The organism is Priestia endophytica (assembly GCF_026790145.1).
Lineage (GTDB): Bacteria > Bacillota > Bacilli > Bacillales > Bacillaceae_H > Bacillus_I > Bacillus_I endophytica_A.
Genome location: NZ_JALAMS010000003.1, coordinates 1 through 57,671, shown reverse-complemented (window position 1 = coordinate 57,671; position 57,671 = coordinate 1). Strand labels below are relative to the sequence as shown.

Here is a 57,671-nt window from a genome sequence, read left to right as displayed (position 1 = left end):
TTTATATCGCTCTAAAACAGCTTTTATTTTGTCCGAAGCTTCAATGTTTTGAACTGTTTTATCTTTCCATTGATTGATTTCAGCCATAAGCTCTTCACGATCTGAAACACCGTTAATTTCCTGGCGAATACGATTTAAAATAAGTCCCCGATAAGGATTATCCTTATCTTGGAGGAGAACGATCTTTTCAAGAAGAAAAGGCTGAAGGATTTTTCCGAGCTTATCCTCATTGATAAAACTACTAAAAGAGCTCATTGCCATTTTTAAAAATCCATCTGACTCTGTGTTATCAAGAAATTGTTTGGCCATTACGCCAATTTTATGTCTTGTATCTTCTTTAGAAATCCATTTTTCTACTTCAGCTAAAATATAGTCTATTGCTTTTTCATCTAGATTTCTTTTTACAACTTGATCTGTTAGAGATTTTACAAAAATAGTAACATCTACAGATGAGATGTATTTTTTTAACTCTTTTTCAATGAAAATAGAAATTTGGTCTAAATCCACTTTATCAACAGCATGTTTAAGTCCCGATTGAGTTGCTTTATAAACACCTTCTGATGCCAGTTCTCGCTCTAGGAGTGGAAAAAGCTTGTCTGTAAATGTGATCTGTCCAATTTTCCCTTTAATACTCTCTTTTGTCAGCCAATTATTCTCAACCATTGCAATGGCTCCACGCACCATCTTATCACGGTTTTTAGGAAGAAGTGCCGTATGTGGGATAGGAATACCAAGTGGATGGCGGAAAAGAGCTGTGACAGCAAACCAATCCGCAAGTCCCCCAACAAGACCCGCTTCAAATCCTCCTTGTAGAAGTTTGCCAATAATAGAATCTTGAAAAGGAAGGGTTGCCAGAAACCCTATACCCATAATTCCTAGTGAAATACCTGCAAAGTATCTGGATTTTTGTTGTTTTTTTGCCATTATAACTTCCCTCAAATATAGTTTTTTATCGCTTTCTTTCATGATTATTCTCAATATAAGAGTCAATATACTATGAAAAAGCCACACTTTAAAATGTAGAAAAGTGACAGCTTGCTCGTTTATTTTATCAAAGAACGTTATCATTAGCCACTTCTTACCATAATTAAGAATAAAAAAAGAGGACCTTTAAACTCACAAGGTCCTCTACTAATAGCTATTGTATCTAGCTTCTAAATATGTTTCAATAGACTTTATTTTTAATTTTGTATAGATAGATTTTCGGAAACTCAGCACGTCTAGTACTTTATAAAAGTATAGATCTGCTTTCGAGTAACGTCCAAGTGGATCTTTAGTTGCTAAAAAGTTCACCCGTCTCACATCCTTTAAAAGAAGTGATATTGTATATACCAAATTATAACATATCACAATTAAAAGAAGCCAAACAAATTCATTGTTTGGCTTTAATCAACGGTTTTTATTGATAAAGAGTTCATAATATTGATTGAAGCGGCAACATTTCTCGCTGCTCTCTTCATGTATCCTTCCGCATTTTCAATAGCATCAGAAAGGGAAGTTACACATGGAACAATTGTAAATAATGCATCGATTCCATGTTCATGTACAACTTCACTATCTTCAGAGAGTGAACCCGCAAATCCAATGACAGGAACTCCATATTTTTTGGCAGATTTTGCTATCCCAATCGGTGTTTTGCCGTATATCGTTTGACTATCAATTCTTCCTTCTCCTGTAATAATAAGGTCTGCCTTCTTTGCATGCTCTTCAAAATCTACGGCATCTAAAACAATATCAATCCCTCTTTTTAATTGTGCGTTCAGGAAAGCAAACAAACTTCCTCCAATTCCTCCAGCTGCCCCACTTCCCTTAATTTCTCGAAATGATATTCCTAACATTTCTTCGGCAATATCGGCAAAATGTGCAAGGTTATTATCAAGAATATCAATCGTTTCAGGAGTAGCACCTTTTTGAGGACCAAAAACAGCCGACGCTCCTCTCTTTCCTGTTAAAGGATTATCTACATCACACGCTACTTCAATTTGAACATCTTTAATTCGCGCATCAAAGTGTTGTAAATCTATTGTTGAAAGCTTTGCAATTTCCCCACCGCCAGGACCAATTTCTTTTCCTTCTTGATCTAATAGCTTAGCACCTAAAGCTTGCAGCATACCTGCTCCACCGTCATTTGTTGCACTTCCGCCAATGCCAATAATAATGTGGTTGACACCCAAATCAAGGGCAGCTTCTATTAATTCTCCTGTTCCTCTTGTTGAAGTAATAAGTGGATTTCTTCTTTCATGTGGAACAAGATGTAGACCAGATGCAGCCGCCATTTCAATGATGGCTGTTTCTCGATCTCCTGTTAAACCAAAGAAAGCCTCGACTTCCTCTCCTAAAGGACCTGTCACTGTTCTTTTCTCAATTATTCCCCCTGTTGCATCAACTAACGATCTCACCGTTCCTTCCCCACCGTCGGCCATTGGAAGCTTTACATAAGAAGCTTCTGGAAAGATTTCCTTAAACCCTTTTTCGATTGCATCAGCAGCCTCTAATGCAGATAAGCTTTCTTTAAAAGAGTCAGGAGCAATGATAATTTTCATTTTATTCATCTCCCTTTTCACATCTATTTTTTTATAGTCCATAACTATCCAAATAACTTAAATACACCAAAGATAAGGGTAGAAACAATGGCAAGCGTGAGACCAATTAGAGATTCATAAGGCATTAGCTTTAGCCTTTCTTTCATATTCATATTGACACTTCCCGCTGTAGAGTGAAAGAAACTCCCATGTGGCAAGTGGTCAAGAACAGTCGCTCCTGCGTGTACCATAGCTGCTCCTGCTAGTGCCGATACACCTAATCCAACAATTGTGCTACTAAACACAGTACTTGCTACAGCTGTTCCTGCTGTTGTAGAAGCAGTTGCTGCCGACATGAAAATCCCAGAGGCTGGTGCTAGTAGATAAGGAGGCAGTCCTGAAGCACTTAAAGCTTGTGTTACAACATCTTTCAACTCTGAATTTGCAATAATTCCTGCTAATGTTCCTGTTCCTAATAGCATGATAGCCACGCCTGACATTTTATTTAAGCCAGAGATAGCATATGTATTAATATGTTTAGATTTTCTCATCGCAATTGCGCCCACAATCCCCCCAATTGGTAAAGCGACCATTGGATCAATATTAATCCCGAAAAGCGGGCGAAGTGCTAACAAAATAATCGTAACAATTGGAGCAACTAAAGCTGTGATAAATACCGGAGCTTTTGCATTGTCCTTCATTTCAATTTCTTTACTTTCAACAAATGAACCTTTATTTGCCAACTTTTCAGCTAAAATATAAGTTATAAATAGGCCGAAAACAGCTGGAATAACGCCTGCTACCATAACAGATGTAAGAGGCACCTTGAAGGCATCTGCAGCTGCAATCGCATTTGGGTTTGGTGACATAATGTTCCCCGCCTTCCCCCCTCCAATCATTGCGAGCAAGATTGCTGTTTTCGATAAATTCGCTCTTTTTGCAATGGCTAGAGCAATCGGAGAAACAGTAATAACTGCTACATCAACAAAAACCCCAACAGCTGTCAAAATGGTTGTTGCTAATGCTAAAGCAAGCAGTGCCCGTTTCTCACCTAGCTTTTTAACAATGGTTTCAGCAATCGAAGATGCAGCACCTGATTCAATTAACACTCCTGCTAAAACCCCTGCTGCCATAATCCTCAGCACTGCTGAGATAATATCTTGTGCGCCTTCCATCATCAATGTAACTGTATCTGTAATATTTACTCCACCAATTAGTCCACCGATTAATGCACCAGCGACCATCCCATATGCTGGAGGTACTTTCCTTAAGATTAAAACAATCGCAATAATTAAGGCACTAATCGCTCCCCATACGCTTACTGTCATATCCATTAAAGCTCCCTTCCCCTTCTTTCTCACGGATGTCACTTAAATTGTAAGCGTTTACTTGTTGAGTATCATTGTGAAGAGTGATGAAATATGAACAAAATCTCGTCTTCATAATTGTGCATTTGCACAATTATGTAAGATCATTTAAAAGTTTTGCTATATACAGTTCCATAACATCTTTCATGTTTTTTGGATCTTTTCCTGTTATGGTTAAAATCCGTTCAAGTCGGTATCTTAATGTATTGCGGTGAATAAATAGGCGCTCAGCCACCTTGTTTAATTCCCCACTCTCTTCTAGGTATATCTCTAGTGTTTTAATCAGCTCTCCATTTTTATCATTTTCAATCAGTCTATGATAAAAATGGAACATCTCCTTACTACTTGTAAGCTGTGACAATGAAATTTCAAGCTGGTACTCTTCATAGTGATAAAAGCACTTTTCCGGCTGAAGCTTCTGACCAATTTCAATTGCCTTTTTTGCATACTGAAAAGAAGATTTCACATCCAACAAATCATCCACAACAAATCCTGTCCCTATTACAAGTGTGTTGTCATATTTATTGATCCACTTTTTAAATAGAGAGAGCCAGCTTCTAAAATCTGTCTCGTTGATGACATTCTTCAGTATAATAATGTCATCATTAATCGTAACTCCAATTAGGTCTTCTTGGGATAATTCATAGCGAAGTGCACGAATGATTTTATGATTAGAAATGTCTATTCTAGTTGATTGTTTAAGCACCACTGCTACTCTTGATTTACTAAGGTTTACGCCAAGAAATTCTAATCGCTCTCTTATCCCGTTTTCGTTCATTTGTATTCCTGAAATAAGTTGGTTCACAATTTCACTTTGCAGCCTTTCCTTCCACTGCACTCGGTCTAATAAAACAGACTGCTCCAATACAAGTTCAGCTGCCATTTTAACAAGCTGAGCATAGTTTTGAATTTCATGGGGTTCACCTGTAATTCCAATCACTCCAACAGGCTGATTATTAAAATAGATTGGGAGGTTAATGCCTGGTTTTGATCCTTTCATTTCTGATGCTTTCACTTGATCTAACTCAATGCTTTCTTCATTCTTTAGAACAAGTAAAGCTCCAACATGAAGCTGATTAATTCGGGTTTGATCACCAGAACCAATAATAATTCCCTTACTGTTCATCACATTAATATTTCGATTTAAAATTTTCATTGTTCTCTCTACAATCTCTTGTGCTAATTCATGGGTTAGAAACAGCATCGATTTCCCTCCCTTTATTTTTTTCTTCAATCTACCATATAGAGGAGAAACAATAAATAAAAAGAATATAGAAGTTTAGAGAGATGTTTAATCCCTGTTTCTTTAGCACATCCTATAAAACGGCACAGGGGCAAGGCACAAAAGTTGTAAAAAGCACAACAGTCTTTTATAATCGATGTCTCAAATGAATAAGAAGGAATGATACCATGATTTCATTAAAAGGAAAAACAGCCATTATCACAGGCGGAGGTAGAGGCATTGGACGCTCTACTGCTATTGCTTTAGCTAAAGAAGGCGTAAACATAGGTTTAATCGGACGCTCAATTGAAAACCTTGAAAAAGTGAGTGCTGAACTTGCAGAGTATGATATTAAAGTTTCAGCAGCAACAGCAGACGTTGTTGAGCTTGAAGCTGTAGAACATGCTGTTGAGCACATTAAATCAGACCTAGGCGCAATTGATATCCTTGTAAACAACGCAGGAATCTCAAAATTCGGTGGATTTCTTGATCTTGATCCACAAGAATGGGAAAACATTATCCGCGTCAACTTAATGGGTGTTTACAATGTAACGCGCGCAGTGCTCCCTGAAATGATCGAACGAAAATCAGGAGACATTGTAAATATTGCTTCAACAGCTGGTCAAAAAGGTGCACCTGCTACAAGTGCTTATAGTGCTTCTAAATTTGGTGTTCTAGGTTTAACAGAATCTCTTATGCTTGAAGTAAGAAAGCATAATATCCGTGTTACAGCTCTTACACCAAGTACTGTTGCAACAGATATGGCGAAGGAGATTGGTCTTATTAATAATGATCCTGAGACAATGATCAAACCAGAAGATTTAGCTGATATTCTAGTTGCAGGATTGAAACTTCATCCAAGAGTTGTTATGAAAACAGCTGGTTTATGGTCGACAAATCCATCTTAATATGTAAAACAAAAAGGCAGCAGGAACATGATGTTCCTGCTGCCTTTTTTATTATAGAATAGATTTTTCCGGAATCTAACAACGTTTAAAATTTTCCGTGAGCGAGAAGTATATAAAGAAGAAAGCTCATTTTATAAACTATAATTCATGTACAAAACCATAAATCTCATATATTTACAAGGAGGAATTGAAAATGGCAAAAGTTACAGTAGGAGAAGAGAATGGAAGTCCAATTGAACTGTATTATGAAGATTATGGGAGTGGAAAACCTGTAGTTCTTATTCACGGTTGGCCTTTAAGTGGACGTTCGTGGGAATTTCAAGTCCCTGCTTTAACTGAAGCCGGTTATCGTGTTATTACATATGACCGTAGAGGTTTCGGAAAGTCCTCTCAACCATATAAAGGATATGAATATGATACGCTAGCCTCTGATCTTAACAAACTTCTTGAGCACCTTGACCTTCATGATGTTACGCTTGTTGGATTCTCAATGGGTGGTGGTGAAGTAGCTCGCTATATTGGAATATACGGAACAGAGAGAATTGAAAAGGCTGTTTTAGCAGGAGCTGTTCCTCCTTACCTTTATAAAACTGATGATCATTCTGAAGGTGGGCTTGATGATGCAACGATTAAGGAATTTGAAAATGGAGTGAAACAAGATCGCCTTGCATTCCTTGAAGAATTTACAAAGAATTTCTTCTCTACAGAAGATCAAAAAGACCTTGTAAGTGAATCATTCCGTCTATACAACAAAGATATCGCTGCTTTTGCTTCACCAAAAGGCACATTAGATTGCATCTCCGCTTTTGGAAAAACAGACTTCCGAAATGATTTAAAGAAAATGAACATTCCCACGTTGATTATTCACGGTGATGCAGATTCCATCGTTCCATTTGAAGTAAGCGGAAAACTTTCTCATGAATTAATTGAAAACAGTGAACTAGCTCTTATTAAAGGTGGACCACATGGGTTGAATGCAACACATGCCGAGGAGTTTAATAAGGCCCTTGTAAACTTTCTAAATAAAGAAAACTAAGGTATATGAAAAACAGAAGCGAGAAGGCCATAATTTATGGTCTTCTCACTTTTGTTTCAATTTCTATACTCAAATGTTTTAATCTTCTTTTTCGTTTAAAGGTGTAAAAGATTTAGATATTAAACTAAAACAACCTAAATTCTCATCTAAAAAAATCGTTTCATCTACGTTTTATGTTACTGTCCATTTGTTTTCTTTTTCCCTCTAGTCCCACATAAAATAAATAATAGAATAAACCATACCGGCGTCAATAATAAGGCTGGACGTGTTTCCTCAGAGAACAGCATAATAATAAGAATCATAGCAAACAACGTTAGGACAACATAATTTATAAATGGGGTTAATGGCGCTTTGAATTTTGACTTTGAATGTAGGTGTGGACGTGTTTTCTTATATCTTAAATGACAAATAAGAATAATACTCCAAACCCAAATAAAACAAATGGCACTAATGGTTGTCACGATTCCAAAAGCTTGTTCCGGTATAAGTTTGCTTAAAAGAGCTCCCACTGAGATGACAAGTGTAGATATTAACAACGCGTTACCTGGTACATGGTTTTTATTCAATTTTTTAAGATTTGATGGACCCTGGCCATTAGTGCTTAAACTATATAGCGTCCGGCTCGTTGAAAACATTCCACTATTACAAGCAGAAGCGGCTGAAGTTAATACAACAAAATTAATGATTCCTGCGGCAACCGGAATACCAATCAAACTAAACGTCTTAACAAAAGGACTTTCTGTTGCATTTAGTTCCATCCATGGATTAATACATAATAGAACAATAAGTGCACCAACATAGAAGAATAAAATTCTTAGAGGAATTTTATTAATAGCTGATGGAATATTTTTTTGTGGATTAGATGTTTCTGCTGCCGATACACCTACTAATTCCACACCAACATATGCGAATATAACCATTTGAAATGAAAGTAGGAAACCTGAAATTCCATTTGGAAAAATCCCTCCATGCTCCCAAAGGTTTTTAATCGTAACTGGTCCTGTATCTGTCTTGAATCCCATCACGAGCAAAATAATCCCAACGCTAATTAATACAAGAATAGTAATTACTTTGATTAAAGCAAACCAAAACTCCAATTCTCCAAAAAGCTTCACAGTTAATAGATTGAGTCCTAACAAAATGATTACACAGATGAGTGCAGGTATCCATTGCGGGATATTAAACCAATATTGCACGTATACACCAACAGCAATCACATCAGCCATTGCTGTCATAATCCAACAAAACCAATATGTCCATCCAGTCACAAACGATGCCGCAGGTCCAAGATATTCTTCTGCAATATCTGTTAAAGATTGATAACCTGCTTTAGATAATAACAGTTCCCCTAGCGCCCTCATAACGAAAAAGAGGGCAATACCTATAATTAAATAGGCAAAGATGATAGAGGGTCCTGCCAATTGTATCGCTTTACCAGATCCTAAGAATAGCCCAGTACCAATGGTACCTCCAATTGCGATGAGTTGAACATGACGATTTGATAAATCTCTCTTCAATCCTTGCTGTGCCAAACCTAACTCCTCCTTAAAATGAATGAAATTCCCATGTGAAACTGTGAACAATAAATTAGCCCAATAAAAAAAGAGATTGGATGGCCTCCAATCTCTTGATCATAAGAATAACAAATAATATTCGTTACGCTAATTATTATCAGCATAACAAATAAATATCCGTTACTCTTCTGTCCTTTTGCCTGAGATTGTGAACCCTTCGGCGCCGCAAAATTTCTGCGGTCTCTCCAGAAGCTGCTCCTGCTATAGTGTGACCCATAGCAATCATAGCTTTCTATTTATTAAATTTTTGGATAGGTATAATTACTGTCGAATAGTTTTCTATTCTAATGTTAGTTAAATGTTTTGTCAATAACAAAGATAATTCTCATTTATTGAATCTCCCTGAAATAAGGAGATAGAAATCATTCAATTAAAACCAACATTACTTATGCTATGACTCTCACCATACTTATTTAATCATTGCTTTATAAATTCCTACATTTATAAAGCATATAACTCCCGTTTCTCCCCATATCTTCTCTATTTATTTTACGTTATAAAAAATGACTAGTAAAATAAGAATATATCAATTTCTAAATCCTATAAAATATTTATTTAAAATAATAAACGCATTTTAATTGACAATAGTATTCAATTCTATATAATAATTAGTATAAATTAATAATTATTATATGAGGTTTACAAAGTCACTGAACAAACTCTCTATAATAATTAAATAGTAAAACTAGGAGGAATTTTAATTATGTCTCTAATTGGAAAAGAAGTACAACCATTTACAGCACAAGCTTATAAAAACGGTGAGTTTATCGAAGTTACAGAAGAAAATCTAAAAGGTCAGTGGAGTGTTGTTTGTTTTTACCCAGCAGATTTCACTTTCGTTTGCCCAACTGAACTTGAAGATCTTCAAGAGCAATATCCTGCACTTAAAGAATTAGGAGTTGAAGTATTCTCTGTTTCAAGAGATTCTCATTTTACACATAAAGCATGGCACGATTCATCAGAAGCAATTGGTAAAATTACTTATACTATGATTGGTGATCCTGCACATATCCTTTCTCGCCAATTTGATGTATTTATCGAAGAACTAGGTCAAGCTGACCGTGGTACTTTCATCCTTGATCCTGACGGTGTTATCCAAGCTGTTGAAATCAACGCAGATGGCATTGGTCGTGATGCAAGCACGCTTATCAATAAAATTAAAGCCGCACAATATGTTCGCAACAACCCAGGTGAAGTTTGTCCTGCTAAATGGCAAGAAGGCGGAGAAACACTTAAGCCAAGCCTTGACCTTGTAGGTAAAATTTAAGGAGAGCGATTATAAATGGCACTTGATGCAGAAATTAAATCACAATTAAATCAGTATCTTCAACTATTAGAAGAGAATATTCTGCTTAAGGTCAGTGTAGGTTCAGATGACGTATCAAAGGAAATGCTAGCTCTTGTTGAGGAGCTAGCTTCCATGTCATCTAAAATCACTGTCGAAAAAGTAGAATTAAATAGAACACCAAGCTTTAGTATCAACCGTGTTGGCGAAGAGACTGGCATCACTTTTGCTGGTGTACCTTTAGGACACGAATTCACTTCTTTAGTATTGGCTCTATTACAAGTTAGTGGACGAGCTCCAAAAATTGACCAAAGTGTAATTGATCAAATTAAAAAGATTGATGGTGAATATCACTTTGAGTCTTATGTCAGCCTAACTTGCCACAACTGCCCTGACGTTGTGCAAGCACTAAACATTATGAGTGTGCTTAACCCTAACATTACGCACACAATGATTGATGGAGCTGCATTTAAAGAAGAAGTGGAAAGTAAAAATGTTATGGCCGTACCAGCTGTCTTCCTTAATGGGGAATTCTGGAATGGAGGTCGTATTTCACTTCAAGAAATTATTGCTAAATTAGGTGAAGGCTTAAGTGCAGAGGATTTAGCAGATAAAGATCCATACGATGTCCTCGTTGTTGGTGGCGGACCAGCTGGAGCAAGTGCAGCCATTTATGCAGCACGTAAAGGTATCCGTACAGGAATCGTTGCTGAACGCTTTGGTGGACAGATTCTTGACACACTAAGTATTGAGAACTTTATTAGTGTAAAAGCTACTGAAGGACCTAAACTTGCACAGGCTCTTGAAGAACATGTAAAAGAGTATAATATTGACGTGATAGACCTACAGCGTGCTAAACGTTTAGAAAAGAAAGATCTTTTTGAAATTGAACTTGAAAACGGTGCTGTTCTTAAGAGTAAATCTGTCATTATTTCAACAGGTGCTCGTTGGCGAAATGTTAATGTTCCTGGCGAACAAGAACTTAAAAACAAAGGAGTTGCGTACTGCCCTCATTGTGATGGTCCATTGTTTGCAGGAAAAGACGTAGCGGTTATCGGTGGCGGTAACTCTGGTGTTGAAGCAGCAATTGATCTCGCAGGAATTGTGAAACATGTTACAGTTCTTGAATTTGCATCAGAGTTAAAAGCAGACCAAGTCCTCCAAGAGCGTCTTAACAGCCTGCCAAACGTAACAGTTGTAACGAATGCTGCTACTCAAGAAATTACGGGTACTGACAATGTAACTGGTATTACGTACACTGATCGTGAGACAAATGAAGAACATCATGTTGAATTACAAGGTGTGTTTGTCCAAATCGGACTTGTGCCAAATACTGAATGGTTAGAGGGGACAATTGAGCGTAATCGCATCGGTGAAATCGTTGTTGATAAGCGTGGAGCTACTACAATGCCTGGAGTGTTTGCAGCAGGAGATTGTACAGATAGCGCCTATAACCAAATTATTATTTCCATGGGATCAGGTTCAACGGCAGCCTTAGGTGCATTTGATTATCTCATTCGAAATTAATTTAGAACTTAACTAGTGAAATCCTAGTCTAACGGTTCTTTTGATATTTATAAATTCCTCCAACATTTATAAATGCCGTTAAAAAACCTGTTAGACTGAGATGTATCACCTTACCATAAACAATTTTAACATTTTTTTTAGAAAATCACTATCCTGTCTAGTTAGATAGAATAGTGATTTTCTTTTTTTATTATTCTTTATTTTTAGTTATTTATTGCATTCAAAACAGCTTATGTTAGAAAAATCCAATACAAAAGACATAGGACGTCATCCCCTATCATTTTACAAATCAAAATATTTTTAAAGGAGCCGCAGTAAGGGGAACTTAAAGTATTGAAGCTTAAAAACAGCTGCTTTCTGGATTTGGTTATTTGATGCTCTTATAAATATAGTAAAAGCTGCACCTATTTATGGTACGGTTCACCGTAACATATCTTGAATGAGGTTTCAATTCAATTCCTTATTTGATATAACAATGAATAGGGAATTAATTCTTCCTTCTTCTTTTAGGAAATCAAATTAAAGCATCGACATGCTTGATCCAGTCAGATTTCCTTCCGCTTTATTTTAAACAAAAACGTATGCTTTCTTATTTAGTATAGTACTATACTAAAACTATGCGATATATAATCCTTTGGAAAGGAAATTAAGATGAATTCATCATTAGAAATGCTAATCCAAGTTTTTGAACGGGCAGCACTATTGTTAATTTGCTTATTTTTTTTAACAAGAGTCCCCAGATTTAAAGAATCTCTCCATAAAGAACAGCATTCACTTTCGGAGAAAATTGTCATCACTCTTATCTTTTGTTTATTTGCTATTTTTGGAACCTATTCCGGAATTAAAGTAGAAGGGTCTTTAGTCAATGTAAGAATTATCGCTATCATGTCTGGAGGCATATTATTCGGTCCATGGGTAGGCATCATTACTGGAATTGTTTCAGGTGTGCATCGTTTTTTAATTGATATTGGTGGCGTAACATCTGTTCCATGTTTAATTACAAGCATTATTGCCGGGATAGCATCCGGGTTTATTAACCTTAAAGTTAAAAAACCGCAGCGGTGGATTTATGGGATTGGCGCAGGTATGATCTGCGAAGTCCTTACTATGCTATTGATACTTGCTATGGCAGAACCCTTTAAACTTGGCCTCGATATTGTATCAAAAATTGGCTTTCCTATGATTGCAGGTGAAGTCAGTATCGGCTTGATTGTTTTATTGGTCATGAGTGTGGAAGATGAAAAGGAAATGATTGCTGCTAAACAAGCAAAGTTAGCCTTGGATATTGCCAATAAAACATTACCTTATTTTCGCTCGATCAATACAGAATCTTTGACAAAAATTTGCACAATCATTAAAGATCAAATTCATGCCGATGCAGTGGCTATAACTGATACAGAAACTGTCCTTGCTTATGTTGGCTTTGGTGAAGAACGGTATAAGATTGGACAAGAAATCATCAGTGACCTAACGAAAGCAGCAATCCGTAGCGGTGAAATCACGATTAGAAATCATGTGGCTGATCAACAAACTCCTGAAATTCAGTCTCTGCTCATCATGCCATTTGAAGAACGGGGAGAAGTCACGGGATCTCTCAAAATTTATTCTCGCAAAGCCTCCGAAATGACCTATCCTTTGCAAACGATGGCAATTGGTTTGTCACAAATTATTTCTACCCTTATGGAGATATCTCGCGTCGAGCAGATTAAGGAGGAGGCCAACAAAGCAGAACTAAAGGCACTGCAAACAAAAATTAACCCGCATTTTCTCTTCAATGCACTGAATGCCATTGCGTCGACAACCCGACGCAATCCAGAAAAAGCCCGTGAATTGATTGTTACTTTATCAAGCTATATGCGATACAATCTGGAGTTAAGTGATGAACTTATCAATATTCATGACGCACTAAAACAGGTGCGCGATTATGTTGAAATTGAAAAGGCTCGTTTTGGCTCTAAACTTCAGGTGGAATATGATATTGAAGAAGTAAACATAAAACTTCCAAGTCTGCTTATTCAGCCACTGGTCGAAAATGCAATTATTCATGGCATACTAAAAAATGGTCCTGGTACTGTTACAATTGCTGTGAATGATCTCGGTGATAAGGTCCGGATTAGCGTAAAGGATACGGGAGCTGGGATAGCAGATGAGGTGATAGAGAATTTGTACCGCGATGAGGTTCCTGCAAATAAAATCGGATTATATAATGTACATCAACGAGTCAAATTGATTTATGGCAAAGGACTAATCATCAAAAGATTATCTCCGGGTACTGAAGTTTATTTTGATATTGTAAAGGAGAAAAAATGAAAGCGATCATTGTTGAAGACGAATTTCCTGCAAGAGAAGAATTAAAATATCTTATTGAAACACATAGCAGCATCCAGGTGACTAATTGCTTTGAAGATGGATTAGATGTCCTAAAATTTTTACAAGAAAATGACACAGATGCTATTTTTCTTGATATCAACATTCCATCTCTCGATGGAATGTTGCTGGCAAGCAATATAAGTAAGTTTGCAAAAAAACCCTATATTATTTTTACAACAGCATACAAAGAACATGCGGCTCAGGCATTTGAACTTGAAGCCTTTGATTATATCCTTAAGCCATATGATGAGAAGCGGATTGCTGCTATGTTACATAAGCTCGAATCTGCTTTTTTGCGTGAGCTAAATCAAATAGATAAAGAAGAGGAGTTATCTTTTCAAAAAAATGATTCAGTTAAAGTCTTAGGAACGGATGCTCGAGTAAACTTGCGAAAAAACGATAAAATAATCGTCACAGACGTGAATGATATTTATTACGCACTGGCGAGTGAAAAGGTAACACTGGTCTATACGTTTGATGAAGAATATACGATGCCAATGAGTATAACAGAGTTCCATTCTACTCTTCCCCAGAACCTTTTTTTTCGCTGTCATCGCTCTTATACAGTGAATTTATCCAAAATCCGTGAAATCGTCCCTTGGTTTAACCAAACCTATATGATTCATCTTAAGGACTTTAATGCTGAGATACCTGTAAGCCGGAGCAAAGTAAAAGAGTTTCGACAAATTATGCGATTTTAACTGCAATTCATTCCCTTCTTTAAGCATTTGGTTCTGAATACGGTTTCATGATTTTTTTTAGTGGTATGATCTTCTTGTAAACGCATTCTACTAAGAAACCAGCATTGGTTTCGTAAGTTGAAGGGAAGATCAACATGAATTCACAAACAAGTAATCGCTGGCTGATTGTTCTAGGAACCATTATTGTTCAAATGGGATTGGGAACTATTTATACATGGAGCTTATTTAACCAACCATTGGTTGATCACTTTGGGTGGCAATTGAACTCGGTAGCCATTACTTTTTCAATTACAAGCTTTGCTTTAGCTTTTTCAACACTATTTGCCGGCAAACTTCAGGATCGCTGGGGAATTCGCCGCTTAATCGCAACTGCAGGCATTGTCTTGGGCGCAGGTTTAATCATTAGCTCACAAGTCTCATCATTATGGATGCTTTATATCCTGGCTGGTGTTGTGGTAGGATTTGCCGATGGTACTGCTTATATCACATCATTGTCAAATCTTATTAAGTGGTTTCCGGAGAGAAAAGGGCTTATTTCTGGAATCTCTGTCGGTGCTTATGGTACAGGAAGTTTGCTGTTCAAATATATTAACGGATCACTAATTCAAAACGTTGGCGTATCTTATACATTTTTATACTGGGGCATAATCGTGATGATTATGGTTATAGGCGGCTCATTCTTAGTTCGCGAGGCACAGGTAACAGGCCAGTCCCCGGCTGTTAATGGGGTACAAGCTAAAGACTACACAGTTAAAGAAATGCTTAAAACAAAAGAAGCTTACTTATTGTTTATCATGTTTTTCACTGCGTGTATGAGCGGTTTATATTTAATCGGAGTTGTAAAAGATATCGGTGTAAGTTTAGCTGGTTTGGATGTGGCAACAGCAGCCAATGCTGTAGCGTTGGTAGCAATTTTCAATACAATTGGACGCATTATCCTTGGAGCATTATCAGATAAAGTTGGCCGTTTAAAAGTAGTAGCAGGCGCTTTGTTGGTAACTGCAGTAGCTGTATCTGCTTTAAGTTTTCTAGAACTAAATTATGGATTGTTCTTTGCGTGTGTTGCAGGAATTGCTTTCTGTTTTGGCGGAAATATAACCATTTTCCCTGCAATTGTTGCCGATTTCTTTGGCTTAAAAAACCAAAGTAAAAACTATGGGATCATTTATCAAGGGTTTGGGATCGGTGCATTGTCCGGATCATTTATTGCCGCAGCGCTTGGCAGCTTTGTTTCTACCTTCACGTTTATTGCCGTGTTAAGTATAATCTCAGTAGTCATTGCGCTGTTTATCAAGGCACCTGGTCAAAGAGATGTTTTGAAAAAAGAAAAAACTCACGCCGCATGAAAGGCTACCAAGATTGGTTAATCTCTGCAAAATAGCCTTTATAGGTCACTGTATTAGAATAATAATGTGCTAAAAGGTACCTCTAAAATAGAGGTACCTTTTATTCATAAAATCATCGTTTACTTATGGTACGGTTCTCCTCGATTAATTCGAAATCCGCGATAAATCTGCTCCACTAAAATCAATCTCATCAACTGATGTGGAAAAGTCATTTTTGAAAATGACAATGTATCATTAGCTCTTTTCATTACATCACTGCTTAATCCTAGTGATCCACCAATAACAAAAGCAATTTTACTTTTTCCATATGTAGCAAGCTTGTCTAAATCATCTGCAAGCTGTTCAGATGATTTCATTTTTCCTTCAATGGCAAGAGCAATAACATGTGTATCTTGTGAAATTTTAGCAAGGATGCGCTCTCCCTCTTTTCCTTTCACTTGTTCCATTTCAACCTCACTAAGGTTTTCAGGTGCTTTCTCATCTGGAAGTTCAACTACTTCTACCTTTGCATAAGCTGATAAGCGTTTTAAGTATTCATTAATACCTTGTTTTAAGTATTTTTCTTTTAATTTTCCAACTGTAATAATCGAGATATTCACAGGTTGTCTCCTCTCTGTAAATAGTTTACAAACAAGTTATACACAGAAATTATCCACATATCCACAAAGAGTGGCATATATGGTATAGGATCACTCGTTCCCCACTATATATGTAGCATTATTTTCGCAATATTCACAAGTTATACACAGTTCTTTGTCTAGCTCTTTCATAATTGGTGCTTCTTCTGTTTCATCAACAACAATATCAAGCGCAAGCTCTACGTGCTCAAGGCAGCAATTCACTTTCATATTTTTTTCTCCTTTACGTTTTCTTCTTTCTGTGGACAAAATAATACACAGAAAATTCTGGAGTTATCCACAAGTTATTAACGTAAAAACAGGAGAAAGATTTTCTCCTGTTTTACTTTGGTTCTTCCACAAGTTTTAACGTTTCGTTTTTCTTCTTTCCATTGCGATAAAACGTAATGTCTAATGTATCATTGACTCCTTTTTGATACAAGTATTTGCGTAGATCAATGATGTTTCGCACTCGATGTCCATCGATCTCCACAATGACATCATATTCCTTTATTCCTGCTTTAGCTGCTGGTGAAAGACGAGAAACGCGGAGCACTGCTACTCCCTCTACAATGCTTTTTGGCAACTTTAATGTTTCTTGTAGATGATAACCTGAAATTTGTGATAGTGAAAGAGTACTTACGCCAATATACGGTCTGTGGACTTCTCCATCTTTTTCAAGATCTTCAATAAACGGTCGTGCTGTATTAATCGGGATTGACAATCCAATTCCTTCAACGGCATCTTGAGCAATTTTCATGGAGTTGATACCAATAACTTTGCCTGCCACATTAATAAGAGCTCCACCGCTATTTCCAGGGTTAATTGCTGCATCTGTTTGAATAACCTCTGCTTGCCAGTCTGGGTTTCCGTCATTGTTTAAGTCTTGAGGAATTAATCTGTTTGTGCCTGAGATAATTCCTTGTGTGACAGAACCTGCAAACTGAAGACCGAGAGGATTACCAATTGCAATTGCAGGTTCTCCTGCTTTAATACGGTCTGAGTCTCCAAATTCAGCGAGTGTTTTAATATTCTTACCATCAATCTCAATGACCGCTAAATCTGTTAAATCATCTCCACCACGTACTTTTCCAACAATACGTGATCCATCTTTTAAACTTACTTCAATCTCATTTGCACCTTCAATAACATGATAATTGGTAACAAGATATGCTTTATTTCCACTCTTTTTATAAAGGACTCCTGAACCTGTTCCAGCTTCAGATGATTCACTCTCATCTTCCCAGAAACCACTCTTTTGGATGTTCACAATCCCCACAACAGCATCAGATACTTTATCAACAGCTTCAGTAATGTCTGTTGTCACATCAATCGAAACAGACCGCTCTTCTGAAATGTTGTTTCCCTCTTTATTACTGCTCTCTGTGCGGCTTGATAAAATACCATTTCTCTCTAAGGCAGAAAAAGCAAGCAGGATAAGAATAGCACCGATAATTGCACCCATAAGACCTGTAAAAAATATAGTTCTCTTTCTTCCTTTCCGTTCATCGTAAAGCCCCACTTCAAACATTCATCCTTTCTCACATTAGACATATGCTTTTATAGTATGGATGTTTGAAGTTTTTCTATCCTTCATTTAGAGGGATTTACGTGTGTGAAAGATCAATAAGAGGCGTTGGCTTTTTCGGATCAGTATCATGGATATTGAACTGAATGCCAACTCCATGGTCTTTTTCTTTTAATGTTTGCTCTGCTGTCATTCTAGCAAGTTCTTTCATATTATTATCTTGGCTTAGATGAGCTAAGTAAATATATTTTGTATGGTCTCCAATCACTTCTGACAAAGCGATAGCTGCATCTTCATTTGATACATGACCAAGGTCGCTCAAAATACGTCTCTTAATATTCCACGGATAATGTCCCATGCGAAGCATCTCAACATCATGATTGCTCTCAAAAATGAAGGCATCGCTATTTCTAACAATGCCTTTCATTCTATCGCTAACATATCCGGTATCTGTTAAAAGAGTGAGCTTTTTTCCTTCACTATGAAACGTGTAAAACATTGGCTCTGCGGCATCATGGGAAACCCCAAATGATTCTACTTCAATTCCTCCAAAGCTTTTTACATCTCCAATTTCAAATGAAAACTTTTGCTCTGTTGGAACTGTCCCAATTAAGTGCTCCATTGCCTTCCATGTTTTTTCATTTGCGTAAAGAGGCAGTTTATATTTTCTTGCGAGCACCCCAAGACCTTTAATATGGTCACTATGCTCATGGGTCACTAAAATGCCTGATAAGTTCTCAATTGATTGATCAACCTCTTTAAAAAGCTGTTCCATCCTCTTACCACTAAGTCCTGCGTCAACTAGTAGTGATTCTTTTCCATTGCCAACAAAAAGAGCATTTCCTGTACTCCCACTTGCTAGCACACTAAATTGTAAACTCACCGTTCTCACTCCGTTTTTTTAACCATTACGTCTTTCTCTAATCAAGTGCTGTCACATAGTACACTTCAACCTCACCTTTATCCTTATCCACAGTCACTCGCCATGTTGGGGCTAAGATTTGTGAATCAGTTGCAGGTGGGAAGTACGCATAATAACCTAAATCCATGCTAACTTCACTATTTTGTTTAATCTTATTATTATCATAAAGTTCATTAACAGCATTAATTCTACTTTTCACAGTCTCAGCTTCTGTTCTCTGTTCAAACTGCTCTAACATCCTTTGTTTATAAGATACCATTTCATTCTTTTCATTAAGTTGAACGGTAATAAAGGTTTTAGTATTATCATAAACAGGCTTTTGTTTATACAACTGGGCAAATGTAATTTGTCCACCTTCTTTATCAACCTGTATTAGCTTATACTGATCGCCATTTATCATGTTCTTTTTCACAAAGTCTTCTAATTTGTTCGTTTCATCAGAAGTAGGCAAAGAGGTTGGCTTTGTAAACTCTCCATGAATTTCTTTCCCCTCTTCTTGAACTTCAACCTTTTGGTCTTTTAAACTATTCACTTCTTTTTCTGTAAATGTATGAACATAAGCTTTAATATATCCTGCCTTCTCATTGCTGCTTGGTGACTCTTTAAATGTAATATTAGCATCTTGTAATAACTCTTCAACTGTTCGTTCTGAAATCATCTCAAGCTGATTAGCTTCTCTTTTGACCATAAATTGACGAGCAAGAAAAAGGTCCAGGATAAAGAAGATAACGATAAAAATCGTTTTCGTCTTATTCCAATCCATCCTTATCTCCTCCTTGCTCTGCTTTATCTACAATTTTATACCATATTCCATCATACTTATAAAACCAATATGGCTTGAGCGTAATTACATTTGTAAAGTCTTTCTCTGTTTGCAGCTCATAACCTACTACGATATTTTTCAATTTGCTGTCATCAAAGTTTTCTCTTGCTTTAATTTCTTTTATAACATCTTCACCAGATGGTAGTTTAATTTTCTTCCCGTACTCGTCTGAAAGCTTTCCTAATTGAAAGGTTGGACGTTTATATGCAGAAATATTTTGTCCTGATGACTTTATCGTAATTTTAGCCAAATTATCATCATTAAAAACGGGATAATAATCTTCATGAAGCTGGAACATTACACTTTGATCTGAATTCCATTCTGTTAGATAATATGGATCTGTCCAACCTCCATGAGCATTTACAAAATCAAATGATCTTTTTATCGCTCCCTCTTTATCTGCATCAACACTTTGAGTTGCATCTTCAAAGTTTGTGTATTCCATTATTGGTTTTGTTTTAGATAATTCCAACATTCGCTTTGAATCGTTATAAACGGTTTGACCTGAGAGTTCATTTTCTTCAACAATTTTCATATTATCAAACAATGCATTGCGAAACTTATCAGATGAAATCATTTCTTGTTTATAACTTTTTTGTTGAAGTGGTGTTGGTTGCTCTGGTAAGAAAAGAACCGATTGATCTTCTCTTTTAAATGCTATATAATCCTGTCCATTGCTTTGTATGTCTTGGTAGTGTTTCTCCCATGTAGCTTCATTAAATCCCTTTATATTTGCCTCGTAAATCTCTTCTGTCTCGTAATTAACAAAATAGATACGAACAGACTGTGAGACATTATCCGCTTGACCTGGCTTAAGAATGATTCGGTCAAATGTCCCAGATGGCATTGTCCCTTTTACTTCGTACATATTTTGGAAAGTTGATAATGGCATCTTTGTTGGATAGAGGATTTCCATTGTCTGATTTCCATGTACAAAATCATAGAAATCTTCTGGACGCTCAAAAGAAGTATTCGAAATACGCACTACATCAGAAATAGACCATTTCTTCATCTCATTCGTCCATGTATCCATATCTTTATTGAGAAGTCCTTTATGATTGGAAGTAAAGTGAGCTAAAATTAAAGACGGCTGAATATGTTCTTCTAACATCTTAGTTTTACCGATTTTCACATCCTCTACATAAGATGCCTTGTCTTTACCCATTTCATCATATGCAGGTGTGTAAGTCCACAATGTCCACGTTAAAATAAGGCTAATCAAAATTAAACATGACAGTACTACGGTTTTGATATTTTCATATCTCATATCCATTCATCCTCGTCTTGTTCTACTTGTAAAGGAAGCGTAAAGTGAATGGTTGTTCCTTTTCCTTCTTTACTTTCAGCCCAAATTTCACCTTTATGAGCTTCAATCATTTCCCGGGCAATGGCTAAGCCAAGACCTGTTCCCCCAAGCTGTCTTGTTCTTGCTTTGTCAACTCGGTAAAAGCGTTCAAAAATTTTCTTTACTTTCTCACGAGGAATGCCCATTCCTTCATCCTTCACACTAACAAGAATGAAGAACTCTTGAGGCTGAACAGAAAATGTCACTTTTCCGCCTTCAGGGGAATATTTAATTGCATTTGAAATAATATTATCTAATACTTGTGTAATCTTATCTTGATCAAATTGAATTGAGATTGGTCCTTCTGGAAGTTTGCGAACAAACTCGATATTTTGACTTTTGCTCATATCAAAACGATCAATAATATGGTTGTAAAAATCAATAAAGTCCACTTGTGATTTTGTTAAATGATAATCTCTACTGTCCATTCTTGATAGCTGAAGCAAATCATTAACAAGTCGAATCATTCGCTCTGTTTCTGTTTGCGTAACGTCTAAAAAGCGCGGTGCAATCTCTTTATCTTGCCATGCCCCTTCTGCAAGAGCTTCTAAATAGCTGCGCATCGTTGTAAGCGGTGTGCGGAGCTCATGGGAAACATTCGCAACAAATTCACGACGTTCACGATCAATTTTCTCTTGTTCTGTAATATCATGAAGTACAACGATAATCCCATTAATAAATCCTGTTTCCTTCTGGATAGGAGATACAGTAGCTCTTAAAATATAGGGCTCATCATATTTATCAAATTCTAGAATAAGTGAATTTTGCTCTTCTAATAACGTATCAAACGTGTATTCTTTTTCAATGTTTAACAGCCTCAAGATAGATTCTGAAAGAACAGTTTCACGTGAAACATCTAGCATTTGTCCAGCAGGCTCGTTAATTAAAATAACGCGACCTTTTCGGTCTGTTGCAATGACGCCATCTGTCATATTCGTAAGAACAGAAGCAAGCTTCCGACGTTCCCCTTCTGTTGTTGCCTGTGCTTCTTGGAGTTTTCTCGTCAAATTGTTAAACGTAATAGCAAGCTGTCCAATCTCATCATAGCCATATACTTTTACTTTACGAGAGAAATTTCCTTTCGCCATTTCAAGGGCTTGGCGACGCATGTCAGACATCGGTCTTGTAATTGTACGAGCAAGAAGAATCCCCAAAATAGCTGTGAGTAAAAGAGAAAGAAGCGTTCCTTTTGCAAAAATAGCATTCACTTGTTTCATTTGTTCATAAAGAGATTCCATTGAAGCTTCAAGATAGATAGCTCCAATTGTACCTTCACTAGAATTAACTGGAACAGCTACAACTCTCATTCTCTCGCCTTTCTTTTTATTCACCATCATATTATTATAAGTACCGCCTGATAACGCTTTGTTCACAGGGTCTGTCATAGACTTCTTACCAACAGTACTTTTAGCATCATAGTTTGAAACAGCAAGAACTTGATGATTTTTGTCCACAACGCTAATCTCACTAATATCCTCAGACTTAAAATCATTCAGAAGTTTGGCAATCTCCTCTTCTAAAGTTGGATCACCTTCACTCCTTTTCTCTGCCATTTCTTTTTCCACACTATAAGCGAGTACATCTACTCGTTCATTAATTGAATTCCTAAAGTTTGTAATATTATTCTCTTCCTGCTTTTGAACAAAATAGGCCCCAATAATTTGGGTCGCAATTAAAATAAGTAAAATATAAATTAACACAAACTTAAAATGAATCGATTGAAAGAATCTAACCTTTTTCATTTCTACTACTCCTGCTCTGGATTACGGAGATAGTACCCCACACCTCTTCGTGTTACAATCCAAGTCGGATGACTTGGGTTATCTTCAATTTTTTCACGTAAACGGCGAACTGTTACGTCAACAGTACGTACGTCTCCAAAGTAGTCATAACCCCATACTGTTTGTAATAAATGTTCACGAGTCATAACTTGTCCAATATGTTTAGCTAAGTAATGTAGGAGCTCAAACTCACGATGAGTTAGTTCAATAAGCTCTCCACGTTTAGATACAATATACGCATCAGGATGGATTACTAAAGAGCCAATCTGAATTTCATTTTGTTGTCCTGCTTCAGAAGCTACTGCTTGATGACGACGCAGATTTGCTTTTACCCGAGCAATTAATTCCCTTGTGCTAAATGGTTTGGTGACATAGTCATCTGCTCCTAGCTCAAGTCCTAATACTTTATCGATTTCTGAATCTTTAGCTGTTAGCATAATAATAGGCATTTCATATTTTTTGCGAATTTCTCGGCAGACTTCCATCCCATCTTTTTGAGGAAGCATAATATCTAATAAAACAAGTTCTGGCTGCACTTCTTCTACTTTTTCTAATGCTTCTACTCCATCGTAAGCGCAGTGAACTTCATATCCTTCTTTTTGTAGGTTAAATTTTAAAATATCCGCGATTGGTTTCTCGTCATCAACGACTAGAATACGTTTATCCATTTTATCCGGCTCCTTTAATTGCATAAAATCATACGAATACATCGTACCTTTATTATACTGCATACACACTTTAACATTCTAATATAGTTTGGTCTATATTGCTCATTTCCACTACAGGAAAGCCTCTAGACAGAGCTAGAGGCTTTTATTTTTCTATATTTATCTTTATTGTATATATCATGAAAAGTCAACCCTGGATGCCCTTTACATCTTTCTCTTTCTAAAAATAGAAATTTAGTTGCTTAAAATATAAAAAGGCATTTTTTCCAACTTTATTAATGTATCATACCTTAAAAAAGATATCACTGATAAAGGAAAATTTGTAATTCATTTGTATTACTTTTGTCATATGTGAAAAGTCTTTTTTCCATACAAAAAACACGACAATATTTGTCGTGTTTTAGAAGTGGCTCAGGACGGAATCGAACCGCCGACACATGGATTTTCAGTCCATTGCTCTACCAACTGAGCTACTGAGCCATGGCGGTCCCGACGGGAATCGAACCCGCGATCTCCTGCGTGACAGGCAGGCATGTTAACCGCTACACCACGGGACCAAACCGTGTTAAAGTATGTATTATAAAGATGACCCGTACGGGATTCGAACCCGTGTTACCGCCGTGAAAGGGCGGTGTCTTAACCGCTTGACCAACGGGCCACATTGATTAATATCTTAGCGACATTGATTATATTATCATCATTTTAAACATAAAGCAATAGTATTTCAGAAATTTATTCACTTTTTTTGAAAAAAGTTTTAAAAAAAGAAAAAAAGCCTGCAATTTGCAGGCTTTTCCCTTTATCTTGGACCATATACGCTGCGAATAACGTTTGTTTGTGTACGATCAGGACCGACTGAAAAGACTGATAGCGGAATTCCTGTAAGTTGTGACACACGTTCAATATAATGACGGGCATTTTCAGGGAGCTCGCTTAAAGATTTCACACCTGTGATATCTTCAGTCCAGCCAGGCATTTCTTCATAAACAGGTTCGCATTCTGCTAATGCTTTTAAGCTTGCTGGGAATTCTTCAATAACTTCCCCTCTATAGCGATATGCAACACAGATTTTCACTGTTTCAAGGCCTGTTAATACATCAATAGAGTTAAGAGATAGGTCTGTAATCCCGCTAACACGACGAGCATGACGAACAACAACGCTATCAAACCAACCAACGCGGCGGGGACGACCTGTTGTTGTACCATATTCACGTCCAACTTCACGGATTTGTTGACCAATTTCATTATCTAACTCTGTTGGGAAAGGACCGTCACCAACGCGTGTTGTATAAGCTTTTGCTACTCCAACAACGTGCTTGATTTTACTTGGACCAACACCAGAACCAATTGTTACGCCACCTGCCACAGGATTTGAAGATGTAACAAATGGATATGTTCCTTGGTCAATGTCTAGCATAACGCCTTGTGCTCCTTCAAATAGAACACGACGACCTTCATCAAGAGAATCATTCAAAACAACAGATGTATCACAAACATATTTTGCAAACTGTTGACCATATTCATAATACTCATCTAGAATATCTTCAATTTTGAAGCCTTCTACTTCGTACATTCTTTCAAGAAGACGGTTTTTCTCTTTTAGATTCTGTTTTAATTTTTCTTCGAATGATTCACGATCTAAAAGATCTGCAATTCGGATTCCAACTCGGGCAGCTTTGTCCATGTATGCTGGGCCAATTCCTTTTTTCGTTGTTCCGATCTTGTTTGCTCCTTTGCGCTCTTCTTCTACTTCATCTAATTTGATGTGGTATGGAAGAATAACGTGCGCACGGTTACTAATACGTAAATTGTCTGTTGTTACATTACGATCGTGTAAATACTTAAGTTCTGTGATAAGTGCTTTTGGATCTACAACCATTCCATTGCCAATAACACAAATCTTATCACTATAAAAAATTCCTGAAGGAATTAAATGTAGTTTATATGTTTCACCATTGAATTTAATTGTATGTCCTGCATTATTTCCACCTTGATAACGAGCAATTACCTCAGCATTTTCTGAAAGGAAGTCAGTAATTTTACCTTTTCCTTCGTCTCCCCACTGTGTACCAACAACTACTACAGAAGACATATGATCGCACCTCCGCCTTTACAATTAGAAGTCTATTTCCTTATTGAACGTTCTAAGTGTACCAATTTAAGATTTGCAAGTCAACAAAACACGAACAATTAATATTTCTTTTCCAAATATGTTCGCCTAAAAAGCGTTTTCTTATTCTACAAAAGTAAAAAACCTCTTCATCAATTATGAAGAGGTTTCTACGAAGCTGGCGGAGGTGCACTTGCATCATCAAAACGCCGCTCAAGGTTTACGAATTTATTATATTCTTTTACGAAAGCAAGCTGAACAGTTCCAACAGGACCATTACGCTGCTTTGCAATAATAATCTCAATAATGTTTTGATTTTCTGTTTCTTTATCATAATAATCATCACGATATAAGAAAGCTACAATATCAGCATCCTGCTCAATACTCCCTGATTCACGAATATCAGACATCATCGGACGCTTATCTTGTCTTTGTTCAACTCCACGAGAAAGCTGTGAGAGCGCAATTACAGGGACTTCCAACTCACGTGCTAACCCTTTTAAGGCACGTGAAATCTCGGAAACTTCCTGCTGACGGTTTTCACCTTTATGGCGTCCACTACCTTGGATAAGCTGTAAATAGTCAATTAAGATCATCCCAAGGCCATTCTCTTGTTTTAAACGTCGACATTTTGCTCTAATATCTCCTACCCGTATCCCAGGAGTATCATCAATATAAATCCCTGCATTTGAAAGAGAACCCATTGCCATCGTCAATTTGCTCCAGTCCTCTTGAGTGAGATCCCCAGTTCTCATATTTTGAGCATCAATGTTTCCTTCTGCACATAGCATACGCATAACAAGCTGCTGAGCACCCATCTCAAGACTGAAAATAGCTACATTCTCATCTGTTCGGGTAGCTACGTTTTGTGCAATATTTAAGGCGAAAGCAGTTTTCCCTACAGAAGGACGAGCAGCAACAATAATGAGGTCATTCCGCTGAAATCCTGCGGTCATTCGGTCTAGCTCAGTAAAACCTGTCGGGATACCTGTAATATCTCCCTTTCGATTTTGAAGCTCTTCAATATTGTCATATGTTTCAACTAAAACATCACCAATGCTTTGAAAAGCTCCTGTATTTTTACGCTGAGCTACTTCTAAGATACTTTTTTCAGCATCATGTAAAAGCGCCTCAACATCATCCTCTCTTGTATAACTATCAGAGGCAATTGTTGTTGAAGTACGAATAAGACGACGCAAAATGGATTTTTCTTCTACTATTTTGGCATAGTATTCAATATTTGCTGCTGTTGGTACTGATTCTGCTACATCACTTAAGTAAGATACGCCCCCTACTTCTTCAAGCGTCTTTTGATCAGCAAGCTCAGACGTTACAGTGACAAGGTCAACAGGTTCCCCTTGATCTGCTAGTGTAAGCATGCAGTTGAAAATACGCTGATGTGCAGCTCTATAAAAATCTTCTGGAATCAAAATCTCAGAAGCCATTGTTAATGCAGATGGCTCTAAAAAGATTGCCCCAAGCACTGCTTGTTCTGCTTCAATATTCTGGGGCGGAATACGATCTGCAAACAAATCACTCATAGTTATTTGCCCCTTCATTTCCATTATTTTTATTCGCTATGAATGATAATAGACAGCCTTCATGCTGTCTATTATCTTCATCTCTATAGTTATCATTAAGCTTCTGTAACATGTACTTTTACCGTTGCTGTCACTTCAGGATGAAGCTTAACAGGAACGTTTGTATAGCCTAAAGCACGAATAGCATCATCAAGTTCAATTTTACGTTTGTCTACTTTGATATTATGCTTTTTCTTTAATTCCTCAGCAATCTGCTTACTTGTAACAGATCCAAATAAACGGCCACCTTCACCAGATTTAGCTGTTAGCTCAACCGTTAAAGCCTCAAGTGTCTTTTTAAGCTCTTGGCTTTCTTTTAGCTCCTCTGCTTCAAGCTCTTTTTGTTTTTTCTTTTGAGCATCAAGTTGTTTAACATTGCTGTTTGTTGCTTCAACAGCTAAACCTTGTTTTAATAGAAAGTTATGTGCATAGCCATCAGCTACGTTTTTTGTTTCTCCTTTTTTACCTTTACCTTTTACATCTTTTAAAAAGATTACCTTCATGATTGTGTTCCTCCTTCCAAGTACTCATCAATGACTTCTTTTAATCTATTTTCAGCTTCATCGATATTGATATTTTGCAACTGTGTAGCGGCATTTGTCAAATGTCCGCCTCCTTGTAGACCTTCCATAACGACTTGAACATTCACATTTCCTAATGAACGAGCACTAATTCCAACTTGGTCGTCTTCACGCTTAGCAATAACAAAAGAGGCGACAACACCGTCAATTGAAAGCAATGTATCTGCTGCTTGAGCAATAAGAACCGGACTAAAAGCAACGTTCTCTGGGGCTTTTGAGATAGCAATCCCTGCTTTATATATACAAGTTTTTTCGATAATCTTTGCCCGCCTAACATAGTGATCCATATCTTCCTTTAAAAACTTCTGCACAAGCACAGTATCTGCACCTTGTGAACGTAAGAAAGAGGCTGCATCAAATGTTCGAGATCCTGTACGAAGCGTAAAGCTTTTCGTATCTACAATAATCCCTGCAAGCAATGCTGTAGCTTCGAGCATATTAATACTAAAACGCTTTGGTTGATATTCTAAGAGCTCTGTTACAAGCTCAGCTGTTGAAGAAGCATATGGTTCCATATATACAAGAAGGGGGTTTTTAACGAAGTCTTCTCCTCTTCGATGGTGGTCAATAACGACAACACTATCTATTTTATTAAGCAAACGTTCTTCGATAACAAGAGATGGCTTGTGGGTATCCACAACAACAAGGAGCGATTGATCCTGAGCCATATTAAGTGCCTCTTCTGGTGAAACAAAATGCGGCCACAAATTCTCGTCTTTTTTAATCTCGCTTAATAGTTTTTGTACACTAGAGTCTGTTCTTTCTTGATCAAGCACAATATAGCCTTTTTTATTGTTCACAGCTGCTACCTTTAAGATTCCAATGGCAGCTCCAATGGCATCCATATCTGGATACTTGTGTCCCATAATAATCACATTTTCACTCTCTGTGATAAGCTCCTTTAACGCATGGGAGATAACGCGTGCTCTTACTCGAGTTCGCTTCTCCATAGGGTTTGTTTTCCCACCGTAGAATTTTACTTTTCCACTTGGAAGCTTAATTGCTACTTGGTCACCACCACGCCCTAATGCTAAGTCAAGGCTCGACTGAGCCAGTGTTCCTAACTCCGGCAATGATGAAGAGCCAATCCCAAGTCCAATACTTAAAGTTAGAGAAATATTTTGCTTAGAAGTTTCTTCCCTTACATGATCTAGAATAGAGAATTTGTCTCGTTCTAATTGAGAGAGAATACGTTCATTCAAAATGGCAGCAAAGCGCTCAGAAGAAGTTCTCTTGATAAGAATGCCTTGTTCATTTGCCCACCGATTAATGATCGATGTTACCTGATTATTTAAATTACTTTTCACTTGATCATCCATGCTTTGAGTCAAGTCATCATAGTTATCAAGAAAAATGATGCCAAAAACTGTTTTTTCTTCTTCATATAGCTTCTCAATCGTAGCCTGTTCTGTTACATCAAAGAAATAAACTAAACGTTCATCTCTTTTAATGATAACTTTATACCGGCGATCATAAATTGTAACAACTTCAGATTCTACTTCTTGTTTAATTAGCGGCACAATGCTGTCTAATACATCATAAAGCGATCTCCCTACTAACGTTTCTTCAGCAAAACATGAAGCTAGAAAAGAATTAGTCCACTCAATTTGATAATCATCATTGAAAAGCATAATCCCAATAGGCATTTCCATTAAAGCTTCTGTTCCTACTTTCTTCACACGATGCGAAAGTGTGGAAATGTAGGCTTCTAACTCTGTCATGATCATTCGTTCCATTTTTATATAGAGATACAACATGCCAAGAAGAACAGCAAATCCCGCAGCCCCTACATACCAATTTTCATACGTAATGATTGCTGTTATAATCAAAGCAAAACTATATAAAAGGTAAAAAGGAAGACGAATGATATGCTTTTTTTGAAAGATAGGCATACATTTCAACTCCCTATTTAAACTACTTATTTATTCTATTATACACGCAAAAATGCCTTCTTGTTTGAAAGAATATGCTCTATTCTAGGTTAAGATTCAGAATTGTTCTTTCTGAGGTTAAACCCTAAATCTACAATTCCAACAATACGTAATACTGTTCCAGCAGGTGGAATAACTAAAGCAATTATCGTAATAACAACAGGGATTGCTTTTGATCTTCCTTTGCTATGAAAGTAATAGAAAAGAAACGATACACCTTGAAGAAACATAAGCCACTGAAGTACCATAAGTAAGTTAATCACTGCTATATACCCAAATGATCCTTCATCAAGTGGGATAAGGGAGCATACTAAAGTGATAAGGTAGTACCAAAGAAGAGACTTAGGTAAACGTAAATCACGTAATGGTGGAAATGAAACTGGTTTGTGCCCTAAGCGTTTCAATACTGGTACTGAGAAAAGCTGAGTAATAAATGCTAATATTACACCAGCCCCAACAAGTAATGTTGGGATAAGATATGTCATCATCCGCATGTTCTCTCGAATGAGTTCAATTTCTTCTTCTACAGGGGCTTGCCCAACCGATTTCATAATCTCTTCTGACCTCTGTATTGAGTCGTTTACAGATTGCTGAAAAACTCCTTGTAAATCAACGTTAAGGAAAACACTAGCTACTACAACCTGCAAAAGCAATGTTAAAGCAAAGGAAACTGTTCCTCCTAAGAGAACCACATATGCTAATTTCGTTTTTGAAAAAAGATGTCCCATTACAACCCCACTAATTCCGAACATAAATGCAAAAGGTAATAATACATATGTACCAAGAAGCAATGTTATAGGAATCGCTATAATTACCATAAAAATCCCATTTTTAAGCCCATGACGAACTGTATATATAATAAAAGGGATAGAAAGGGTAAAAGCAGCCAAAACACCAAGAGCTGGAACGTAAATTGTAATGAGAAGCAGAACAATAAAAATTGCTAAGTTCATTGCTCCTTCAGTTAATGTCCGTGCTTTATTCACAACTTCACCTCACTTTTTAAACTACACTATCTTATATTTTATCTAGATGAGACACCCGACGCAAACTTTTACATTAAATAATCCTTATGTCAAAAAGTGTTCACAATATGTTTATACGATAAAAAAAGAGACAGTAAGTGTAACTTACTGTCTCTTTTTAAACAACTTACTTCTCGTCTGCTACATATGGAAGAAGTGCCATTTGACGTGAACGCTTGATAGCTCTTGTAAGCTTACGTTGATATTTCGCACTAGTTCCTGTTACACGACGAGGTAGGATCTTACCACGTTCAGAAACGAACTTTTTAAGAAGATCTACATCTTTATAGTCGATATGAGTGATTCCGTTTGCTGTGAAGAAACACACTTTACGACGTTTACCGCGACCTTTACGTCCTCCTGCTGCCATGTCAAGTCCTCCCTTCTATTTGAGATTATTAAAACTCGATCTATTGTGTGATGAATTAGAATGGCAGATCATCATCTGAAATGTCAATCGTATCTCCGTTGCTTGAGAACGGATCATCATCTACACGTGTATATCCTTGATTGTTGCGGTTCTGATCTTGTCCAAATGGAGAACCTTGATTTGGAGAGCTTTGGAAATTGTTATTAGAATTTCCGCCACCGCTTCCGCTCTTCGGCTCAAGAAATTGAACGTTGTCTCCTACCACTTCAGTGACATAGACACGACGACCTTCTTGATTGTCATAGCTACGGGTTTGAATTCGGCCATCAACACCAGCTAAACTTCCTTTCTTCAAGAAGTTTGCTACGTTCTCAGCTTGACGACGCCAAACGACGCAATTAATGAAGTCAGCTTCACGGTCGCCTTGCTGATTTGTAAATGTGCGATTAACTGCCAAACTAAAAGTTGCTACAGCGACTCCATTTGGCGTATAGCGTAATTCAGGGTCTTTCGTTAAACGGCCAACAAGAATAACGCGATTGATCATGAGAACCACCTCTTACAGAATTTCGTTCAATAATTAAGCTTCTTCTCTTACAACAATATGACGAATGATGTCTTCGCTGTATTTAGCAAGACGGTCGAATTCGTTAACTGCTTGAGTTTCACCTTGTACTTTTAAAAGCATATAGTATCCATCACGGAAGTCGTTGATTTCGTAAGCTAGACGACGCTTACCCCATTCTTTTGCTTCTGTAACTTCAGCACCATTGCTTGTGATAACACCGTTGAAACGCTCAACTAGTGCCTTTTTACCTTCATCATCAATGTTTGGACGAATGATGTACATAACTTCGTACTTTTTCATTATAGTCACCTCCTCTTGGTCTAAACGGCCCTATTTGAAAATAGAGCAAGGAGCAATAGTCATTACTCACATCTAAAAATTATAGCATAGGAAACTATACGTTGCAATGGCTGATAAAATAAATTTTAAACATAGCTTTTTAGTTTTTTGATTAAGTTAACTATCTTCTTTTTACTATCATATCAAAGAAACGTATGTTCGTCTATTTGTATAAAGAAAAAAACCGAGAGATTCTCGGTTTTTTATACGTTGAAGCGGAAGTGAATAACATCTCCATCTTGAACAATGTACTCTTTTCCTTCTAAACGTACTTTTCCAGCTTCACGAGCTGCACCCATTGTTTTAGCTTCAAGAAGATCCTCATAAGCTACTGTTTCAGCACGGATAAAACCACGCTCAAAGTCTGTATGGATGATTCCAGCACACTCAGGAGCTTTCATACCATTACGGAACGTCCATGCACGCACTTCTTGTTCACCTGCCGTAAAGTATGTTGCTAGTCCAAGTAACTCATATGTTGCACGAATAAGCTGATCTAATCCAGACTCTTTAATGCCTAGTTCTTCAAGGAACATTTCTTTTTCTTCTCCTTCAAGTTCAGCAATTTCAGACTCGATTTTTGCACAAACAACAATTACGCCTGCGCCTTCTTTTTCAGCATAGTCTTGAACAAGTTTTAAATATTCATTTTCAGAAGCATCTGCAACTTCATCTTCCCCTACGTTTGCTACATAAAGAGTTGGTTTAATTGTAAGAAGGTGAAGACCTTTTACAACACGTGCTTGTTCTTCAGTAAAGCTAACAGCACGCGCTGGCTTTTCTGCTTCAAATGCTTCTTTTAGCTTTTCAAGAATCTCATATTCAAATACTGCTTCTTTATCTTTTTGTTTCGCCATTTTACCAACGCGACCAATACGTTTCTCAACTGTTTCTAAATCTGCTAAGATAAGCTCTAAGTTGATTGTCTCAATATCTGCAATTGGATCGACTTTGCCTGATACGTGTGTGATGTTATCATCTGCAAAGCAACGAACAACTTGACAGATAGCATCTACTTCACGGATATGTGATAGAAACTTGTTTCCAAGTCCTTCACCTTTACTTGCACCTTTTACAATCCCTGCAATATCTGTAAATTCAAATGCTGTTGGAACTGTCTTTTTTGGTTTTACAAGTTCTGTTAATTTTTGTAATCGCTCATCAGGTACCTCAACAATTCCTACGTTCGGGTCAATTGTACAGAACGGATAGTTTGCTGATTCTGCTCCTGCTTGTGTGATGGCATTAAATAATGTTGATTTCCCTACGTTTGGAAGACCAACAATTCCTGCTGTTAAAGCCACTTCAACCACTCCTCTTCATTTTGAACAATCTATTGTCTAACACGTCTCATGCCCGTGTTCACTATTACTTCAACCTTTCACAATTATAGAGATTTCTGAAAAAGAATACAACCTTTCTTTCCTAGAGCTTCTCTATGTTTACAACACAATCATAAAGAGAGCTTCCTAATCCATTATCAGAAAGAGCACTAGATGTAAGTACGTTGACGGTTTCTCCCATCGTTCTCCATCTTCCTTCATCAATATTAACTGTTCTAGGATGGGCTTCTTTTAAAATTTTCACTTCTCCCTCTAGCACACCTCGATCATTGTACACACGGATACGATCTCCGTTTTTCAATTCTCTTTCAAGAGCAATATCGGGTGATATATCAATTGTTGCCTTGTCCATTCCTTTTAAGACATGATAGTGCTGGGAGTGATTAGATCTTAAAGGATGAATAGATAAAAGTGTATAAGGATACCTTGAGCTCTCTTTCCCCTTTTCTTTTTCCACTTCACCAGGTAATGATGCTGAGAGAAGGCCGCTATATCCTGCTTCACTAGCTTTAAGAGACGTAAATTCATACTTTCCGCTTGGTGTCTTAAAACGTCGATCTTCCCAAGGCACAGCTTTAACTGGTAACAATATATGATGCTTTTCTTTTAGTTTTTCAAGGGTTATGCCCTTTTCACTCAAAGAAGAAAGACCCATTGCTAAAAATTCATCAATCGTATAATTAAAGAGATCGAAAAACCCCAACCGTTTCGAAAGTTCTGTCCAAATCCACAAATCAGACTTTGCTTGTCCTGGAGGCTCTACTGCTTTTTCACTATAGTTCATATATCCATGATACATAGAAGAAAAATAGATATCCGTTTCTTCAAAAACTGTTGTAACAGGCAATATATAATCAGCAAGAAGCGCTGTATCTGTCATAAATTGTTCAAATACAATCAATGTTTCCACATTAGAAAAAGCTTTGTGCACGCTATTTGTGTCCGGAACTTGAGTAAGTGGATTTCCACAAGTAACAATTACCGTTTTGATTGGTGGTTCATTTGCCTCCATCATTTCCTTTGCTTGAGTCATCATGGAAAACTTACGGTTTGTTTCTTTTAAATCTTGTCTTGAGAGCTCTTTTATATTGAAACTCTCCCCAACTTGCGTATTTCCGAAATGGGAACCTCCCCCTTTGATTCCTACGTTCCCACTTAGAGCAACAAGAGCATCAATGAGTCGAATCGTATTTCCCCCATTTTGATAACGTTGCATACCGAGACCAAGATAAGTTGAAGTTGGACCACTTTCATAAAGAGATGCAAGCAAAGAAATAATGTCTCTTGAAACTTCTGTTTTATCTAAAATCTCTTCCATTGTCAGAGAGTCTAAAAGCTTACAAAGATCAGAAAATCCATGCGTATATTTTTCTACAAATTCTTTATCATACACATCTTTTTCAAGGAGCTCTTTCATAATCCCAATTGCAAGTAATCCATCCATACCAGGCTTTACTGACACATAGTGATGAGCAAGTTTTGCTGTTGCATTATGAATAGGGTCAATAACCGTAATTATTGCGCCCTTTTTCTTCGCTTCTTGTAAATAATTAAAAAGATGCATATTTGTACGAGCTACGTTGCGTCCCCAAATCACAATATTTTTACTGTGTAAAATATCTTCTGGAGAATGACTATGTGAAGCACCGAAGTCCCATACTTGTGCTTCAATACCACTTCCCCAGCAAATACTTCCGTAAAGCTCCGTAACTCCTCCAAATGCATTAAAAAAACGTTTGTCTAAATTTTTCAAAAGACCATTATTAGCATAGTCATGACTATGTAAAACAGCTTCTGAACCGTATCTTGCCTTTACATTTATTAAATTTTGGCTAATCTCTTCTAACGCTTTTTCCCATGAAATTTCCTCAAATGTACCGTTGATTTTTTTCAAAGGAACGGTAAGGCGCTTAGATGAGTTTGTTCTCGTTTCTAATGCTCTTCCTCGTCCACAAATTTTCCCTTTTGTAATCGGGTGAGTAGGGTCTCCGTCGACTTTTCTCACCTTCCCATCTTCAACTTCGATATAAAAGCCACAGCTATCCCAACAGTTCAATGGACAAGCTGATTGTCTGATTTCGCCCATTCTACCTCTCCTTCTTATGAATAATGCTAAAAAAACAACCTCATCGCTTTAAAAAGGCGATGAGGTACAATTATTCCTCGTGTTTTACAAGGATCTTTTTCAACTTTCGCGAGAATTCTCTTCTCGGAATCATAACACTATGTGAACATCCTTCACATTTAATTCGGATATCCATCCCCATACGGATGATTTTCCAGCGATTTTCACCACAAGGATGTGGTTTTTTCATTTCGACAATATCATAGAGATCAAATTCTTTATCCACTACTATTCGCTCCTCTTTCTATTTTTTAAAGGGGCTTTGTGCTATTTGATGGATTGTACATCATCATTTGAGCAAATGGAACTTGAATACCATTCGCATCTAGAACACCTTTAATGTCTTTGCGCATTTTTCTAGCAATTGGAACATGTGTCATTGGTTTCACTTCACAAGCAACTCTTATCATCACTTCTGTTGGTCCCAAACTTTGAACTCCTAAAAGTTCAGGTTCTTTTACCATATTTTCATAACGAGCAGGAAGCTGTGGTAAAAGTTCTAGAATCACTTTCTCTGCTTTTTCGATATCTTCTTTATATGAAATATTCACATCAACTACAGCCATGCTATTATGGATAGAAAAGTTTGTCACATCAGTAATGTTTCCGTTTGGAAAAATGTGAAGCTCTCCTGTCCAGCTTTTAATTTTTGTTGTCCGAATTCCAATTTCTTCAACAGTTCCTTCAAAGTTTGTAATTCGTACATAGTCTCCAACTGAGAACTGATCCTCAAATATAATAAAGAAACCTGTAATAATATCACGTACTAAGTTTTGTGCTCCAAATCCAATAGCAAGTCCAACAACTCCTGCTCCCGCAAGAAGAGCTCGGACTTCTAAGGAAAGCGTCTCTAGAATCATAACAATTGCAACAAAGTACGTAAAATAAGTTAGCGTATTTTGGAGGAGGCGACTAATAGTAGCTTCCCGTCTTTCCGAAATTCGCAGTGGACTCTTCATTCTGACTTCAAAAGATTTGTTTAATAGAGCTTTTCCTACTCTAATAAAAAGAAAAGATAGAACGAGAATTAAAATGATTTTTAAACATTTTTCCCCAATTAAGATCCATAGGTCTTCATTGGATAAATAACCGACAATTTTATCTATTGCTTTCTCTGTTGCATTCACTTTTTATTCTTCCTTCCCCTATTCGTTCCGAAAGATAGAAAACTTCCTTTATATTTTAGCAACTTTTCATTCAGATTTGTACCGATTTATAATAGGATATGCTAAAATTCCCGCTAGTAAATAAAGGTTCAGAATCCCATAAATAGGGTAAAGAACAGCAATTAACGTTGAGAATCCTACCATTGTAAACGGAACCATAATAAGTAATAATAACACAGCAAGGATAGGAAGAGGTAATCCGACAGCTTCTTTAATGCGGGCTAAAAACCCAAGAATGCTAGAAACAGCTGTTGTATATATAGCCGATATTAATAGAATGGTCATTATGAATGACATTAAGTAAGGAAAACTTTTCATAATTGCAAAAAGTGGAATTTCGTAATGACTCATTTCACTTTCTACAAACAATAAAGCACGGTTATAAATGAAAGAAAGAAATCCAATGATAAGGCCGCTCCCAATGCTTGCAATTTTAATTTCTTCTATACTTTTAATCTTTTTTCCGACGGCTGCTAGCACAGCTACAAGGGAAAGCACATTTAAAGATGTAAAAGTAAAAGCAGAGGGCCAATTCCGCTGAAGCTTTTCAAAGAGAGGCATTACCCCTTGGTCATGACCAATAAAAATAAGCAGTGTTGCCAATAAACCTAAAATTAAAAGAGGAGTTAAAAGCGTATTTATCGTAATCATACCTTGTACACCTTTAAAAAAGATAATAACAATACATACACAAAATAAAATCATGCCTCCCCAATAGGAAAAACCAAATGCCTCTAGTGATGTACTTCCACCTGCGAGCATAACGACCGTTGTCGTAAAAAGATAGAGCATGATTAAAATATCATAAACAGAGGCCCACCTAGCACCAACTAGTTTCTCTAATAATGGCATAAAATGTTCCGTTTTTTGTTCATAACTCACTTTCATAATTGTATAGCAGCAAAGAGAAAAGATAATAGTGAATAAAACTATAGCTAGCCCACTTTCCTTTCCAAAGAACTGCCATAGCTCTCGTCCAGATGCGTAGCCAGCACCAATGATTGTCCCCATAATTAAGAAAATCCACTGAAAACCTGATTTCCACATTCCTTTTCCCCCATTTCTTTCCCTTCATACGTATAGAAAGCTTGTTTTATTCGTATACTGTTACTACTATGTGTAAGGAGTGGACCCTATGAATCTAAAGCATTCTTTATTTGATAAATCAAAATCTCTATTCCGTGTTGCTCATGATGAAAGCTTAGCAAGTGAGAAACTTGCTGAACGGTTACTCACAGAGCTTGCTCCACTTTCACCTCACCGTTCAATTGTCTTTGTTTGTATTGGAACAGATCGTTCTACAGGTGACTCATTGGGTCCATTAATCGGTACTAAACTTCAAGAACAGCCTTTCTCCCCTTTTTATGTATATGGCACATTAGCCAAGCCTATTCATGCCCTTAACCTTGATGAAATGCTAGAACATATTCAAAAGCTTCACGTGAAACCTTTTATTATTGGAATTGATGCTTGCCTAGGGAGAAGTAAAAATATTGGAACCGTAACTTTAGGGATTGGTCCTGTCAAACCAGGGGCAGGAGTGAATAAAAATCTCTCACCTGTTGGAGACATTCATATTGCAGGAATTGTAAACGTAAGCGGTTTGATGGAATTCTTTGTTCTTCAGAATACAAGGCTTCACCTTGTAATGAGCATGGCTGATATGATTACAGAAGGAATAGCACTTGCAGGAAAAGAAATGCAACGTATTCGCAAACCAACATTACTTAAAGTTCCTCCAACATTGAAGGAAACGTAAAAAACCGCTACACATCAGTATGTGTAGCGGTTTTTCATTTCATTTGAAGCAAGTCTAGAAGACGGTTTAAATCATCAGGTGAGAAAAACTCAATCTCAATTTTCCCTTTTTTCTTATGTTGTGTAATATGAACAGATGTTCCAAATCGCTCTCTCAAGCGCGTTTCACTTTCTTTCAAGAAAAGATCTTTCTTTGGCTTCTGTTTATCTTCTTTTTGACTTTCTTCTTTATTTAACTTTGTAATATATTGTTCAAGATAGCGAACGTTCCACTTCTCTTCTACCACTTTTTGAGCTAGCTTTACGAGAAGGGACTTGTCCTTTACTCCCAACAAAGCACGGCCATGTCCCATAGAAAGCTTTCCTTCAGTTAAATACCCTTGTACTTCTTGAGGCAAATTTAATAGTCTTAAATGGTTAGAAATATGCGGTCTGCTCTTACCTAAACGAGAAGCAAGCTGTTCTTGGGTCATTTCAAGTTGACTGATTAAAGTTTGGTAAGCAATACCTTCTTCAATTGGAGTTAAATCTTCACGTTGAAGATTTTCTAAGAGAGCAAGCTCCATCATTTGCTTCTCTGTTAACTCCCGCACAATAACAGGAACAACTTCAAGTCCTGCTTCTGTTGCTGCCCTGTATCTTCTTTCCCCAACTACAATCTCATATCCTTTAATACTTTTTCGTGCTACAATCGGCTGAAGAATCCCATGCTGTTCAATTGATTCTTTTAATTCCTGAATCGCTTCTTCATGAAAGATTTTCCGAGGCTGATATGGATTTGGTCGAAGTTCACGTAACGGAATCTCTTGTACTGTTTCATCCGTTTTTTCGTCATAAGTAGAAAAAAGAGCGTTAATTCCTTTCCCCAATCCTTTTCCCATTGTAAATCACTTCCTTTGCAAGCTCCATATAAACTTCTGCTCCGCGAGATTTATGGTCATATAAAATAATAGGTGCACCATGACTAGGCGCTTCGCTTAAGCGAACATTTCTCGGAATAATCGTTTGATACACTTTATCTCTAAAGTACTTTTTAACTTCCTCTGTAACTTGCAATCCTAAATTTGTACGCGCATCAAGCATTGTAAGTAGAACACCTTCAATTTTAAGAGCTTTATTCAGGTGTTTTTGTACAAGGCGCACTGTGTTCAATAACTGACTAAGACCTTCTAAAGCATAGTACTCACATTGAACAGGAATCAAAACAGAATCCGCGGCTGTTAATGCATTTATTGTTAACAACCCTAAAGAAGGCGGACAGTCAATCACAATATAATCATAGTGTTCTTTTACTGTATCAAGTGCTCGTTTTAGACGAACTTCCCTAGAAATAGTTGAAACAAGCTCAATTTCTGCACCTGCTAACTGAATTGTAGCAGGTAAGATGTGAAGATTTTCTACACCTGTTGGATAAACCACTTGTCTTGGTTCAACATCTTCTGTAAGCACATCATAAATGCACTGTTCTACATCTCCTTTTTCAATACCAACCCCACTTGTAGCATTTCCCTGCGGATCACTGTCTACGAGTAACACTTGATGGTTTTGGGCCGCAAGACATGCCCCAAGATTAACAGCCGTAGTTGTTTTACCAACTCCACCCTTTTGGTTAGCAACCGCGATGATTTTCCCCATGCTGTCACCTACCCTTTATTTAACATTGGAATAATGAAACTCTTATTGATAGTTTATCACGAATTTTCTAAAATCTCTTTCAGAAAGGGAAAAACCTCATCAAAACTAGGGACGATGAGGACAACGTTTGCTATGCATCAAGTCTATAAGAAACGACTACTTTCTATTTTTTCGGAATTCGAATTGTAAATTGATAATAGTCATCAAACTCTTCTTCTTCAGAATTTAACGTAATGCCGCTATCTTGTACCATTGTTAGCGATTGACGAATTGTGTTCATCGCAATTCGAGTATCTTTGCTAAAAGCTTTTCGCTTTGGTTTTGCTTTTCGTTTTGTTCCGTCTAATAACTGCACAATTCGATCTTCTGTTTGCTTCACATTTAGGTTCTTCTCAATGATCTCATACAGTAGTTCAACTTGCTTCTGCGGAATTTTCAAGGAAATTAAAGCTCTTGCATGACGTTCTGTAATTAGCTTTTGACGAATGCTATCCTGAACCTCTTCAGGAAGTTTTAGAAGTCTAAGCTTGTTAGCAATTGTGGATTGACCTTTACCTAACCTTTGAGCTAATGCTTCTTGTGTCAAATTGTGAAGCTCTATCAACTTTGCATAGGCTACCGCTTCTTCAATTGGAGTAAGCTCCTCACGCTGAAGGTTCTCAATAAGGGCAACAGAAGCTGTTTCTGTATCGTTGAACTGCTTTACAATAGCTGGAATGGTCACCCATCCTAGAGATTGCACAGCTCTCCATCTTCTTTCCCCGGCAATAATCTCGAATTGCCCCTCTGTCATTTTCCGAACAATAATCGGCTGGATAATACCATGAGTGCGGATTGTTTGAGCAAGCTCTTCTATCTTATTTTCCTGGAAAATAGTACGTGGCTGATAACGGTTTGGGCTAATTTGACTAACAGGCAACTCCTTAACTTCATCACGTATTTCCTTTTCCTCAATATCAATCTCATGCTCTTCTGGCTTGTCTTTCAAATTAAAAAAGCGAGAAAAAGCAGATTTCATTGTCCAACACCACCTTAAGGAAAATCCCTCTTACATAATTCGATATACGGTCTAAATTTCCTTCTTGATTCGTAGCTTAAAATTTTTCAAGACGTTTCATATGAAACATTATTCAATTGGTGTTTTGATTGGAACGCCTGGCTTGCGTGGATATTTTTTAGGTGTAGCTTTTACTTTATCAATTGTCACAATGTAGCGTTCACTTTCTTCAAATGGAAGTGTGAAATGATGGATTTCACGAAGTTTACCGCCTAGAACTTCAAGTGATTTTTCACCATTTTGAAGCTCTTCTTGAGCACTAGCACCTTTCATTGCAATGAATGTGCCATTTTTCTTAACAAGTGGAAGACAAAATTCGTTCAAAACTGAAATACGTGCGACAGCTCTTGCTGTTACAGCGTCAAATTTCTCACGAAACTGCTCTTTCTTTCCAAAAATCTCAGCTCTATCGTGATAAAGAGATACATTGTCCAATCCTAATTCAGAAACAAGATGATCTAAAAAACCAATTCGCTTTTTTAAAGAATCAACAATGCTAACATGAAGATGAGGGAAACAAATTTTAAGAGGAATACTTGGAAAACCTGCTCCTGCGCCTACATCGCAAAGTGTATGTAGAGATTTAAAATCAACAAAAAAAGAGGCTGAAATAGAATCAAAAAAATGTTTCTCATATACGGCTTCTTTCTCTGTAATGCCTGTTAAATTCATTTTTTTATTCCATTCAACAAGAATGTGGAAGTATTGTTCAAACTGATGAAGTTGATGAGACGAAAGAGAAATCCCTTTCGCCTCCAGCAACTGTTGAAATTGGGTAGAATTCATTAGGTAAATTCCTTTCAACTTAATTTATAAATTTAATTAGATTCATTTGAGACTTTTGCAATACGTCCTTGTTCAATATAAACAAGTAAAATTGAAATGTCTGCTGGGTTAACCCCTGAAATACGAGAAGCTTGAGCAACCGTAAGTGGTCGAACTTGTTTTAGTTTTTGACGAGCTTCTGTTGCTAAGCCTGTAATTGCATCATAATCAATGCCATCTGGGATTTTTTTATTCTCAAGTTTTTTCAGACGTTCTACTTGTTGCAATGACTTTTGAATGTAGCCTTCGTATTTTGTCTGAATTTCAACTTGTTCTTCAACATCATAATCAAGTTCCTTATCAGCTGGAACAAGCTTTTTAACCGCGCTATATGTCATTTCGGGACGCTTTAATAAATCTGAAGCACGAACAGCATCTTTTAGCTCTGTTCCACCTGCTTCTCGAATCACTTCTTGAACTTCGTCTGTTGCTTTAATAATTGTGTTATATAAACGTTTCTTTTCTTCTTCAATCTCTGCTTTTTTAGTATTAAATTTCTCATAGCGTTCTTCAGAAATCAATCCAAGTTTATGACCAATATCTGTTAGACGAAGGTCCGCATTATCATGACGAAGAAGAAGACGATATTCAGCACGAGATGTTAATAAACGATAAGGTTCATTTGTTCCTTTTGTAACAAGGTCATCAATTAAGACACCGATGTAAGCATCTGAACGACTAAGAATTAACTCTTCTCTCTTTAATGCACGAAGACCTGCATTAATTCCTGCCATAATTCCTTGTCCTGCGGCTTCTTCATATCCAGATGTTCCGTTAATCTGACCTGCTGTATAAAGGTTTTTCACACGTTTTGTTTCAAGTGTTGGCCAAAGCTGTGTTGGTACGATTGCATCGTATTCGATGGCATAACCCGGACGCATCATTTCCACATTTTCAAGCCCTGGGATTGTTGACAACATTTCGCGTTGAACATGTTCAGGTAGACTTGTGGATAACCCTTGAACATATACTTCTTGTGTGTTACGACCTTCTGGCTCAAGGAAAATTTGATGACGCGGTTTATCATTAAAACGAACCACTTTATCTTCAATAGATGGACAGTAACGAGGTCCTGTTCCTTTAATCATGCCAGAATACATTGGTGAAAGATGTAGGTTTTCATCAATAATTTGGTGTGTACGCTCACTTGTATATGTTAACCAGCATGGAAGCTGATCTGTAATATATTGCGTTGTTTCGTAAGAGAAAGCACGTGGTGATTCATCACCAGGCTGAATCTCTGTTTTGCTGTAATCAATGGACTGACTCTTTACACGAGGTGGTGTTCCTGTTTTAAAACGAACAAGATCAAACCCAAGTTCCTCTAAATGCTCAGACAAATGAATAGATGGCTGCTGATTATTTGGTCCACTTGAGTATTGAAGCTGTCCAAGAATAATTTTCCCGCGTAAGAATGTTCCTGTTGTAATAACAACTGTCTTAGAATTGTAGATGGCTCCTGTGTTTGTGATAACACCTTTACATTCTCCATCTTCTACAAGAAGTTTTTCAACCATTCCTTGCATAAGCGTAAGGTTCGGTTCTTCTTCTAATGTTTTTTTCATTTCGTGTTGATAAGAGAATTTATCAGCTTGTGCACGTAGCGCTCGGACAGCAGGACCTTTGCCTGTGTTCAGCATACGCATTTGAATATATGTTTTATCAATGTTGCGCCCCATCTCTCCACCAAGCGCATCAATCTCGCGAACAACGATTCCTTTAGCAGGACCGCCTACAGATGGGTTACAAGGCATGAAAGCAACCATATCTAAGTTCAGAGTGAGCACAAGTGTTTTAGCTCCAAGGCGAGCAGAAGCTAATCCAGCTTCACAGCCAGCATGACCTGCCCCAATGACAACAACATCATAATTTCCTGCTTCATATTGTTGCATATCTTGCGTATTCCTCCTTATTTTCCTAAACAAAATTGAGAGAACAGCTGGTCAATTAAACTTTCGTGAACAGCATCTCCGATAATTTCACCTAAAAGCTCCCACGTACGTGTTAAATCAATTTGGACAATGTCAATTGGAACACCGCTCTCAATGCCCATAATTGCTTCATCAATCGAATTTTTCGCCTGATTTAAAAGCGCTACGTGACGCGTATTTGATACATATGTTAAATCCTGTCCTTCAACTCCGCTTTCAAAAAAAAGAGAAGAAATAGCTTCTTCTAGCTCATCAATCCCTTGTTCTTGAAGAAGAGAAGTTGAAATGACTGGTTTTCCACCTGCAAGAGTTTTCACACGTTCTAAATCAATTTTTTGCTCTAGATCTGTTTTATTAATAATAATAATATAGTCCATACCGCTCACAGCTTCAAAAAGATGCTCATCTTCTTGTGTAAGGGCATCATGGTAGTTAAGGACAAGCAAAATTAAGTCTGCTTTTTTCAAATACTCACGAGAACGTTCTACACCAATTCGCTCAACAATGTCTTCTGTTTCGCGAATTCCTGCTGTATCAACAAGGCGAAGTGGTACCCCTCTTACATTTACATACTCTTCAATTACATCTCGAGTTGTTCCTGGTACATCTGTTACAATAGCTTTTGTATCATGTACAAGGCTATTTAAAAGGGATGATTTACCGACATTTGGACGTCCTACGATAACAGTTCCAAGACCTTCGCGCAAAATTTTCCCTTGTTGAGAAGTTCTCAACAGTTTTTCGATCTCACTTTTCACACCTGTTGCTTTCTCGATTAACACATTATGGGTCATTTCTTCTACATCATCGTATTCAGGGTAATCAATGTTCACTTCAACATGTGCAAGCGTTTCAAGGATTTCTTGACGAAGATGACGAACAAGTTTCGAAAGTCGCCCTTCAACTTGACCTAAGGCCACATTCATGGCACGATCTGTTTTAGCACGAATTAAATCCATAACGCCTTCTGCTTGAGAAAGGTCAATACGACCATTTAGGAAAGCACGTTTCGTAAACTCACCAGGCTCTGCTAAACGAGCTCCTTGTGAGAGAATGAGTTGTAGCACTCGATTTACGGAAACAATACCACCGTGGCAGTTAATTTCGATAAGATCTTCTCTTGTAAAAGTTTTAGGTCCTTTCATAACAGACACCATTACTTCTTCAACAATTTCATCTGTAGCTGGATCTTTAATATGGCCATAGTTAATCGTATGGGATGGAACATTGCTTAGACGTTTACCATTTGGACTTTGAAAAACTTTATCCCCAATAGAAATTGCCTCTTGGCCACTCAATCTTACAATAGCAATAGCTCCTTCTCCCATTGGAGTTGAAATGGCTGCGATTGTATCAAGTTCAAGCATATTTTTCACCTCTTTTCGATATTCTATCTATAAAAAACAATGGTTTTGTGTAAAATAAAGCTCTAATATATTAGAATAACATAAATCTATAATAGACAAAATTGTCTTTTGTTGAAAGTTATACACATTGTTTTGTAAAAAACATTTCTATTCTACATTATTAACATGTGGATAACAATTCTTTCACAATATCTTTTTAAAAAAAGAAGCTTGAGGACCCCCTCAAGCTTTTTTTGATTATTCTGTTGTTTTTAGAAGAGTTGCTGTCCTTTTTTCAATATGATCTTTAACAAAGAAGCTTTGAGCAATCATAAAAATGTTGCCAACACTCCAATAAAGAGAAAGAGCAGCAGGAAAACTCAAAGCAAAAATAACAATCATAACAGGCATAACCCAAAGCATCATAGCCATCTGTGGATTATCATTCTCAGCTCCTGCCATAATCAGTTTTTGACCCATATAAGTAGTAATGCCCGCAATGATAGGCAGAAAATAGTATGGATCAGGGCTACCTAAGTTCATCCAAAGAAAATTATTTTCGGAAATTTCCTTTGTTCTCGTAATAGCATGAAAAAAAGCAATGAGAATAGGCATTTGAATTAAAATTGGTAAACACCCAGATAGTGGATTCACATTATAATGGCTAAAAAGTTCCATCATCTTTTCTTGGAGCTGTTGCTGTGAATGAGCATCTTTATCTGGATACTGCTCTTTCAGCTTCTCAATCTCAGGCTGAAGGGCTCCCATTGCTTTTGTATTTCTTATCTGTTTCACCATCAATGGGAAAATAAGAACTCTAATCATAACAGTAACGATAATAATTGCTATGCCAAAGTTATTCCCAAAGAGTTGAGCAAGGTAGATGATCGTTTGTGAAATGGGGTAAACAACATACTCGTTCCACAGTCCTTCACTCTCTCTTGTAATAGGCTCCTGAACCTCAGTACAGCCGCTTAGAAAAAAGAGAGCAACAAGGCATAAAGCGAGAACTCTACTTCTCACGGTTTTCCCTCCTTCTCTCCCCGCCCAACTCTTTGATGTAAATCTATTGAATAAGCTTTGCTCGTTTTAAAACATGAAAAAGACTTTTTTGAATTTCGCTGTGTGACATCTCAGCGGTTGGAAAGCGGGCAATAATAATATAATCCTTATCTTTTGGCAGCTGATCTTTTACTTCTTGCAGCGCCTCACGAATTAAACGCTTAATTCGATTTCGTGTTACAGCATTTCCTAACTTCTTACCGACAGAAAGTCCTACGCGAAAATTTTGTTGATCACGCTTATCGAGCGTATAAACAACAAATTGTCTATTTGCCGTTGACTTTCCTCTCTTAAATATCTTCTGAAAATCTTCATTTCGTTTTACACGATAACGTTTTTCCATCTCTAACAGCTCCTGGACTTCTTCATTCAACAGTATAGCCAACTTTAAGAAGCCTCTTACATATATTTTTTAAAAGCATCTTTTCATTTCAAAATTATAAAATATTTACTCGCTTATCCGAGAAAATTTGTAATAAAAATAAGAAAAAAAAGACCACTGACAGTTCAGTGGTCTAAGCAGATAATACTTTTCTTCCTTTACGACGACGACGAGCTAAAATGTGACGTCCGTTTTTAGAGCTCATACGGTTACGGAAACCATGAACTTTACTACGCTTACGTTTATTGGGTTGAAACGTTCTTTTCATTATATTACACCTCCCTGAGGAATATCTTAAAAAGACAGTCTTACTAATTATAGAGAATACCCCTCGATTCTGTCAACTTCAAATCATGAAATGATTAAAACCATAATAAACCAAGAGCAATAAAAAAGGCTGATTTTCTTTATGCATTTATAGGCCTATTTTGCTCTGTGGATAAAGTTACTCCTCTTTTTAACGATCATTCACCATTTATCGACATCTATTACACATAATCTAGTACTGTGGAAAAGTTTACTCCACAACCTGTAGTCATTGTGGATAAGTTTCTGAAATTCATTGCAACTATTGTTTTTCTTTGATATGATATTTTTGTTTTCACTTTAATAGATCATCATTATTTCTAACTTTATCCACAAATTGTGGATAAAGTGTGGACATTTTTACCACAGGGTGTATATAAACTTGTCCACAGGCTGTTAATTTTGTCGAATACTCTAGTTTCTTCTATATTATATACTTATTCACAATTAGTTCTTTGCATAAATATGTATTCTAATTTATATCGTCAATTTGTTTAAAAATCTAAGTTGTACAACAGTTGTACAACCCTTTAGTTTTCAAAAAAGGAGGGGTATTGTTGGAAAATATTCATGATTTATGGGATAAGGCACTAGTAGAAATTCAAAAAAAATTGAGCAAGCCTAGCTTTGAAACTTGGCTAAAATCTACAAAAGCACATTCACTTCAAGGAAGTTCACTAACAATTACAGCACCAAATGATTTTGCCCGTGATTGGCTTGAGGCTCATTATGGAAACTTAATTTCAGAAACGCTGTACTCACTTACTGGGGAAGAGCTTGAAATTAAATTTATTATCCCTCAACACCAATCTTCAAATGAGCTTGACGTTGACCAGCCTAAAGAAAAAAAGAAAAAAGTAGATGATGTAGCAGAGTTCTCTCCAAGCATGCTTAATTCCAAATATACATTTGAAACCTTTGTTATTGGGTCTGGAAACCGTTTTGCCCATGCTGCATCACTAGCAGTTGCCGAGGCCCCAGCAAAGGCCTATAATCCGCTTTTTATTTATGGGGGAGTAGGACTTGGCAAAACTCACCTTATGCATGCTATTGGTCATTATGTATTAGAGCATAACCCATCAGCAAAAGTTGTATACTTATCTTCTGAAAAGTTTACAAATGAGTTCATTAATTCAATTCGAGATAATAAAGCAGTTGAATTTCGTAATAAGTATCGCAGCGTTGATGTATTGCTTATAGATGATATTCAATTTCTAGCGGGGAAAGAACAAACTCAAGAAGAATTCTTCCATACGTTTAATACATTGCATGAAGAAAGCAAACAGATTGTCATTTCAAGTGATCGACCACCAAAAGAGATTCCAACACTAGAAGATCGTCTTCGTTCACGTTTTGAATGGGGATTAATCACTGATATTACCCCTCCAGATTTGGAAACAAGGATCGCCATTCTGCGCAAGAAGGCAAAAGCAGATGGATTGGATATTCCAAATGAGGTTATGCTCTATATCGCAAACCAAATTGACTCGAATATTCGTGAATTAGAGGGCGCACTCATAAGAGTTGTTGCATATTCATCTCTTATCAACAAGGACATCAATGCTGACTTAGCAGCTGAAGCCCTAAAAGATATCATCCCAAGCTCAAAACCACGTGTTATTACCATTCATGATATCCAGCGTGTTGTTGGGCAACATTACAATGTAAAGTTAGAAGATTTTAAAGCGAAGAAGCGTACAAAATCAGTTGCTTTTCCGCGTCAGATTGCTATGTATTTATCTCGCGAATTAACTGATTTCTCTCTACCGAAAATTGGGGAAGAGTTCGGAGGGCGAGATCATACAACAGTCATCCATGCACATGAAAAGATTTCAAAATTACTTGATTCTGATGCTCAACTTCAAAAGCAAGTTAAAGAAATTCAAGATATGCTACAAAGGTCATAGTGAATTATGTGAATAACTTAGACTCATTTACACACAGTCTGTCCACATGTGGATAGACTTTATTTTCTGGGTTTCTAAGAGTTATCCACATTTTCACAGCCCCTACTATTACTACTGCTATTTTTCTATTAAAAAATAATAAATAAAAGAACTCTCCAGATAAAAAAAGGAGGAACAAGAGAAAATGAAATTCTCAATTCAAAAAGATTATTTAGTTCAAAGTGTTCAAGATGTGATGAAAGCTATCTCTTCTCGTACAACAATTCCAATTCTTACAGGGATCAAGATTGTTGTTTCTGATGAAGGAGTAACATTGACAGGAAGCGATTCAGATGTTTCAATTGAATCTTTCATTCCAAAAGAAGATGAAGACAAACATATTGTAGATGTTGAAAAAGAAGGCAGTATTGTTCTACCAGCTCGTTTCTTTAGCGAGATTGTTAAGAAGCTGCCAAAAGAAACAGTAGAAATTGAAGTTCAAAATAACTTTTCTACAGTTATCCGTTCTGGAAAAGCAGAATTTAATTTAAATGGTTTAGATGCAGAAGAATATCCACAGCTTCCACAAATTGAAGAAGAAAACATGTTTAGTGTACCTACAGACTTAATTAAAAACATGATTCGACAAACAGTGTTTGCAGTGTCCACGTCAGAAACACGCCCCATCTTGACAGGTGTAAACTGGAAACTTGAAGATGGTGAGTTGACATGTATTGCAACAGACAGCCACCGCTTAGCTTTAAGAAAAGCTAAAATTGAGACAACAAATCAAGAAAAATATAGCATTGTAATTCCAGGAAAGAGCTTGAATGAATTCAGCAAGATTCTGGATGATTCAAGCGAGCTTGTTGATATCGTCATTACAGAAAATCAAGTCTTATTTAAAACAAAACATCTGCTGTTCTTCTCTCGTTTATTAGACGGCAACTATCCTGATACATCTCGTCTTATTCCAGATGACAGTAAAACAGATGTTGTATTGAATGTAAAAGAATTTCTTCAATCTATCGACCGAGCATCATTGTTAGCTCGTGAAGGACGAAACAATGTTGTTAAACTTTCTACAATGCCAGAGGGAATTATTGAGATTTCTTCAAACTCTCCTGAAATCGGAAAAGTAAGTGAAGAAGTGCAAAGTAAATCAGTAGAGGGGGAAGAGCTGAAAATCTCTTTCAGTGCTAAATATATGCTTGATGCACTTAAGGCTTTAGAGGGCAGTGAAATTAAAATAAACTTCACAGGGGCTATGCGTCCATTTGTTATTCGCACATTAGATGACGATTCTATGTTACAATTAATTTTACCAGTACGAACATATTAATTCATAAAGAGAACAAAGCTACTAGAAGAGGACTAGTAGCTTTCTTTTCTCTTTTTAAATTTTTTAGTAAAATAAAAAAGATAGATCATTTTGGAAAGTAGGAGATATTGATGGCTCAAGAAGTGCAAATTTCAACAGACTTCATTACTTTAGGGCAGTTTTTGAAGCTTGCAGACGTGATTCAGTCTGGTGGAATGGCTAAATGGTTCCTTAGTGAACATGAGGTTTTTGTAAACGGAGAAAGCGAAGATCGCCGTGGACGAAAATTAAGAACGGGTGATCAAGTGGACATTCCGACAGTTGGTCAATTTGTTGTTTCATAAAAGTTGGTGAAATCTTGCATATCAATGAACTACAGCTGAAAAATTATCGTAACTATGAGAAAGCTACTATTTCGTTTGAGAACAAAGTGAACGTCATTTTAGGCGAGAATGCACAAGGGAAAACAAACGTGATGGAAGCTATTTATGTGCTTTCTATGGCAAAATCTCATCGTACATCAAAAGATAAAGAACTTATTAAGTGGGACTGTGATTTTGCTAAGATACAAGGAGAGCTTACTCGAAATTCAGGACCTTTATCTCTTGAACTGATCGTATCTACGAAAGGGAAAAAGGCTAAGTACAACGGACTTGAACAAAAACGACTCAGTCAATATATTGGAGCAATGAACACTGTGATGTTTGCTCCAGAAGACCTTAATCTTGTAAAGGGAAACCCACAAGTAAGACGACGATTTCTTGATATGGAAATCGGACAAGTTTCTCCTGTTTACATGCATGACTTAGCCAGATATCAAAAAATTCTCCATCAACGTAATCAATATTTAAAACAGCTCCAAACGAGAAAAGTAACTGATCAATCTTTATTAGATGTTTATACAACTCAGCTTTCAGAAGTTGCTGCATCTGTTTTAAAGAAGCGATATGAGTTTCTACAGCTTCTTCAAGATTGGGCAGAGCCTATTCATCATGGGATAAGCAGAGGGCTTGAAACGCTGAAAATTCAATATAAAAGTTCTGTTGATGTATCAGCTGAACAAGATTTGTCGAAAATGATACAAGCATACTATGAAAAGTTTGATAAAATAAAGATGAGAGAAATCGACAGAGGTATCACATTAGCAGGTCCACATCGCGATGATTTAATTTTCTACGTAAATGATAAAGATGTGCAAACTTTCGGTTCTCAAGGACAGCAGCGTACAACAGCACTCTCTATAAAACTTGCTGAGATTGAGCTTATTCATGGAGAGATTGGAGAGTATCCGATTCTACTTCTCGATGATGTATTATCTGAATTAGATGATTATCGTCAGTCACATTTGCTCAATACGATTCAAGGAAAAGTTCAGACCTTTGTGACAACAACAAATATTGACGGGATTCACCACGAAACGTTACAAAAAGCAACCACCTTTCATGTGAAGGCTGGGGAGATTGAGAAAGTTTGACAGTCTGTTAATGGGAATAAAAGAGTCATATTCAAGATCAATTTAACCTAGCTCAGGGGAGGGAAAAGGATTGTCCTCTTTATGAGAGGATGAAAGTGATTTGGCCCAATAAAAAGTGTAGGTGATATAGTTGACAATGGAACAAAAAGAAGTACAAAACCAATCATATGAAGCTGATCAAATTCAGGTATTAGAAGGTTTGGAAGCCGTCCGGAAAAGACCTGGTATGTACATTGGATCTACAAGTGGAAAAGGTCTTCACCACCTTGTGTGGGAAGTTGTTGATAATAGTATTGATGAGGCGTTAGCAGGTTTTTGTGACGAAATTACTGTCACAATTGAGAAAGATAATAGTATCACTGTACAAGATAATGGACGTGGAATTCCTGTTGGCGTCCACGAAAAAACAGGTCGTCCTGCTTTAGAAGTTATCATGACTGTTTTACACGCAGGAGGTAAATTCGGCGGTGGCGGTTATAAAGTGTCAGGTGGACTTCATGGGGTAGGGGCTTCAGTTGTAAACGCACTTTCTACTTTCTTAGAAGTGCATGTTCATCGTGATGGAGAAATTCATTATCAAAAATATGAGCGAGGCATTCCTCAAGAAGATATTAAAGTAGTCGGAAAAACTGATCATACAGGAACAATTACTCACTTTAAACCAGATCCGGAAATATTCCAAGAAACATTGGAGTATGACTATGATACACTTGCTAACCGTCTTCGCGAGTTAGCGTTTTTAAATCGTGGAATCAAAATCATTATCCGTGACAAACGTGAAGAAGAGAAAGAGAATGTATATTACTACGAAGGCGGAATTAAGTCATATGTAGAACATTTAAACCGTTCACGTGAAGTTCTTCATGAAGAACCGATTTATGTAGAAGGAGAGAAAGATAATATCTCCATTGAGGTTGCGCTTCAGTATAATGATGGTTTCGCAAGCAATATTTATTCGTTTGCCAATAACATCAACACGTACGAAGGTGGAACACACGAGTCTGGTTTCAAAACAGCTTTAACACGTGTAATCAATGATTATGCGCGAAAGAATCAAATCTTTAAAGACAATGATACAAATCTAACAGGGGAAGATGTTCGGGAAGGTTTAACAGCGATTATTTCTATTAAGCATCCCGATCCACAGTTTGAAGGACAAACAAAAACAAAGCTTGGAAATAGTGAAGCACGTACAATTACAGATTCACTATTTACAGAACGCTTTGAAACTTTCTTACTTGAAAATCCAAGTGTTGCAAGACGTATTATTGAAAAGGGACTTACAGCTTCAAGAGCCCGTATTGCTGCAAAGAAAGCACGAGAAATTACAAGACGTAAAGGTGCTTTAGAAGTATCACATCTACCAGGAAAACTTGCAGATTGCTCTTCAAAAGATCCATCAATTGGTGAGATTTACATTGTTGAGGGTGATTCAGCTGGAGGTTCTGCTAAACAAGGGCGTGATCGCCATTTCCAAGCTATCCTACCTCTAAAAGGTAAAATCCTTAATGTAGAGAAAGCACGTCTTGATCGCATTCTTTCTAATGATGAAGTTCGAGCTATTATCACAGCAATTGGTACAGGTATTGGAGAAGACTTTGATATCTCAAAAGCTCGTTACCATAAAATCGTAATTATGACTGATGCAGATGTTGATGGAGCTCACATTAGAACACTTCTTCTAACATTCTTCTATCGTTATATGAGAAATATTATCGAAAAAGGATATATATACATTGCACAGCCACCATTGTATAAAGTTTCTCAAAATAAGAAAGTTGAATATGCTTACACAGATCGTGACTTAGAACAAGTTCTTCAAAACTTCTCTGGAACATCAAAGCCTGGTATTCAGCGTTATAAAGGACTTGGAGAAATGAATCCTGAGCAGCTTTGGGAAACAACGATGGATCCTGAGTCAAGAACATTGCTTCAAGTTAGCTTGAAAGATGCAATGGAAGCAGATGAAACATTTGAGATCTTGATGGGAGACAAAGTAGAACCGAGAAGAAACTTTATTGAAGAAAATGCAAAATATGTGAAAAACCTAGATATTTAACACCAGTGCAGGGTAAGTTGATGAGTTCTTATCCTGCATTATATATGGAACAGAGACTTGTTATTGGGTCTCACAAGGAGGTTTACTGTTATGGCAGATACGCCAAGCTCTCGAATTCATGAAATTAACATTAGCCAAGAAATGCGAACTTCATTCCTTGATTATGCAATGAGCGTTATCGTTTCAAGGGCTTTACCAGATGTGAGAGACGGACTTAAGCCTGTGCACCGTCGTATTCTCTATGCAATGAATGATTTAGGAATTACCGCTGATAAAACATATAAGAAATCCGCACGTATTGTTGGGGAAGTAATTGGTAAGTATCACCCACATGGTGATTCAGCCGTTTATGATGCAATGGTACGTATGGCACAGGATTTCAACTATCGTCATATGCTTGTTGACGGCCATGGAAACTTCGGATCAATTGATGGAGACGCAGCAGCAGCTATGCGTTATACAGAAGCTAAGATGTCTAAAATCTCTATGGAACTTCTGCGTGACATTAATAAAGATACAATTGACTATCAAGATAACTATGATGGGGTAGAGAAAGAACCTGTTGTTTTACCTTCTCGCTTCCCTAATCTTCTTGTAAATGGCTCGTCAGGAATTGCTGTTGGTATGGCTACAAACATTCCACCACACCATCTTGGAGAAGTAATTGACGGGGTATTAGCCGTTAGTGAAAATCCAGAGATTACAACAATGGAGCTTATGGACATTATTCCTGGTCCTGATTTTCCTACAGGAGCTCATATCATTGGAAGAAGTGGGATTCGTAAAGCTTATGAAACAGGAAAAGGGTCTATTACATTAAGAGCAAAAGTGGATGTTGAACAGAAGAGCAATGGAAAAGAAACAATTATTGTAACGGAGCTTCCTTACCAAGTGAACAAAGCAAAGCTTATTGAGAAGATTGCTGATCTAGTTCGTGATAAGAGAATTGATGGAATAACAGACTTACGTGATGAATCAGATCGCCGTGGCATGCGTATTGTTATTGAAGTTCGTCGTGATGCGAATGCAAGCGTACTTCTTAACAATCTCTATAAACATACAGCTTTACAAACAAGCTTTGGAATCAACACTCTTGCGCTTGTTAACGGTCAGCCTAAAGTACTTAGTCTGAGAGAGTGTTTACAGCATTATCTTGATCACCAAGTAGTAATTATTCGTCGCCGTACAGAGTTTGAATTGCGTAAAGCAGAAGCGCGTGCTCATATTTTAGAGGGACTAAAAATTGCACTTGATCACCTTGATGAAGTCATCCAGCTTATCCGTAGTTCTCAAACAGCAGATATAGCTAAAGAGGGGTTAATGGAGAACTTCTCTCTTTCTGAAAAGCAAGCTCAAGCAATTCTAGACATGCGTCTTCAACGTTTGACAGGTCTAGAGAGAGAGAAGATCGAAGCTGAGTATCAATCCCTATTAGCTTTAATTGCAGAACTTCGCGCAATTCTAGCAGATGATGAAAAAGTACTTGAAATCATTCGTGAAGAACTTACAGAAGTGAAAGAGAAGTTTAGTAATGACCGCCGAACAGAAATTTTAGATGGTGGCATTGAAAACATTGAAGATGAAGACTTAATTCCTGAGCAGAGCATTGTTATTACACTGACGCATAATGGTTATATTAAACGTCTTCCTGTTTCAACATATAAAAGTCAGCGTCGGGGTGGACGAGGCATTCAAGGGATGAATATGAATGAAAATGACTTTGTTGAACAGCTTTTAACAACTTCTACACATGACACGATTCTATTCTTTACAAATAAAGGAAAAGTATACCGAACAAAAGGGTATGAAATTCCTGAGTATAGTCGAACAGCAAAAGGTCTACCAATCATTAACCTTCTAAAAGTTGAAAAAGGAGAATGGATTAATGCTATTATCCCAGTGAAAGAATTCACAGATACAGATTATCTATTCTTCACAACTAAGGATGGAATTGCTAAGAGAACACCACTGTCATCCTTTGAGAATATTCGTACTAATGGACTGATTGCAATTAACCTTCGTGAAGAAGACGAATTGATTTCTGTTCGCTTAACAAATGGAGAACAGCATATGGTCATTGGAACGAAGAAAGGATTGCTTATTCGTTTTGATGAGAACGATGTTCGTTCAATGGGAAGAACAGCTACTGGTGTAAAGGGAATCACTCTTGCTAATGATGATGAAGTAGTAGGAATGGAAATCTCAGCAGATGAAGATGATATTCTTGTAGTCACGAAGAATGGATATGGAAAGAGAACTCCAGTTGAAGACTATCGTATCCAAACGCGTGGTGGTAAAGGACTCAAGACGTGTAACATTACAGAGAAAAATGGTGATGTTGTAGCTTTAAAATCTGTTAATCTTGACGATGATTTAATGCTTATTACTGTTCATGGTGTTCTTATTCGTGTATCTGTTGAGGACATCTCTCAAACAGGAAGAAATACACAAGGAGTTAAACTTATTCGTCTTGGTGATGATGAATATGTTTCAACTGTTGCTCGTGTACAAAGTGAAGATGAAGATCTTGATGAAGAAGGAGAACATCTTGAAAGTCCTCAAGCTGAAGAAACAGAGGAACAAGAAGATTAAACCTTCTAAATAAAATCATTGAAAAAAGAGCGCTATATGCGCTCTTTTTTTAGTATAATTTTACTCATTCATAGAAATGCTGTTTGAGGAGGCGAGAATAGTGAACGTTTTAGTTCAAGATTTAAAAGCAGGCTTTGTTGTGAAAGAGGATGTATGTTCTCAAGGTGGACATATTATTATGCCAAAAGGAATGAAGATTACAAAACATAGAATACAAGTTTTGCGAGCTTTTCTCATTAAAGAGATAAGAGTTCAAGAAAGAACATCATTATCTAATCCAGAAGAAGAAATAAATGAATTATATGAGAGTATTGAAAAGTATAATACATTTGTTGATCAATATAAAAAAGCTATAGAGGAATATAAGAAAATATTTCAAGGATGGCAAGCTGGGATGATGATTGACATGATAGATATCAGAAAAAGATTTATTCCCTTTTTCAAAGATTTTTCTACTTCCTCTCATATTTTAAATCTCTGTAGATATCAATCAAAAGAAAATTATTTTTATCATCATCCAGTAGCTGTAGGTTTAATTGCTGCTTTTATTGGACTGTGGGTTTTCTCGTATGAATGAGCATCTTTTCTTGAAAAGTAATGAGGTATTAAGTGAAACTGAAAAAAGAATGATTAAAGTCCATCCTAGTAAAAGCTATCAAATGGTTCGCCACCTACGTTTGTTAACAGAGGGAAGCAAGCTTGCTGTTCTTCAACATCATGAGCGTCTTGATGGCTCAGGGTATCCTCTTGGTCTTACCGGAAATCAAGTTCATCCTTATAGCAAAATTGTAGCAGTTGCAGATACGTTCTATGCTATGGTAAGTGGTAAAGCGCATGGAGAGAAGAAAATACCTTTCACTGTACTAGAAGAAATGCGAAAAAACTTTTGGAAAATATGATTTTGAGTATCTCATAATCCTTAGGAAAGAAATATCTTTAACAGCCATTGGAAGAAGAATTTTATTAAATAATAATCAAAGAGGAGAAATTGTTTTTATCAATCAAAGTGATCTTTCCAAACCACTTATTAGACTTGATGAAGATGCTTCATTTCTAGACTTATCAGGGAAGAATGGTCTATACATTGCAGAAATTTTATAAAAAAGTGAAAAAGGGGTTGCCAATGTAAGCATTTCTATGATAATATTTTAAAAGTCAGCTCAAGACAACTTAGAGCTGAAAAAAAGAGGTTGACAAGCTTAGTAGATATGAGTTATACTGAGTAAGTCGCTTAAGACAAGTTCTTTGAAAACTGAACAAAATACGTCAACGTTAATTCTATTTTTAAAACAACGTTTCTTATAAGAAACAACAAGCTATGGACATCGAAAGATGAAACCAAACTTTCTATGGAGAG

The 57,671-nt window shown here is 36.9% G+C and carries 51 protein-coding genes, 3 tRNA genes and 1 riboswitch (1 of these 55 running past the window's edge); of the genes, 16 read left to right on the top strand and 38 right to left on the bottom strand.

Going from position 1 to position 57,671, the window contains the following annotated elements:
- The 4 genes from MOC86_RS04510 to MOC86_RS04495 form a co-directional block, all read right to left on the bottom strand.
- Positions 1-924, bottom strand: the 5' portion of a protein-coding gene (locus MOC86_RS04510; RefSeq protein WP_268582977.1) for a DUF445 domain-containing protein. The gene continues 333 nt to the left of window position 1, outside the view; only the first 924 of its 1,257 coding nucleotides appear in the window; the start codon lies at positions 922-924; its stop codon lies off the left edge, out of view.
- A gap of 461 nt (positions 925-1,385) precedes the next feature.
- On the bottom strand, positions 1,386-2,543 hold the full coding sequence (locus tag MOC86_RS04505; protein ID WP_268582975.1) for a glycerate kinase: 1,158 nt from the start codon (positions 2,541-2,543) through the stop codon (positions 1,386-1,388).
- Positions 2,544-2,587: 44 nt separating this feature from the next.
- Positions 2,588-3,856, bottom strand: coding sequence for a GntP family permease (locus MOC86_RS04500; RefSeq protein ID WP_268582974.1), 1,269 nt, complete (start codon positions 3,854-3,856; stop codon positions 2,588-2,590).
- 127 nt (positions 3,857-3,983) lie between these two features.
- Complete coding sequence (locus tag MOC86_RS04495; RefSeq protein WP_268582973.1) at positions 3,984-5,093, bottom strand: CdaR family transcriptional regulator; 1,110 nt, start codon at positions 5,091-5,093, stop codon at positions 3,984-3,986.
- 206 nt (positions 5,094-5,299) lie between these two features.
- Here MOC86_RS04495 and MOC86_RS04490 point away from each other — a divergent pair, with 206 nt between their 5' ends.
- Entirely contained in the window at positions 5,300-6,019 is a 720-nt protein-coding gene (locus MOC86_RS04490; protein WP_124051753.1) for a 3-ketoacyl-ACP reductase, read from the top strand.
- Positions 6,020-6,212: 193 nt separating this feature from the next.
- The gene (locus MOC86_RS04485) at positions 6,213-7,055 is read left to right on the top strand and encodes an alpha/beta fold hydrolase (protein ID WP_268582972.1); all 843 of its coding nucleotides are present in this window, start codon (positions 6,213-6,215) and stop codon (positions 7,053-7,055) included.
- 176 nt (positions 7,056-7,231) lie between these two features.
- Here the strand turns inward: MOC86_RS04485 and MOC86_RS04480 are convergent, their stop codons facing one another.
- A complete protein-coding gene (locus tag MOC86_RS04480) occupies positions 7,232-8,587 on the bottom strand; it encodes an amino acid permease (protein ID WP_268582971.1) in 1,356 nt (451 codons plus the stop codon).
- A gap of 160 nt (positions 8,588-8,747) precedes the next feature.
- A riboswitch (glycine riboswitch) is annotated at positions 8,748-8,828 on the bottom strand.
- 504 nt (positions 8,829-9,332) lie between these two features.
- Here MOC86_RS04480 and ahpC point away from each other — a divergent pair.
- From ahpC to MOC86_RS04455, 5 genes are all read left to right on the top strand, one after another.
- On the top strand, positions 9,333-9,896 hold the full coding sequence (gene ahpC, locus MOC86_RS04475) for an alkyl hydroperoxide reductase subunit C (protein ID WP_268582969.1): 564 nt from the start codon (positions 9,333-9,335) through the stop codon (positions 9,894-9,896).
- Between the two features lie 15 nt (positions 9,897-9,911).
- Positions 9,912-11,441 (top strand): alkyl hydroperoxide reductase subunit F, encoded by a 1,530-nt coding sequence (gene ahpF, locus MOC86_RS04470; protein WP_243516162.1) that lies wholly within the window; start codon positions 9,912-9,914, stop codon positions 11,439-11,441.
- A gap of 651 nt (positions 11,442-12,092) precedes the next feature.
- Positions 12,093-13,751, top strand: a complete 1,659-nt coding sequence (locus tag MOC86_RS04465; RefSeq protein ID WP_268582968.1) for a sensor histidine kinase — start codon at positions 12,093-12,095, stop codon at positions 13,749-13,751.
- A complete protein-coding gene (locus MOC86_RS04460; RefSeq protein ID WP_268582966.1) occupies positions 13,748-14,512 on the top strand; it encodes a LytR/AlgR family response regulator transcription factor in 765 nt (254 codons plus the stop codon). Before MOC86_RS04465 ends, MOC86_RS04460 begins: the two co-directional genes overlap by 4 nt.
- A gap of 134 nt (positions 14,513-14,646) precedes the next feature.
- The gene (locus MOC86_RS04455; protein WP_243516152.1) at positions 14,647-15,858 is read left to right on the top strand and encodes an OFA family MFS transporter; all 1,212 of its coding nucleotides are present in this window, start codon (positions 14,647-14,649) and stop codon (positions 15,856-15,858) included.
- Between the two features lie 119 nt (positions 15,859-15,977).
- On the opposite strand, the gene rlmH is transcribed toward MOC86_RS04455, so the two are convergent.
- The 24 genes from rlmH to MOC86_RS04335 form a co-directional block, all read right to left on the bottom strand.
- Positions 15,978-16,457 carry a 23S rRNA (pseudouridine(1915)-N(3))-methyltransferase RlmH gene (gene rlmH, locus MOC86_RS04450; protein ID WP_019394690.1) on the bottom strand — a complete coding sequence of 160 codons (480 nt, stop codon included), beginning with the start codon at positions 16,455-16,457 and terminating at the stop codon, positions 15,978-15,980.
- A 90-nt stretch (positions 16,458-16,547) separates the two neighbouring features.
- Positions 16,548-16,706: a CxxH/CxxC protein gene (locus tag MOC86_RS04445; protein WP_124051739.1), complete on the bottom strand. Its 159-nt coding sequence runs from the start codon at positions 16,704-16,706 to the stop codon at positions 16,548-16,550.
- A gap of 112 nt (positions 16,707-16,818) precedes the next feature.
- On the bottom strand, positions 16,819-18,006 hold the full coding sequence (locus MOC86_RS04440) for a S1C family serine protease (protein WP_268582965.1): 1,188 nt from the start codon (positions 18,004-18,006) through the stop codon (positions 16,819-16,821).
- A gap of 76 nt (positions 18,007-18,082) precedes the next feature.
- The gene (locus tag MOC86_RS04435) at positions 18,083-18,886 is read right to left on the bottom strand and encodes an MBL fold metallo-hydrolase (RefSeq protein ID WP_268582963.1); all 804 of its coding nucleotides are present in this window, start codon (positions 18,884-18,886) and stop codon (positions 18,083-18,085) included.
- A gap of 37 nt (positions 18,887-18,923) precedes the next feature.
- A complete protein-coding gene (locus tag MOC86_RS04430) occupies positions 18,924-19,688 on the bottom strand; it encodes a two-component system regulatory protein YycI (protein ID WP_268582962.1) in 765 nt (254 codons plus the stop codon).
- The gene (locus MOC86_RS04425) at positions 19,675-21,015 is read right to left on the bottom strand and encodes a YycH family regulatory protein (RefSeq protein WP_268582961.1); all 1,341 of its coding nucleotides are present in this window, start codon (positions 21,013-21,015) and stop codon (positions 19,675-19,677) included. The genes MOC86_RS04430 and MOC86_RS04425 overlap by 14 nt, the downstream gene beginning before the upstream one ends.
- Positions 21,012-22,835, bottom strand: a complete 1,824-nt coding sequence (gene walK, locus MOC86_RS04420; protein WP_268582959.1) for a cell wall metabolism sensor histidine kinase WalK — start codon at positions 22,833-22,835, stop codon at positions 21,012-21,014. Before walK ends, MOC86_RS04425 begins: the two co-directional genes overlap by 4 nt.
- A 5-nt stretch (positions 22,836-22,840) precedes the next feature.
- Positions 22,841-23,542, bottom strand: coding sequence for a response regulator YycF (yycF, locus tag MOC86_RS04415; protein ID WP_019394683.1), 702 nt, complete (start codon positions 23,540-23,542; stop codon positions 22,841-22,843).
- 407 nt (positions 23,543-23,949) lie between these two features.
- Positions 23,950-24,022: transfer RNA gene (locus tag MOC86_RS04410), tRNA-Phe, on the bottom strand.
- Between the two features lies 1 nt (position 24,023).
- Positions 24,024-24,099: transfer RNA gene (locus MOC86_RS04405), tRNA-Asp, on the bottom strand.
- Positions 24,100-24,128: 29 nt separating this feature from the next.
- Positions 24,129-24,200: transfer RNA gene (locus MOC86_RS04400), tRNA-Glu, on the bottom strand.
- Between the two features lie 141 nt (positions 24,201-24,341).
- Positions 24,342-25,634 carry an adenylosuccinate synthase gene (locus tag MOC86_RS04395; protein ID WP_124051733.1) on the bottom strand — a complete coding sequence of 431 codons (1,293 nt, stop codon included), beginning with the start codon at positions 25,632-25,634 and terminating at the stop codon, positions 24,342-24,344.
- A 188-nt stretch (positions 25,635-25,822) separates the two neighbouring features.
- Positions 25,823-27,193, bottom strand: coding sequence for a replicative DNA helicase (gene dnaB, locus MOC86_RS04390; RefSeq protein ID WP_019394681.1), 1,371 nt, complete (start codon positions 27,191-27,193; stop codon positions 25,823-25,825).
- A gap of 95 nt (positions 27,194-27,288) precedes the next feature.
- Complete coding sequence (rplI, locus tag MOC86_RS04385; protein ID WP_019394680.1) at positions 27,289-27,735, bottom strand: 50S ribosomal protein L9; 447 nt, start codon at positions 27,733-27,735, stop codon at positions 27,289-27,291.
- Complete coding sequence (locus MOC86_RS04380) at positions 27,732-29,705, bottom strand: DHH family phosphoesterase (RefSeq protein ID WP_268582958.1); 1,974 nt, start codon at positions 29,703-29,705, stop codon at positions 27,732-27,734. Before MOC86_RS04380 ends, rplI begins: the two co-directional genes overlap by 4 nt.
- Positions 29,706-29,794: 89 nt before the next feature.
- Entirely contained in the window at positions 29,795-30,730 is a 936-nt protein-coding gene (locus MOC86_RS04375; protein ID WP_268582957.1) for a YybS family protein, read from the bottom strand.
- Positions 30,731-30,896: 166 nt separating this feature from the next.
- On the bottom strand, positions 30,897-31,139 hold the full coding sequence (gene rpsR, locus MOC86_RS04370) for a 30S ribosomal protein S18 (RefSeq protein WP_019394677.1): 243 nt from the start codon (positions 31,137-31,139) through the stop codon (positions 30,897-30,899).
- Between the two features lie 55 nt (positions 31,140-31,194).
- A complete protein-coding gene (gene ssb / locus MOC86_RS04365) occupies positions 31,195-31,686 on the bottom strand; it encodes a single-stranded DNA-binding protein (protein ID WP_019394676.1) in 492 nt (163 codons plus the stop codon).
- A 33-nt stretch (positions 31,687-31,719) separates the two neighbouring features.
- Entirely contained in the window at positions 31,720-32,007 is a 288-nt protein-coding gene (rpsF, locus tag MOC86_RS04360; protein WP_019394675.1) for a 30S ribosomal protein S6, read from the bottom strand.
- A gap of 242 nt (positions 32,008-32,249) precedes the next feature.
- A complete protein-coding gene (gene ychF / locus MOC86_RS04355; protein WP_111923790.1) occupies positions 32,250-33,350 on the bottom strand; it encodes a redox-regulated ATPase YchF in 1,101 nt (366 codons plus the stop codon).
- Positions 33,351-33,471: 121 nt separating this feature from the next.
- Positions 33,472-35,475 carry a molybdopterin-dependent oxidoreductase gene (locus MOC86_RS04350; protein ID WP_268582952.1) on the bottom strand — a complete coding sequence of 668 codons (2,004 nt, stop codon included), beginning with the start codon at positions 35,473-35,475 and terminating at the stop codon, positions 33,472-33,474.
- A gap of 70 nt (positions 35,476-35,545) precedes the next feature.
- Complete coding sequence (locus MOC86_RS04345; protein WP_040060458.1) at positions 35,546-35,746, bottom strand: DUF951 domain-containing protein; 201 nt, start codon at positions 35,744-35,746, stop codon at positions 35,546-35,548.
- Between the two features lie 19 nt (positions 35,747-35,765).
- On the bottom strand, positions 35,766-36,641 hold the full coding sequence (locus MOC86_RS04340; protein WP_019394671.1) for a mechanosensitive ion channel family protein: 876 nt from the start codon (positions 36,639-36,641) through the stop codon (positions 35,766-35,768).
- Between the two features lie 66 nt (positions 36,642-36,707).
- Positions 36,708-37,727 (bottom strand): hypothetical protein, encoded by a 1,020-nt coding sequence (locus MOC86_RS04335; protein ID WP_019394670.1) that lies wholly within the window; start codon positions 37,725-37,727, stop codon positions 36,708-36,710.
- An 88-nt stretch (positions 37,728-37,815) separates the two neighbouring features.
- Between MOC86_RS04335 and yyaC the strand changes: the two genes are divergently transcribed.
- Positions 37,816-38,439, top strand: coding sequence for a spore protease YyaC (gene yyaC / locus MOC86_RS04330; protein WP_268582950.1), 624 nt, complete (start codon positions 37,816-37,818; stop codon positions 38,437-38,439).
- 34 nt (positions 38,440-38,473) lie between these two features.
- Here the strand turns inward: yyaC and MOC86_RS04325 are convergent, their stop codons facing one another.
- The 9 genes from MOC86_RS04325 to rpmH all read right to left on the bottom strand — a co-directional run bounded on the left by MOC86_RS04325 (position 38,474) and on the right by rpmH (position 46,944).
- On the bottom strand, positions 38,474-39,319 hold the full coding sequence (locus MOC86_RS04325; RefSeq protein ID WP_019394668.1) for a ParB/RepB/Spo0J family partition protein: 846 nt from the start codon (positions 39,317-39,319) through the stop codon (positions 38,474-38,476).
- Positions 39,291-40,073: a ParA family protein gene (locus tag MOC86_RS04320; protein WP_019394667.1), complete on the bottom strand. Its 783-nt coding sequence runs from the start codon at positions 40,071-40,073 to the stop codon at positions 39,291-39,293. The genes MOC86_RS04325 and MOC86_RS04320 overlap by 29 nt, the downstream gene beginning before the upstream one ends.
- Before the next feature lie 163 nt (positions 40,074-40,236).
- Entirely contained in the window at positions 40,237-41,091 is an 855-nt protein-coding gene (noc, locus tag MOC86_RS04315; protein ID WP_268582949.1) for a nucleoid occlusion protein, read from the bottom strand.
- A gap of 108 nt (positions 41,092-41,199) precedes the next feature.
- Entirely contained in the window at positions 41,200-41,916 is a 717-nt protein-coding gene (gene rsmG / locus MOC86_RS04310) for a 16S rRNA (guanine(527)-N(7))-methyltransferase RsmG (protein ID WP_268582948.1), read from the bottom strand.
- A 32-nt stretch (positions 41,917-41,948) separates the two neighbouring features.
- The gene (mnmG, locus tag MOC86_RS04305) at positions 41,949-43,847 is read right to left on the bottom strand and encodes a tRNA uridine-5-carboxymethylaminomethyl(34) synthesis enzyme MnmG (RefSeq protein WP_268582947.1); all 1,899 of its coding nucleotides are present in this window, start codon (positions 43,845-43,847) and stop codon (positions 41,949-41,951) included.
- Between the two features lie 17 nt (positions 43,848-43,864).
- Positions 43,865-45,253 (bottom strand): tRNA uridine-5-carboxymethylaminomethyl(34) synthesis GTPase MnmE, encoded by a 1,389-nt coding sequence (gene mnmE, locus MOC86_RS04300; protein WP_268582946.1) that lies wholly within the window; start codon positions 45,251-45,253, stop codon positions 43,865-43,867.
- A gap of 237 nt (positions 45,254-45,490) precedes the next feature.
- On the bottom strand, positions 45,491-46,255 hold the full coding sequence (spoIIIJ, locus tag MOC86_RS04295; protein WP_268582945.1) for a YidC family membrane integrase SpoIIIJ: 765 nt from the start codon (positions 46,253-46,255) through the stop codon (positions 45,491-45,493).
- Between the two features lie 43 nt (positions 46,256-46,298).
- Complete coding sequence (gene rnpA / locus MOC86_RS04290; RefSeq protein WP_243516100.1) at positions 46,299-46,637, bottom strand: ribonuclease P protein component; 339 nt, start codon at positions 46,635-46,637, stop codon at positions 46,299-46,301.
- Between the two features lie 172 nt (positions 46,638-46,809).
- Positions 46,810-46,944 carry a 50S ribosomal protein L34 gene (rpmH, locus tag MOC86_RS04285; RefSeq protein ID WP_019394660.1) on the bottom strand — a complete coding sequence of 45 codons (135 nt, stop codon included), beginning with the start codon at positions 46,942-46,944 and terminating at the stop codon, positions 46,810-46,812.
- Between the two features lie 595 nt (positions 46,945-47,539).
- Here rpmH and dnaA point away from each other — a divergent pair.
- From dnaA to MOC86_RS04245, 8 genes are all read left to right on the top strand, one after another.
- Positions 47,540-48,889, top strand: coding sequence for a chromosomal replication initiator protein DnaA (gene dnaA / locus MOC86_RS04280; protein WP_268582943.1), 1,350 nt, complete (start codon positions 47,540-47,542; stop codon positions 48,887-48,889).
- A gap of 184 nt (positions 48,890-49,073) precedes the next feature.
- Complete coding sequence (dnaN, locus tag MOC86_RS04275; protein ID WP_268582941.1) at positions 49,074-50,210, top strand: DNA polymerase III subunit beta; 1,137 nt, start codon at positions 49,074-49,076, stop codon at positions 50,208-50,210.
- 110 nt (positions 50,211-50,320) lie between these two features.
- The gene (yaaA, locus tag MOC86_RS04270) at positions 50,321-50,533 is read left to right on the top strand and encodes a S4 domain-containing protein YaaA (RefSeq protein ID WP_019394657.1); all 213 of its coding nucleotides are present in this window, start codon (positions 50,321-50,323) and stop codon (positions 50,531-50,533) included.
- A gap of 14 nt (positions 50,534-50,547) precedes the next feature.
- Positions 50,548-51,663, top strand: a complete 1,116-nt coding sequence (recF, locus tag MOC86_RS04265; RefSeq protein ID WP_124051717.1) for a DNA replication/repair protein RecF — start codon at positions 50,548-50,550, stop codon at positions 51,661-51,663.
- Between the two features lie 136 nt (positions 51,664-51,799).
- Positions 51,800-53,722, top strand: a complete 1,923-nt coding sequence (gene gyrB / locus MOC86_RS04260) for a DNA topoisomerase (ATP-hydrolyzing) subunit B (protein ID WP_019394655.1) — start codon at positions 51,800-51,802, stop codon at positions 53,720-53,722.
- Between the two features lie 90 nt (positions 53,723-53,812).
- Positions 53,813-56,314, top strand: coding sequence for a DNA gyrase subunit A (gene gyrA / locus MOC86_RS04255; RefSeq protein WP_268582939.1), 2,502 nt, complete (start codon positions 53,813-53,815; stop codon positions 56,312-56,314).
- Positions 56,315-56,414: 100 nt separating this feature from the next.
- On the top strand, positions 56,415-56,891 hold the full coding sequence (locus MOC86_RS04250; RefSeq protein ID WP_268582938.1) for a hypothetical protein: 477 nt from the start codon (positions 56,415-56,417) through the stop codon (positions 56,889-56,891).
- Positions 56,892-56,901: 10 nt separating this feature from the next.
- The gene (locus MOC86_RS04245; protein WP_268582937.1) at positions 56,902-57,213 is read left to right on the top strand and encodes an HD-GYP domain-containing protein; all 312 of its coding nucleotides are present in this window, start codon (positions 56,902-56,904) and stop codon (positions 57,211-57,213) included.
- The last annotated feature ends 458 nt before the right edge of the window (positions 57,214-57,671 follow it).

Bases quoted from the DNA above. Each gene is read 5' to 3' on its own strand.
- MOC86_RS04505 (WP_268582975.1), bottom strand. From the start codon at position 2,543: ATGAAAATTATCATTGCTCCTGACTCTTTTAAAGAAAGCTTATCTGCA.
- MOC86_RS04430 (WP_268582962.1), bottom strand. From the start codon at position 19,688: ATGGATTGGAATAAGACGAAAACGATTTTTATCGTTATCTTCTTTATC.
- MOC86_RS04500 (WP_268582974.1), bottom strand. From the start codon at position 3,856: ATGGATATGACAGTAAGCGTATGGGGAGCGATTAGTGCCTTAATTATT.
- walK (WP_268582959.1), bottom strand. From the start codon at position 22,835: ATGAAAAAGGTTAGATTCTTTCAATCGATTCATTTTAAGTTTGTGTTA.
- rpmH (WP_019394660.1), bottom strand. From the start codon at position 46,944: ATGAAAAGAACGTTTCAACCCAATAAACGTAAGCGTAGTAAAGTTCAT.
- mnmE (WP_268582946.1), bottom strand. From the start codon at position 45,253: ATGCTTGAACTTGATACAATCGCAGCCATTTCAACTCCAATGGGAGAA.
- MOC86_RS04485 (WP_268582972.1), top strand. From the start codon at position 6,213: ATGGCAAAAGTTACAGTAGGAGAAGAGAATGGAAGTCCAATTGAACTG.
- MOC86_RS04455 (WP_243516152.1), top strand. From the start codon at position 14,647: ATGAATTCACAAACAAGTAATCGCTGGCTGATTGTTCTAGGAACCATT.
- MOC86_RS04465 (WP_268582968.1), top strand. From the start codon at position 12,093: ATGAATTCATCATTAGAAATGCTAATCCAAGTTTTTGAACGGGCAGCA.
- MOC86_RS04350 (WP_268582952.1), bottom strand. From the start codon at position 35,475: ATGGGCGAAATCAGACAATCAGCTTGTCCATTGAACTGTTGGGATAGC.
- MOC86_RS04440 (WP_268582965.1), bottom strand. From the start codon at position 18,006: ATGTTTGAAGTGGGGCTTTACGATGAACGGAAAGGAAGAAAGAGAACT.
- dnaB (WP_019394681.1), bottom strand. From the start codon at position 27,193: ATGAGTGATTTGTTTGCAGATCGTATTCCGCCCCAGAATATTGAAGCA.
- rplI (WP_019394680.1), bottom strand. From the start codon at position 27,735: ATGAAGGTAATCTTTTTAAAAGATGTAAAAGGTAAAGGTAAAAAAGGA.
- yyaC (WP_268582950.1), top strand. From the start codon at position 37,816: ATGAATCTAAAGCATTCTTTATTTGATAAATCAAAATCTCTATTCCGT.
- ahpF (WP_243516162.1), top strand. From the start codon at position 9,912: ATGGCACTTGATGCAGAAATTAAATCACAATTAAATCAGTATCTTCAA.
- MOC86_RS04380 (WP_268582958.1), bottom strand. From the start codon at position 29,705: ATGCCTATCTTTCAAAAAAAGCATATCATTCGTCTTCCTTTTTACCTT.
- dnaN (WP_268582941.1), top strand. From the start codon at position 49,074: ATGAAATTCTCAATTCAAAAAGATTATTTAGTTCAAAGTGTTCAAGAT.
- ssb (WP_019394676.1), bottom strand. From the start codon at position 31,686: ATGATCAATCGCGTTATTCTTGTTGGCCGTTTAACGAAAGACCCTGAA.
- rpsR (WP_019394677.1), bottom strand. From the start codon at position 31,139: ATGGCAGCAGGAGGACGTAAAGGTCGCGGTAAACGTCGTAAAGTGTGT.
- MOC86_RS04460 (WP_268582966.1), top strand. From the start codon at position 13,748: ATGAAAGCGATCATTGTTGAAGACGAATTTCCTGCAAGAGAAGAATTA.
- rpsF (WP_019394675.1), bottom strand. From the start codon at position 32,007: ATGAAAAAGTACGAAGTTATGTACATCATTCGTCCAAACATTGATGAT.
- MOC86_RS04395 (WP_124051733.1), bottom strand. From the start codon at position 25,634: ATGTCTTCTGTAGTAGTTGTTGGTACACAGTGGGGAGACGAAGGAAAA.
- MOC86_RS04325 (WP_019394668.1), bottom strand. From the start codon at position 39,319: ATGGGAAAAGGATTGGGGAAAGGAATTAACGCTCTTTTTTCTACTTAT.
- ahpC (WP_268582969.1), top strand. From the start codon at position 9,333: ATGTCTCTAATTGGAAAAGAAGTACAACCATTTACAGCACAAGCTTAT.
- MOC86_RS04490 (WP_124051753.1), top strand. From the start codon at position 5,300: ATGATTTCATTAAAAGGAAAAACAGCCATTATCACAGGCGGAGGTAGA.
- yaaA (WP_019394657.1), top strand. From the start codon at position 50,321: ATGGCTCAAGAAGTGCAAATTTCAACAGACTTCATTACTTTAGGGCAG.
- MOC86_RS04495 (WP_268582973.1), bottom strand. From the start codon at position 5,093: ATGCTGTTTCTAACCCATGAATTAGCACAAGAGATTGTAGAGAGAACA.
- yycF (WP_019394683.1), bottom strand. From the start codon at position 23,542: ATGGATAAACGTATTCTAGTCGTTGATGACGAGAAACCAATCGCGGAT.
- MOC86_RS04320 (WP_019394667.1), bottom strand. From the start codon at position 40,073: ATGGGGAAAATCATCGCGGTTGCTAACCAAAAGGGTGGAGTTGGTAAA.
- MOC86_RS04425 (WP_268582961.1), bottom strand. From the start codon at position 21,015: ATGAGATATGAAAATATCAAAACCGTAGTACTGTCATGTTTAATTTTG.
- noc (WP_268582949.1), bottom strand. From the start codon at position 41,091: ATGAAATCTGCTTTTTCTCGCTTTTTTAATTTGAAAGACAAGCCAGAA.
- rnpA (WP_243516100.1), bottom strand. From the start codon at position 46,637: ATGGAAAAACGTTATCGTGTAAAACGAAATGAAGATTTTCAGAAGATA.
- gyrA (WP_268582939.1), top strand. From the start codon at position 53,813: ATGGCAGATACGCCAAGCTCTCGAATTCATGAAATTAACATTAGCCAA.
- gyrB (WP_019394655.1), top strand. From the start codon at position 51,800: ATGGAACAAAAAGAAGTACAAAACCAATCATATGAAGCTGATCAAATT.
- mnmG (WP_268582947.1), bottom strand. From the start codon at position 43,847: ATGCAACAATATGAAGCAGGAAATTATGATGTTGTTGTCATTGGGGCA.
- rsmG (WP_268582948.1), bottom strand. From the start codon at position 41,916: ATGAATTCTACCCAATTTCAACAGTTGCTGGAGGCGAAAGGGATTTCT.
- MOC86_RS04445 (WP_124051739.1), bottom strand. From the start codon at position 16,706: ATGAAAGTGAATTGCTGCCTTGAGCACGTAGAGCTTGCGCTTGATATT.
- MOC86_RS04335 (WP_019394670.1), bottom strand. From the start codon at position 37,727: ATGTGGAAATCAGGTTTTCAGTGGATTTTCTTAATTATGGGGACAATC.